The sequence below is a fragment of the Roseospira marina genome (assembly GCF_014197855.1).
GTDB classification, from domain to species: Bacteria; Pseudomonadota; Alphaproteobacteria; order Rhodospirillales; family Rhodospirillaceae; genus Rhodospira; species Rhodospira marina.
Genome location: NZ_JACIGJ010000002.1, coordinates 1 through 57,671, shown reverse-complemented (window position 1 = coordinate 57,671; position 57,671 = coordinate 1). Strand labels below are relative to the sequence as shown.

At 67.6% G+C, this 57,671-nt stretch carries 45 protein-coding genes (1 of these 45 running past the window's edge); 22 read left to right on the top strand and 23 right to left on the bottom strand.

The features are described 5' to 3' along the window. The 3 genes from GGD82_RS02825 to GGD82_RS20790 all read left to right on the top strand — a co-directional run. Positions 1-92 carry the 3' portion of a DHA2 family efflux MFS transporter permease subunit gene (locus tag GGD82_RS02825; RefSeq protein WP_246163710.1) on the top strand. The gene continues 1,513 nt to the left of window position 1, outside the view, so the window shows 92 of its 1,605 coding nt (coding positions 1,514-1,605); its start codon lies beyond the left edge, outside the window; the stop codon is at positions 90-92. A 138-nt stretch (positions 93-230) separates the two neighbouring features. Then, entirely contained in the window at positions 231-1,553 is a 1,323-nt protein-coding gene (locus GGD82_RS02820) for a phenylacetate--CoA ligase family protein (protein WP_150061117.1), read from the top strand. A 192-nt stretch (positions 1,554-1,745) separates the two neighbouring features. Further along, complete coding sequence (locus GGD82_RS20790; protein ID WP_211364690.1) at positions 1,746-3,509, top strand: dynamin family protein; 1,764 nt, start codon at positions 1,746-1,748, stop codon at positions 3,507-3,509. Between the two features lie 87 nt (positions 3,510-3,596). Here the strand turns inward: GGD82_RS20790 and GGD82_RS02810 are convergent, their stop codons facing one another. Beyond that, positions 3,597-4,154, bottom strand: coding sequence for a CinA family protein (locus GGD82_RS02810; protein ID WP_150061118.1), 558 nt, complete (start codon positions 4,152-4,154; stop codon positions 3,597-3,599). Then, on the bottom strand, positions 4,151-4,312 hold the full coding sequence (locus GGD82_RS02805) for a phosphatidylglycerophosphatase A family protein (RefSeq protein WP_170284151.1): 162 nt from the start codon (positions 4,310-4,312) through the stop codon (positions 4,151-4,153). Before GGD82_RS02805 ends, GGD82_RS02810 begins: the two co-directional genes overlap by 4 nt. A gap of 447 nt (positions 4,313-4,759) precedes the next feature. Between GGD82_RS02805 and GGD82_RS02800 the strand changes: the two genes are divergently transcribed. Beyond that, complete coding sequence (locus GGD82_RS02800; protein WP_150061120.1) at positions 4,760-6,091, top strand: M23 family metallopeptidase; 1,332 nt, start codon at positions 4,760-4,762, stop codon at positions 6,089-6,091. 100 nt (positions 6,092-6,191) lie between these two features. Next, the gene (locus tag GGD82_RS02795; protein WP_246163711.1) at positions 6,192-6,656 is read left to right on the top strand and encodes a bactofilin family protein; all 465 of its coding nucleotides are present in this window, start codon (positions 6,192-6,194) and stop codon (positions 6,654-6,656) included. Positions 6,657-6,789: 133 nt separating this feature from the next. On the opposite strand, the gene GGD82_RS02790 is transcribed toward GGD82_RS02795, so the two are convergent. The 7 genes from GGD82_RS02790 to GGD82_RS02760 all read right to left on the bottom strand — a co-directional run bounded on the left by GGD82_RS02790 (position 6,790) and on the right by GGD82_RS02760 (position 15,255). Continuing rightward, positions 6,790-8,037 (bottom strand): phenylacetate--CoA ligase family protein, encoded by a 1,248-nt coding sequence (locus GGD82_RS02790; protein ID WP_150061122.1) that lies wholly within the window; start codon positions 8,035-8,037, stop codon positions 6,790-6,792. A 92-nt stretch (positions 8,038-8,129) separates the two neighbouring features. Further along, positions 8,130-8,981 carry an ABC transporter ATP-binding protein gene (locus GGD82_RS02785; protein WP_150061123.1) on the bottom strand — a complete coding sequence of 284 codons (852 nt, stop codon included), beginning with the start codon at positions 8,979-8,981 and terminating at the stop codon, positions 8,130-8,132. 78 nt (positions 8,982-9,059) lie between these two features. Next, on the bottom strand, positions 9,060-10,304 hold the full coding sequence (locus tag GGD82_RS02780; RefSeq protein WP_150061124.1) for an ABC transporter substrate-binding protein: 1,245 nt from the start codon (positions 10,302-10,304) through the stop codon (positions 9,060-9,062). Between the two features lie 68 nt (positions 10,305-10,372). Further along, entirely contained in the window at positions 10,373-11,506 is a 1,134-nt protein-coding gene (locus tag GGD82_RS02775; protein WP_150061125.1) for a branched-chain amino acid ABC transporter permease, read from the bottom strand. Positions 11,507-11,536: 30 nt separating this feature from the next. Next, positions 11,537-12,424 (bottom strand): branched-chain amino acid ABC transporter permease, encoded by an 888-nt coding sequence (locus GGD82_RS02770; protein WP_170284152.1) that lies wholly within the window; start codon positions 12,422-12,424, stop codon positions 11,537-11,539. Between the two features lie 75 nt (positions 12,425-12,499). Continuing rightward, positions 12,500-14,464, bottom strand: a complete 1,965-nt coding sequence (locus GGD82_RS02765; protein ID WP_150061127.1) for a long-chain fatty acid--CoA ligase — start codon at positions 14,462-14,464, stop codon at positions 12,500-12,502. Then, on the bottom strand, positions 14,464-15,255 hold the full coding sequence (locus GGD82_RS02760) for an ABC transporter ATP-binding protein (RefSeq protein WP_150061128.1): 792 nt from the start codon (positions 15,253-15,255) through the stop codon (positions 14,464-14,466). Before GGD82_RS02760 ends, GGD82_RS02765 begins: the two co-directional genes overlap by 1 nt. Before the next feature lie 405 nt (positions 15,256-15,660). Between GGD82_RS02760 and acnA the strand changes: the two genes are divergently transcribed. Both acnA and GGD82_RS02750 read left to right on the top strand, forming a co-directional pair. After that, complete coding sequence (gene acnA, locus GGD82_RS02755) at positions 15,661-18,336, top strand: aconitate hydratase AcnA (RefSeq protein ID WP_150061129.1); 2,676 nt, start codon at positions 15,661-15,663, stop codon at positions 18,334-18,336. Positions 18,337-18,566: 230 nt separating this feature from the next. Beyond that, positions 18,567-19,394 (top strand): alkaline phosphatase family protein, encoded by an 828-nt coding sequence (locus tag GGD82_RS02750; protein WP_150061130.1) that lies wholly within the window; start codon positions 18,567-18,569, stop codon positions 19,392-19,394. A gap of 137 nt (positions 19,395-19,531) precedes the next feature. Here GGD82_RS02750 and GGD82_RS02745 read toward each other — a convergent pair whose 3' ends face one another. The 7 genes from GGD82_RS02745 to tsaE all read right to left on the bottom strand — a co-directional run bounded on the left by GGD82_RS02745 (position 19,532) and on the right by tsaE (position 31,195). Continuing rightward, positions 19,532-20,839 carry a replication-associated recombination protein A gene (locus tag GGD82_RS02745; RefSeq protein WP_150061184.1) on the bottom strand — a complete coding sequence of 436 codons (1,308 nt, stop codon included), beginning with the start codon at positions 20,837-20,839 and terminating at the stop codon, positions 19,532-19,534. Between the two features lie 65 nt (positions 20,840-20,904). Next, positions 20,905-22,350 carry a DegQ family serine endoprotease gene (locus GGD82_RS02740; RefSeq protein WP_150061131.1) on the bottom strand — a complete coding sequence of 482 codons (1,446 nt, stop codon included), beginning with the start codon at positions 22,348-22,350 and terminating at the stop codon, positions 20,905-20,907. Positions 22,351-22,384: 34 nt separating this feature from the next. Beyond that, the gene (addA, locus tag GGD82_RS02735) at positions 22,385-25,924 is read right to left on the bottom strand and encodes a double-strand break repair helicase AddA (protein ID WP_150061132.1); all 3,540 of its coding nucleotides are present in this window, start codon (positions 25,922-25,924) and stop codon (positions 22,385-22,387) included. Next, the gene (addB, locus tag GGD82_RS02730; protein WP_150061133.1) at positions 25,921-28,920 is read right to left on the bottom strand and encodes a double-strand break repair protein AddB; all 3,000 of its coding nucleotides are present in this window, start codon (positions 28,918-28,920) and stop codon (positions 25,921-25,923) included. The genes addA and addB overlap by 4 nt, the downstream gene beginning before the upstream one ends. Before the next feature lie 3 nt (positions 28,921-28,923). Next, the gene (locus tag GGD82_RS02725) at positions 28,924-29,706 is read right to left on the bottom strand and encodes a nucleotidyltransferase family protein (protein WP_211364691.1); all 783 of its coding nucleotides are present in this window, start codon (positions 29,704-29,706) and stop codon (positions 28,924-28,926) included. Beyond that, positions 29,703-30,704, bottom strand: a complete 1,002-nt coding sequence (locus GGD82_RS02720) for an aminoglycoside phosphotransferase family protein (protein ID WP_150061134.1) — start codon at positions 30,702-30,704, stop codon at positions 29,703-29,705. The genes GGD82_RS02725 and GGD82_RS02720 overlap by 4 nt, the downstream gene beginning before the upstream one ends. After that, entirely contained in the window at positions 30,701-31,195 is a 495-nt protein-coding gene (gene tsaE / locus GGD82_RS02715; RefSeq protein ID WP_246163712.1) for a tRNA (adenosine(37)-N6)-threonylcarbamoyltransferase complex ATPase subunit type 1 TsaE, read from the bottom strand. Before tsaE ends, GGD82_RS02720 begins: the two co-directional genes overlap by 4 nt. A 128-nt stretch (positions 31,196-31,323) precedes the next feature. Here tsaE and GGD82_RS02710 point away from each other — a divergent pair, with 128 nt between their 5' ends. Further along, a complete protein-coding gene (locus GGD82_RS02710) occupies positions 31,324-32,352 on the top strand; it encodes an NAD(P)/FAD-dependent oxidoreductase (protein ID WP_150061135.1) in 1,029 nt (342 codons plus the stop codon). 779 nt (positions 32,353-33,131) lie between these two features. Here the strand turns inward: GGD82_RS02710 and GGD82_RS02705 are convergent. After that, positions 33,132-34,706: a tetratricopeptide repeat protein gene (locus GGD82_RS02705; protein ID WP_150061136.1), complete on the bottom strand. Its 1,575-nt coding sequence runs from the start codon at positions 34,704-34,706 to the stop codon at positions 33,132-33,134. Positions 34,707-34,837: 131 nt separating this feature from the next. Continuing rightward, complete coding sequence (locus GGD82_RS02700) at positions 34,838-36,202, bottom strand: diguanylate cyclase (protein WP_150061137.1); 1,365 nt, start codon at positions 36,200-36,202, stop codon at positions 34,838-34,840. Positions 36,203-36,494: 292 nt separating this feature from the next. Here GGD82_RS02700 and GGD82_RS02695 point away from each other — a divergent pair, with 292 nt between their 5' ends. Together GGD82_RS02695 and GGD82_RS02690 are read left to right on the top strand one after the other, a co-directional pair. Further along, positions 36,495-36,650, top strand: coding sequence for a CHAD domain-containing protein (locus tag GGD82_RS02695; RefSeq protein ID WP_170284154.1), 156 nt, complete (start codon positions 36,495-36,497; stop codon positions 36,648-36,650). Between the two features lie 78 nt (positions 36,651-36,728). Further along, entirely contained in the window at positions 36,729-36,917 is a 189-nt protein-coding gene (locus tag GGD82_RS02690) for a hypothetical protein (RefSeq protein ID WP_150061139.1), read from the top strand. 106 nt (positions 36,918-37,023) lie between these two features. Here the strand turns inward: GGD82_RS02690 and rpmB are convergent, their stop codons facing one another. Continuing rightward, on the bottom strand, positions 37,024-37,314 hold the full coding sequence (gene rpmB / locus GGD82_RS02685; protein ID WP_150061140.1) for a 50S ribosomal protein L28: 291 nt from the start codon (positions 37,312-37,314) through the stop codon (positions 37,024-37,026). A gap of 352 nt (positions 37,315-37,666) precedes the next feature. Between rpmB and GGD82_RS02680 the strand changes: the two genes are divergently transcribed. The 3 genes from GGD82_RS02680 to GGD82_RS02670 are packed head-to-tail and all read left to right on the top strand — an operon-like array spanning position 37,667 to position 41,083. Next, complete coding sequence (locus GGD82_RS02680) at positions 37,667-39,331, top strand: ATPase domain-containing protein (RefSeq protein ID WP_150061141.1); 1,665 nt, start codon at positions 37,667-37,669, stop codon at positions 39,329-39,331. After that, on the top strand, positions 39,328-39,651 hold the full coding sequence (locus tag GGD82_RS02675; protein ID WP_150061142.1) for a circadian clock KaiB family protein: 324 nt from the start codon (positions 39,328-39,330) through the stop codon (positions 39,649-39,651). Before GGD82_RS02680 ends, GGD82_RS02675 begins: the two co-directional genes overlap by 4 nt. Next, positions 39,644-41,083: a PAS domain-containing sensor histidine kinase gene (locus GGD82_RS02670; RefSeq protein ID WP_170284155.1), complete on the top strand. Its 1,440-nt coding sequence runs from the start codon at positions 39,644-39,646 to the stop codon at positions 41,081-41,083. The genes GGD82_RS02675 and GGD82_RS02670 overlap by 8 nt, the downstream gene beginning before the upstream one ends. Positions 41,084-41,114: 31 nt before the next feature. On the opposite strand, the gene GGD82_RS02665 is transcribed toward GGD82_RS02670, so the two are convergent. The 4 genes from GGD82_RS02665 to GGD82_RS02650 all read right to left on the bottom strand — a co-directional run bounded on the left by GGD82_RS02665 (position 41,115) and on the right by GGD82_RS02650 (position 48,141). Continuing rightward, positions 41,115-42,266: a response regulator gene (locus GGD82_RS02665; protein ID WP_150061144.1), complete on the bottom strand. Its 1,152-nt coding sequence runs from the start codon at positions 42,264-42,266 to the stop codon at positions 41,115-41,117. Next, on the bottom strand, positions 42,263-46,138 hold the full coding sequence (locus tag GGD82_RS02660; RefSeq protein WP_150061145.1) for a PAS domain-containing hybrid sensor histidine kinase/response regulator: 3,876 nt from the start codon (positions 46,136-46,138) through the stop codon (positions 42,263-42,265). The genes GGD82_RS02665 and GGD82_RS02660 overlap by 4 nt, the downstream gene beginning before the upstream one ends. A gap of 636 nt (positions 46,139-46,774) precedes the next feature. Further along, complete coding sequence (locus GGD82_RS02655) at positions 46,775-47,080, bottom strand: hypothetical protein (protein WP_150061146.1); 306 nt, start codon at positions 47,078-47,080, stop codon at positions 46,775-46,777. Positions 47,081-47,166: 86 nt separating this feature from the next. Next, positions 47,167-48,141 carry a helix-turn-helix domain-containing protein gene (locus GGD82_RS02650; RefSeq protein ID WP_150061147.1) on the bottom strand — a complete coding sequence of 325 codons (975 nt, stop codon included), beginning with the start codon at positions 48,139-48,141 and terminating at the stop codon, positions 47,167-47,169. On the opposite strand from GGD82_RS02650, the gene GGD82_RS21525 reads away from it, so the two are divergent. The 9 genes from GGD82_RS21525 to GGD82_RS02605 all read left to right on the top strand — a co-directional run. Next, the gene (locus GGD82_RS21525; protein WP_150061148.1) at positions 48,115-48,480 is read left to right on the top strand and encodes a helix-turn-helix domain-containing protein; all 366 of its coding nucleotides are present in this window, start codon (positions 48,115-48,117) and stop codon (positions 48,478-48,480) included. The genes GGD82_RS02650 and GGD82_RS21525 overlap by 27 nt on opposite strands. A 46-nt stretch (positions 48,481-48,526) precedes the next feature. Further along, on the top strand, positions 48,527-49,006 hold the full coding sequence (locus tag GGD82_RS02640; RefSeq protein WP_150061149.1) for a DNA transposition protein: 480 nt from the start codon (positions 48,527-48,529) through the stop codon (positions 49,004-49,006). Beyond that, positions 49,006-49,302: a phage virion morphogenesis family protein gene (locus tag GGD82_RS02635; protein ID WP_150061150.1), complete on the top strand. Its 297-nt coding sequence runs from the start codon at positions 49,006-49,008 to the stop codon at positions 49,300-49,302. Before GGD82_RS02640 ends, GGD82_RS02635 begins: the two co-directional genes overlap by 1 nt. Next, on the top strand, positions 49,302-49,745 hold the full coding sequence (locus tag GGD82_RS02630) for a phage tail terminator protein (protein WP_150061151.1): 444 nt from the start codon (positions 49,302-49,304) through the stop codon (positions 49,743-49,745). Before GGD82_RS02635 ends, GGD82_RS02630 begins: the two co-directional genes overlap by 1 nt. Positions 49,746-49,749: 4 nt before the next feature. Then, positions 49,750-49,923: a hypothetical protein gene (locus GGD82_RS02625; RefSeq protein WP_170284158.1), complete on the top strand. Its 174-nt coding sequence runs from the start codon at positions 49,750-49,752 to the stop codon at positions 49,921-49,923. Positions 49,924-49,926: 3 nt separating this feature from the next. Beyond that, positions 49,927-51,201: a hypothetical protein gene (locus GGD82_RS02620; protein WP_150061152.1), complete on the top strand. Its 1,275-nt coding sequence runs from the start codon at positions 49,927-49,929 to the stop codon at positions 51,199-51,201. Positions 51,202-51,261: 60 nt separating this feature from the next. After that, a complete protein-coding gene (locus GGD82_RS02615) occupies positions 51,262-51,687 on the top strand; it encodes a hypothetical protein (RefSeq protein ID WP_150061153.1) in 426 nt (141 codons plus the stop codon). 74 nt (positions 51,688-51,761) lie between these two features. After that, positions 51,762-52,070, top strand: a complete 309-nt coding sequence (locus GGD82_RS02610; protein ID WP_150061154.1) for a hypothetical protein — start codon at positions 51,762-51,764, stop codon at positions 52,068-52,070. Beyond that, the coding region (locus GGD82_RS02605) for a phage tail tape measure protein (protein ID WP_184013222.1) at positions 52,060-57,671 on the top strand (5,612 nt) is incomplete at its 3' end. The genes GGD82_RS02610 and GGD82_RS02605, both read left to right, overlap by 11 nt.

Sequence of the window (57,671 nt, the reverse complement as noted above, 5' to 3'; positions counted from 1 at the left end):
TCATGCTGACCGGCGCGGTCTCGCTGGCCGCTCTTGTCCCGGTTCTCATGATGGCGTTCGGCCATCGGATCGGACGTCCCACGGGGCGGTGATGCGCCCGGGGCGTCTTACTTGCCGTCCGACCGGCCGTTCCGCCCATCGTCGCCGCGTCCGGCTGTCGCCCTGGTATCGTCCTTAAAAAAAGTAGGGTAGAACGACCGTTCGCGCGGAGACGGTCGGAGGACACCTTCATGGATATCGCGGCGCCCCAGGCGTGGATGCTCGACCCGGCGGTCGAAAGCCTCGATCGCGTGGCCCTCGCCACGCTGCAATGGGAGCGCCTGCGTCACACCCTGGCCCATGCCTATGAGAACGTGCCGCATGTCCGGCGGGCGTTCGACGCGAAGGGCGTCCATCCCGAGGATCTGCGGGACCTGTCGGACCTGCGCCATTTTCCCTTCACCGTGAAGACCGACCTGCGCGACAACTACCCGTATGGCTTGTTCGCCGTGCCACGCGAGCAGGTGGTGCGGATCCATGCGTCCTCCGGCACCACCGGCAAGCCCACGGTGGTCGGCTACACGGCCGGCGATATCGACCGGTGGGCGGGCCTGATGGCGCGCGCGATGGCCACGGCCGGGGTCCGACCGGGCGAGGTGGTGCACAACGCCTATGGCTACGGCCTGTTTACCGGCGGCATGGGCTTCCATTACGGCGCGGAGCGCCTTGGCTGTACGGTGGTACCGATGTCGGGTGGCAATACCGAGCGGCAGATCCACGCCATGCTGGACCTGGAGGCGAGCGTTCTGTGTGCGACGCCGTCCTATGCGCTGAACCTCGCCGAGGTGGCGGAGCGCCTGGGCATAGACCTGCGCGCCTCCGCCCTGCGGATCGGTCTGTTCGGCGCGGAGCCGTGGAGCGACGGGCTGCGCCACGAACTCGATGAACGCCTGGGGATCCGCGCGACCGATTCCTATGGCCTGTCGGAGGTCATGGGGCCAGGGGTCGCCATGGAGTGTCCGGAGCGGTGCGGCCTGCACGGCTGGGAGGATCACTTCCTGTTCGAGGTCATCGACCCCGACACGCTGGAGCCGCTGCCGATGGGCGAGACGGGCGAACTGGTCATCACCACGCTGACCAAGGAAGCCCTGCCGATGATCCGCTACCGCACGCGGGATATTACCCGCCTGACTGACGAACCCTGTGCCTGCGGCCGCACGCACGTGCGCATCCTCCGGGTGGCCGGGCGGAACGACGACATGATCATCCTGCGCGGCGTGAACGTCTATCCGTCGCAGGTCGAGGCCGTGATGCTGGGCTTCCCCGGCACGGCGCCGCATTACCTGCTGACGGTACGGCGCGAGGGCGTGATGGATCGCCTCGACGTCCAGGTCGAGGCCGCGCCCGACCTGGACGTCGACGCCTACCCGGCCGTGGCCGACAAGGTCCGGCACCGGATCAAGTCCAACATCGGCGTGACCTGCGGCGTGACCGTCGTGCCGCCCGGGACCGTGCCCCGATCAGAGGGCAAGGCGGTGCGGGTGAAGGATCTGCGCACGGTGATGGCACGATAGGGGCGCGACCTCGCGCAACATTGCGTTGCGTGACGCGCGAGAACTCTGCAATAAAATGCCGAAAAAGCAGAACGTTGGCCGCAATCGACCAACACCGGTCTCCGGGTTGGACAGGCTCGCGCCGCGTCCCTAAACTGCGCGCCACACGTGTCCGCGCGCCCGGCGCGGTTCCCGCCACTGACGAGATCCCCCATGACTACACGCACGTCCTTGCGACACCGTTTGCGGACCCTGGAAGCGCACCTGAAGACCGAGCATCCGGATCTGGTGCAATTGATGCCCCTGTTCCGGCGGGTGGACCGGGTCCTGTATCGCTCGGGCCTGCTTGATCGGTCCGAGTCCCTGGCCGCCCGGATTCCCTGGTGGCCCATGATCAGCGTGCTGGGCACGTTCTCGGCCGGCAAGTCCACCTTCATCAATTCGCACCTGGGCGCCAACATCCAGTCGACCGGCAATCAGGCCGTGGACGACAAGTTCACCGTCATTTGCTACGGCGACTCGGCGGACTATCGGGTGCTGCCGGGCACGGCGTTGAACGCCGATCCGCGCTTTCCGTTCTTCCGCATCAGCGATGAGATCGAGAAGGTCGCCCCCGGCGAGGGCAAGCGCATCGATGCCTATCTACAACTGAAGACGGTCGGCAGCGCCCAGGCCAAAGGCGTGATCGTCATCGACAGCCCGGGGTTCGATTCCGACGATCAGCGCCGGTCCACACTGCGCATCACGGACCACATCATCGATCTGTCCGATCTGGTGCTGATCTTTTTCGACGCCCGCCATCCGGAACCGGGCGCGATGCAGGACACGCTCCAGCATCTGGTGTCGAAGACGGTGCGGCGCGCCGATCCGACCAAGTTCCTCTATGTTCTCAATCAGATCGACACGACGGCCAAGGAGGACAACGCGACCGAGGTGGTCGGCGCGTGGCAGCGCGCCATCGCGCAGGCCGGTCTGGTGAGCGGACGCTTCTACGCCATCTACAACAAGGGCGCCGCTGTCGAGATCGCGAGCGCGGATCTCCGCGAGCGCTACGAGGCCAAGCGTGATCACGACCTGCGAGAAATCCTGGGCCGCATTGCGGAGATCGGTGTGGGGCGTTCCTACCGGGTTGTGGCAATGCTGGAGACGGTCATCAACGAGCTGGAAACCGAGCTGATGCCCGCGCTCAGCCGCCAGCTCGCGCGGTGGCGCCGGCGGGTGCTGATCGCGGACGTCGTCTGGGGCGCGCTGATGCTCGGTGGTGTCGGCGCGGTCGTCGGACTGGCCGGGACCGGCGTGTTCGATTCCCTGTGGGCCTGGATCGTGGGAACGGCGCCAGCGGTGACGGAGGCTGCTGGAACGGCCGCGACGGTGGCACCGGAGGCTCCTCCGGCCGGTGGCGCTCTGGCGCCAGCGGTGCCGGAGGCCACGACCGAGACAGCGACTCAGATTCTGGACACGGCGCTGGCCTGGTCGCAGGTCGCGGTCACTTGGCTCGGCGATGTTCTGAGCGGCCTGGGGCAGGGCGCCGCGGCGGTGGCCGTCCGCGTGGTGGCCGTGGTGCTCGCTGTCTGGGCGGTGTTCCAGATTGGGCATCAGACCGCCCGTTCGGTGTTCGCGAAGAGGTTGGCGCCCGAACTGCCGGAGATTATGGGCAGCGCGAACCTGCGGGTTCAGGACGCCTTCCGCCGCAATACCGGATTTGGTGTGGGTGTGTTCCGCACCCATCCGGTGGGCTGGACCTCCCGGGCCAAGCGTCGCCTTCAGGCGATCCGCGAGACGGCCATGGCCGAGGTACAGCGCCTGAACGACCAGTACACCGATCCGTCGGGCCGCAAGCGGCAGGCGGCGGCCACCGCCATGGAGGTCTCGGCCCCGGACGCCGCGCCGGTCGGGGCGCCGTCCGGCCGGTCGGCCTTCGCGCCGCCACCGCCGGATCCGCTGGCGGTTCCGGCTGAGACGTCCCGGACCTCGTAACGGCGCTCCAAAACAACGGCCCCGCTTTCAGACGAGAGCGGGGCCGTTTTTTTGTGGATCCGTAGCAGCCGGATCTCACAGGACCAATCAAAGGCTTTCGGGGGTCGGGGCGTCCGGCGTGTCGGGCGCGTCGGGGTCGTCGTCCTCACGCAGGACAATCAGTTCCTCCAGCAGGTCGATGGCGGCGTGGACGCTCGCCAGACGCACGTCGTCGCGCGTGCCGGCAAATACGTAACGCTTCGGCCGCACCAGGCCGTCGATGCGCGCCGCCGCGAGATGAACGAGGCCGACCGGCTTGCCCTCGGTCGCGCCGTCCGGCCCGGCGATGCCGGTGATGGCCACGCCGAGGTCCGCGCCACCGGCCGCCAGCGCGCCCAGGGCCATGGCGACGGCGACATCCTCGCTGACCGCGCCGACGCTTTCCAACATCTCTGCCTCGACGCCGAGAAGCTGCATCTTGGCCTCGTTGGAGTAGGTCACTACCCCCCGATCGAACACCGCGCTGGACCCCGGCACCGCCGTCAGGCTGGCCGCGAGCAGCCCGCCGGTGCAGGATTCCGCCGTGGTCAGGGTCAGGGAGCGGGACAGGCAGAGCCCGATGAGGGCGCGGGCATGCTCCACCATGTCTTTGTCGAGGGCGCTCATGAAAGCAGACTCCAGAGGAGGGAGGTGAGGACCAGCCCCTGGCCCGCGGCCTCGTCGATCACGACCTCGTCGATCGCGACCTCGCCGGGGTCCTCGCGGCCGGTGCGCCGACGGTAGACGTCGCTGGCCCAGACGCCAACCCCAAAGACCGCCACCACGCCGGCAGCCAGCAGGGCGGGGGTACGGGAGTATCAGGGGCGGGATCGGGCATGGGCTCTGCTATCGGAAGGTGCGCGCTAAGGTGAATTGACAAACAAGAATTGAAATGTCGCGCCCGATTCGGGCCATTTCGCCGCCACGGGCGCGCCGCAAAACGGCCCTCCACCACGCAAAACCCCTGACTCCGAGCGCGGAAATCCGTCCACCTTGCACGTGTCGCGATTTGGGCCTATGCCATCGCCGGGCCGCCGTCACGTCTGCACGGCATACGACCATGACGACAGATGTGGCCCGCGCCGCTGGGAGGGAGAGACCGCCGCGCGCGTCCATCCGGGCCGCGCGCGATGACGGGATGAACCAGGGATCCCGTCCTGTGATAGTCGGCGCGACCGGCGACGGTTCGGTCCCGGACCCAAAGCCAGCCACTCGAAGGAAGACGAGGCGACATGTCGGAGTACGACCCCCAACAGCTCAGCCTTCCCCCCTGGAAACGCGCTTTGCGCCGGGCCTTCCCTGAACGCTACCTCATGATACGGGCCGATAACGGCGGCTACCACGCCTGGACACTGGGCAGCCTAACACAGGCGTTTGCGGCGGCGGGGGGCGTGGTCCTGCTCGGCATCGTCACCTATAGTCTCGCGATGGTGATCTGGGTCGATGCGGTGATCGACGCCAAGACCGCCGAGGTCAACGAGGCTCGGGACAGCTACAAGCAGCTCTTGGCGGAGGTGGCGCTGTACAGGGATCAGGTGGCAGAAGTCACCCGGAGCTTGGAAAACAATCACGCGGTCATTTCGCGCTACGTCGACAGCGACTCCTCGATCGCGACGCAGGAAACCCCCGCGACCGAGGACACCGCGCAGGGTTCGACCCCGGAAACCTGGGAGATCGAAGCCGGCCGCGCCCGCGATGCCCTGCTGGCCCAGTTGTCCGAGATGGAACAGGGCATGGCGGAGCTGTCCGAGGCCCACCAGCTTCTGACCCGCTTCGATGACTTCGAACTGGAGATGCGCAAGATGGTGCTCCAGCGCGATCTGGCGCTGGAGGAGAACAAGGCCCTGACCAACCGCGTGGGGTCGCTGGAGGATCTGGTGGTTGAGATGGAGGCGTCTCAGGCGGCCTTGCTCGACCACTTCGGCACCATCGCACAGACCCGGATTTCGGACATTGAGGACAGCCTGTCCGAGGTCGGTCTGGACGTGGACAGCCTGCTGAACGCCCGTCCGGTCGATGGCGATGGGCAAGGCGGTCCGTTCATCCCCGTCGACATGCCGCTCCTCGACAAGCCGGTGCTCAAGGCCTCGGTGGCTACCCTGAATACCCATGTGGACCGGCTCGGCGCCCTGCGGGACCTGACTGACCATCTGCCACTGACGCGGCCGATTCTGTCCGGCTACCGGCTCAGCAGCCCTTTCGGCGTGCGTCGGGATCCGATCAACGGCCGGCTGTCACGGCACGAGGGTCTGGATTTTGCCGCTGGGGCCGGCACGCCCATCGTGGCGCCTGCGGCCGGAAAGGTGGTTTACGCTGGCCGGCGCGGCGGGTATGGTCGAACGCTTGAGATCAGCCATGGAATGGGCCTGCTCACCCGCTACGGGCATCTGTCGAGCATCGCCTTGAAGGTTGGGGATAGTGTCAAGCGTGGCGATGTGATCGCGACGGTGGGCAACTCCGGGCGCAGTACGGGCTCCCACCTGCACTACGAAATCCGCGTCAACGGGGTGCCTCGCAATCCCGCCAAGTTCATGAAGGCCGGCCAGCATGTTTTCAAGGGCTAACCCGAAATCCGCGCCGTCGTCGGCGGTAGCACCTGCCCCCAGTGTTCCGGACCGCAAGCCGGAGCGTCGGTCCGGCGCGGAGATGAGCCCGGAGCGGGCTGTGCCCTCCATTGTCAGCGCGGATCTCACGGTGACGGGCGATCTGGTCAGCGCGGGGGAAATCCAGATTGATGGACGGGTCGAGGGCGACATCAAGTGCGCCTCCCTCATCATCGGCATCGCCGGGGCGGTGACCGGGGAGGTCAGTGCCCAGACGGTGCGGATGCACGGCACGGTCAGCGGGCAGGTGATCGCCAAGTCCGTCTTCCTGGCCAGCACGGCCCGCATGGTCGGTGACGTGACCCACGAAAGCCTCGCCATCGAGCCCGGCGCCTTCATGGAAGGCCACTGTCGGCGTATGACGGAGATGCCGGACCTGAACCTGCCCACCAAGGGTGCGGCTGCGGAACCGAACGACCCGCCGCGGCTGGCCAGCACCGGAGGCGCGAGCGGAAGCGGCGCATCCGAGCTTGGCGCGGCGGACGACAAGAAGCCGGCTCCGGCCAAGAAGACTACGGCCTCCTGAGGGCGGCGTCCTGAGGCGCCTCTTGAGGGCTGGTCGCCGCGGAGTCCCGTTTGGGATCGGGGTGGCGCAAAAAACAGGGCCGGCGGAGCGCATCCGCCGGCCCTTTGCGTGTCACAGATGCGACGGTCGACGCTCACTCATACGACCGGGCGTCCTCGATGACCTTGCCATCGTTCGGCAGGGTCTCCGGCCCGACGATCTCGACCACGCCCTTCAGCTTCGTGACCGCCTGCACAGCCTCGCCGACGCGGGCGACCAGGACGTCGTCCGCATCCTCGGCGCACTCGCACCGCAGGGTCATGACGTCGTTGGCATGCCCATCGTGGCTGACGACGAGCCGGCCGCGACCGAGGACAGGGAAGCGCTTCAGGACATCGGCGACCTGCTCCGGGTGCACGAACATCCCCTTGACCTTGGTGGTCTGGTCCGCCCGGCCCATCCAGCCCTTGATGCGCATGTTGGTGCGGCCGCACGGGCTTTCGCCCGGCAACACCGCCGACATGTCGCCGGTGGCGAAGCGGATCAGCGGGTACTCCGGCGTGAAGGACGTCACCACCACCTCGCCGACCTCGCCCACCGGTACCGGGTCGCCCGTCCCGGGGCGGACGATCTCGACGATCACGCCCTCGTCGACCACCATGCCCTCGACGGTACCGTCGGCGGCCGGGCTTTCGTAGGCGATAAGGCCCAGATCGGCGGTCGCATAGCACTGGTGGACGTGTAGGCCGGCCTCGTGGAAGGCCGCGCGCTGCGGGGGTAGGTAGGCCTCGCCGGAAACCAGTCCCTTGGTCAGGCCGGGCAGGGGAACCCCCATCGCGTTGGCCTTTTCCAGGATGATGCGCAGGAACGACGGGGTGCCGACATAGCCCGCCACGCCGAGCCCGGCCATCGCCTGGACCTGTTGTTCCGTGTTGCCGACGCCGGCCGGGAACACCGGGCAGCCGAGCGACCGGCAGGCGTCGTCGAAGATCCAGCCGCCGGGGGTGAAGTGGTACGAAAAGCAGTTCTGCACCATGTCCCCGCGCCGGAACCCGGCGGCGAACAGCGCACGCCCCAGGCGCCAGTAGCCGGTGCGCGCGCCCTCCGGGTCGTTGATTGGCCCGGGTGATTGCAGGATGCGGCCGATCCCGCCCCAGTCGGAGACGAGGCCGCCCAGGGGTGGGTGCGCTTTCTGCAGTGCGATCAGGTCGCTCTTGCGGGTCACAGGCAGGCGGGCCAGCGCGGCCGGATCGGTGATGCTGTCCGGATCCACGTCCGCCAGCAGGCCGCCGAAGTGGCCCGTATCGCTCTTGGCCAGGGCGATCAAACCGGGCAGGGCCGCGAACTGCTCCTCCAGGCGCTGGGTCTCGGGGCGCGTTTCCAGGTCGTCGAAATAGTCCATGAGGCGGGGTCCCCGTGTCCGGACGTGCGATGTCTGGTCGGTTGGGCGCAACGGCCCGCGTCGCGTGTCTCCAGCCTACGGAATGTGGGGCTTCAAAGCCAGCGCTTGCGCCGCTTGTAGGACTTCAGGTTCTTGAAGGACTTGCGGTGCTCCCCACCACCGCCGAGGTAGAACTCCTTGACGTCCTCGTTGCCCAGAAGGTCGCTCTGGGTGCCATCCATGACCACCTTGCCGGATTCCATGATGTAGCCGTAGGAGGCGGCCCCCAGTGCCATCTTGGCGTTCTGCTCGACCAGAAGCGTCGTCATGCCAAGCTCCCGGTTCAGGGTCCGGATGATGGTGAAGACCTCCTTGACCAGTAGGGGGGCGAGGCCCATCGACGGCTCGTCCAGAAGGATCAGCTTGGGGCGGGCCATCATGGCGCGGCCGATGGCGAGCATCTGCTGTTCCCCGCCCGACAGATACCCGGCCAAGCCGGTGCGCTCCCGCAGGCGCGGGAAGTAGTCCAGCACCATCTCCAGGTCGCGCTTGATGGCGCTGCCCCCGTCGCGGCGGGTAAAGGCGCCGAGGCGGAGGTTCTCGACCACCGTCATGTCCTCGACGATGCGGCGGCCCTCCATGACCTGGAAGATGCCTTTGCGCACGATCTGCTCCGGGCTCATGTTCGCGATGTTCTCGCCCATGAACCGGATCTCGCCCCGGGTGACCGCGCCGTTCTCGGTGCGGAGCAGCCCGGAGATGGCCTTGAGCGTGGTGGTCTTTCCGGCGCCGTTGGGTCCCAGCAGGGTGACCACCTCACCCTCCGGCACGTCGAGGCTGACGCCGCGCAGCACCAGGATGACGTCGTCGTACACCACCTCGATGTTGTTGACCGACAGGATCGGCTCGGCCGTCGCTGACCGGGGCGTAGGGGACGAGACGGTGCTGGGGGCGGCGGGGGCCATGCGTCAGTCCTTCCGTGCAAGGGTTGGAGCCAGGGTTGCCGCCGCGCGCACCGGATCGCGCGCGGCGGGATGCGATGACTACCAGCCCAGCCAGTCGTCGCGGCGGGGCAGGGTCGTCTGGGTCACGCGCTCGATGTGAACGTCACCCTCGTCGTTGGTACCCCGATAGATGTTGACCGTCATGGTCCCGCGGTGGTCTTCCGCGGTCCAGGTGGAGGGGATGCACACACCCTCCAGTCCTTCGGGCACCCAATCCTGCTTGGCGTACATGCCCTCTTTGATGTTCGGACCGGTGATGCCGCCGTTGGCCTTGGCCCACGCCATGGCTTCCTTCATGTAGTAGGCGGTGCAGATGCCCCGGATGTAGTGATGGGTGCGGAACTCCACGCTCGGATCGGCCTTGGCGGAGATGGCCCGCACCGTTTCCATACCCGGCGCGTCCGAGCCCCAGAAGGCGTTGGCGGCGACGAAGATCAGGCTGCGTTTCGTGGGGCCGATCGCCTCCATGGTTTTCTGGTCGCCGCCCCAGATGTTGGACATGAACTGCACATCGGTGCCGACGGTGTCGCAGGACTTGAACAGCGACACCACGGACGGACCGAGGTTGCCGATGTAGGCGTAATTGGCGCCGTTCTCCTGGATGGTCAAACATTGTGCCTTGAAGTCGCCCGGCTTCAGCGACACCACGACGGGGTTCAGCACCTCGAACCCAAGTTCCTTGGCATAGGCGGCGCAGGCCTCTTTGGGGGCGTTGGGGTAGGGGTGGTTGTCGCCGGTGTGGACGAACTTGGGCGTGCCCTCGCCGCCCTTTTCCGTCCAGTCCTCCATCGCCCACTGGACCAGGGCGCGGCAGCCGTCGGAGTAGGACGGACCGTAGAAGAAGTTGTAGGGCGCGGGTTTCTGGGTGCTCGGGTTCTTGCCGGTCGGATCGGTCAAGTGGCCCGAGTAGGAGGCCGACCAGACGGGAATCTCATCCTTGGCGACGAAGCTGATCAGCGCCTCGGTGTCGCCCGTGCCCCAGCCTTGAAGGGCGACCATGTCCTGCTGGGTCCACTTCTTGTAGAACGAAATCGCGCGCGGGACCTCGTAGGCGTAGTCGACGCTGTCCATCTCGATCATGGTGCCGTCGATGCCGCCCTGCTCGTTGATGTAGGCGACGGCGTCGCGGATCGCGGGGCCGTATTCCTTGCCGACAAAGCCGGTGGCTCCGGTGATGTCCATCAGATGGCCGACGAAGACGGACTCCTGCGCCTGCGCGGCGGTGCCGGCGGCGGCCAGGACGCCCAGGCTGGCGACGCAGGTCCGGGTCAATGTCTTGCGCATGAAACGTGTCCTCCGTGTTCCGAAAAACGCAGTGTTTCCGGTTGGTTCGCGACCGGTCTCGCGCCGGTCTAGTAAGAGAATGGGTACAGCTTCCAGTACGCCTTGATGAGTCGCCACCGATGGGCCAGGCCGTCCGGCTCGAAGATCAGGAACAGGATGATCGCCGCGCCGATGGCCATCTCCTTGAAGAAGGCTAGGCCGTTCGTGATCATCGGGGTGTTGCCCCATTCGGTGGACGCGATGATGTCGACGCCGCCCGCCATGACCTCAGGCAGCAGCACCATGAAGATGGTGCCCAGCATGGCGCCCATGACAGAGCCCAGGCCGCCGATGATGATGATCCCCAGGAACTGGATCGACAGCAGAATGGTGAAGCCCTCGGCCGAGACGAAGCCGAGGTAGTGCCCGTACAACGCGCCGCCGATGCCGGCGTAGAACGACGAGATGCCGAACGACAGCACGCGGTACTTGGTCAGGTTGATGCCCATGACCTCGGCCGACAGGTAATGGTCGCGCACGGCGACGAAGGCGCGGCCGTCGCGGGTGCGCATCAGGTTGGCGGCCGCGACGAACAGCACGATGGTGATGGTCAGGGCGAACAGGAAGAACTTCGGGTCGGTGTCGAAGGTGATCCCGAACAGCTCGATCGAATTCGCGAGCGAGCCGTAAGAGCCGCCGGTGAACCAGTCCAGGCGGATGAACAGGTCCTCGATGATGAACTGCGCGGCTAGGGTTGCAATGGCCAGATAGAGGCCCTTGATGCGCGCCGCTGGGCTGCCGAACAGCAGGCCGACGACGGCGGCCAGCACGCCGGCCAGCGGGATCGAGAGGACGACCGGAATGCCGTACGTATTGTTCAGATAGGCCGATCCGAACGCCCCGATGCCGAAGAACGCCGCGTGCCCCAGCGATATCTGTCCGGTGAAGCCGACCAGGATGTTCAGGCCGAGCGCCGCAATGCCCCAGTAGCACGCCTGGATGGCGAGGCTGAGGTACTGCGCGTTCGTGAAGGGCGCGAACAGGGCGCCCAGCACCGGGGCGTCCTCCACGCCCGGCGACAGGATCGGGATCAGCACCATGGCATACAGGACCACCAGGAACAGGATCATCGCCCGCCGGCTGTTCCGGGTGTCGAAGATGACGGTGTCCTGCTGGTAGGTGGTGCGGAAGTCGCCGCAGGGGCGCAGGCTCGTGGTGGCCATTCGGGGGTCTCCTTGCTGCGGCCTGCGGTGCTAGACCCGCTCGATGTCCTTGGTGCCGAACAGGCCGTACGGCTTGACCACCAGGATGATGATGAGCACCCAGAACGGCGCGATCGTCAGCATGTTGCCCCAGTACAGGAACTGGCCGTCGACGTACTCGGCCATGTTCTCCAGGACACCGACGATCAGCCCGCCCACGACGGCGCCGATGATGGAGTCCAGCCCGCCCAGGATGACGGCCGGAAAGACCTTGATGCCGATGAACGACAGCGCGGAGGACACCCCGTTGACCATGCCGACGACCACGCCGGCCAGGGCGGAGACCATCGCGGAGATGGCCCAGGCCATGGCGAAAACCTGCTTGACCGAAATGCCCAGCGACTGGGCGACCTGCTGGTTGAAGGCGGTCGCGCGCATGGCAAGGCCATAGCGGCTGTATTTAAAGAAGTAGAAGAAGCCGCCCATTATGAACAGCGACACGACGAAGCTCATCAGGTAGGCCGGTTCGACCCGAAGCCCGCCGATATTCACCGCGTTCATGCCGAAGACATCCGGAAAGCCCACGGCGGACTGGCCGAACATCCAGTTCGAAAAGGCCCGCATGAAGATCGACAGGCCGATGGTCACCATGATGACCGAAATGATCGGCTCGCCGATCATCGGCCGCAGCACCACCATCTGAATGAAGATGCCGAGCGCGGCCATGAACGCCAGTGTGATGAGGAAGCCGAACACGAACGGAACTTCAAACTGCACAAGAATGGTCCAGCAGATCCAGGCTCCGATTAGAAGGAATTCGCCCTGGGCGAAGTTCACCACTTGCGTTGACTTGTAGATCAGCACGAAACACATCGCGACGACCCCGTACAGGGTGCCGACGATGATGCCGTTGATCAGGAGCTGAAAGAACAGGTCCATTCGGATCCTCCCCCTCGCGCCGGCGTTATTGCGGTTGTGGGGCCGGTGCGTCTCTTGTGTGGTCGCGCGCCGCCGTTACTCCGCCGCCTGCCGGGCTGGGGAGCCGTTGTCCGGCGGCAGCAGGGTCTCCACCCGCAAGGTGGTCTGGATGCGCGCGGTGCTGCCGTCCTGGAACGTGATGGTCGTGTCCACGTCGATGGCGTCGCGCCCGGCGTAGATCGCCTCGATCTCCTGAGCGTATTTCTCGGCGATGACGCCTCGGCGGACTTTGCGGGTCCGGGTCAGTTCGCCGTCGTCCGGGTCCAACTCCTTGTACAGCAACAGGAATTTTCGGATGCGCTGGGCCTCGGGCAGGGTATCGTTGACGCGCTCCACCTCCTCGCGCAGCAGGGCGTAGACCTCCGGCTGGGCCGACAGGTTGGTGTAGTTGGTGAAACTGATGCCCTTCTGCTCCGCCCATTTGGACACGATGGACCAGCGGATGCAGATCATGGCGGCCAGATAGGGCAGGTCGCGGCCCAGAATGACGGCCTCCGCGACGAAGGCGGAGAACTTCAGCTTGTTCTCGATGTACTGCGGCGAGAAGCGGACCCCCGTCGCCGTGTTGGCGAGGTCCTTGACCCGGTCGATGACCACCAGATGGCCGCTGCGGGTGTCCATGTAGCCGGCGTCGCCGGTGTACAGCCAACCGTCCCGCAGGTCGGCGTTCGTGGCGGCCTCGTTCTTGTAGTACCCCAGGAACATGCCCTGGCTGCGCCCGACGATCTCGCCGACGCCTTCGTCGTCCGGGTCGTTGATGCGCACGGCGGACTCGTCGAAGGGCAGGCCGACGGTCTCGGGGTCGATGTCGTCGCCGCGATGGATGGTGTAGGCGCCGGCCAGTTCCGTCTGGCCGTAAAGCTGCTTCAGCGGCACGCCCATGGCGTGGAAGAACGTGAACGTCTCCGGCCCCATGGCGGCGCCGCCGGTGGCGGCCGAGGTCAGGAACGAGAACCCATAGCGGTCCCGCAGCGCCCGGAACAGGATCAAGTCTGCGAACCAGGATTGCCGTTTTTCCGCCGCGGCTTTCTTGCCGATCTTCATGCCCCACGCGAACATGAAGCGCTTGAAGGGCGTGCTGTCCATCATGCGCGCGCGCACCTCGGCGGCGATGCTTTCCCAAACCCGCGGCGCCAGCAGGACGAAGGTCGGGCCGATCTCGCGCAGATCGGCCATCGTGGTTTCCTCGTCCTCGACGAAGTTGATGATGTTCCGGGCAATCAACTGCTGCCCGACGACGTAGACCTGCTCCATGATCCAGGGCAGCGGCAGGACGGAGACGTAGTCGTCGCCCGGGCACTTCGGATCGGCGGTCAGGTAATCGAGGCAATGGCGCAGGAAATGGCCCGATTGCAGCATGGCCAGCTTCGGCTTGCTGGTCGTGCCGGAGGTCGTGCACAGGATCGACACGTCCTCGCCGGAGCCCTTTTCCACTTCATCGTCATAGAGCGTGGGCCGGGCACGGTTCAGCAAGTCGCCGCGGGAACACAGCTCCGTCTCCGCGATCAGGCGCGCATCGGTGTACTTTCGCATGCCGCGCGGGTCGCAGTAGACGATGACCGTCACCGACGGGATCTGATCGCCCAACTCGATCAGCTTGTCGACCTGCTCCTCGTCTTCGCAGATCACGGCCTTGATCTGGGCGGCCTGGATCAGATAGGCGACCTCCTCACCCAGGGCGTCGCGGTAGATGCCCAGCGATGTCGCCCCGATGGCATGGGCCGCGACCTCGCCCCAGACCCATTCCGGTCGGTTGGCCCCCAGCAGACCGACACAGTCGCCGCGCTCGATGCCGAGCGAGCGCAGACCCAGCGCGTACTGGCGGACCTTGCGCTCATAGTCGGTGAAGGTGAATGCGTTCCAGATGCCGAATTCCTTCTCCCGCATGACGACCTCGTGGCCGTAGGCGCGGGCGTTGTAGGCCAGCAGCTTCGGGAAGGTATCGAACCGGCGCACATCGCCGAACTCGGGCGTCGTCTTCTGGTTCCGCTTGCGGGCCATCAGGCGACCTCCTCCGCGTCGTCCTCGCCGAGGTAGGCGGTCTTGACGCGCGGGTTGCTCATGATCTCGTCGGGCAGGCCCTCCGCGATCTTCTGGCCGAAGTCCAGCACGGCGACACGGTGGGAAATGTCCATGACCACGCCCATGTCGTGCTCGATCATGATGACCGATATGCCCCACTCCTCGTTGAGGTCGATGATGAAGCGGGCCATGTCCTCCTTTTCCTCCAAGTTCATGCCGGCCATCGGCTCGTCCAGGAGGATCAGGTCCGGCTTCAGCGCGATGGCGCGCGCCAGTTCGACGCGCTTGCGCAGGCCGTACGACAGCGTGCCGGCCATCGCCTTGCGGATGTGGGTAATTTCGAGGAAGTCGATGATGTCCTCGACGGCGCGGCGGTGGGACAACTCTTCCCGCTGGGCAAGTCCCCAGTACAGTGCGCCGGACAGAAACCCGTTCTTCAACAAATGGTGGCGGCCGACCATGATATTGTCGAGCACACTCATATGGCCGAACAGGGCCAGATTCTGGAATGTCCGGCCGATTCCAAGGTCGGCGCGCTGGTTTGGCTTCAGGTCGGTGACGTCGCGTCCCTTGAACACGACCCGACCGTCCGTCGGTGTGTACCGCCCGGAAATACAATTCATCATCGAGGTCTTGCCGGCCCCGTTCGGGCCGATGATGGCGAACAGTTCACCCTTCGCGACCGAAAAGGTCACGCCGGATAGGGCTCGCACGCCCCCGAATTGCAGGGACACCGCCCGCACGTCGAGGATGGCCGTCTCTTCGGACATGCCGCTCCCTTCCTCCCTGGCGCCCTCTTGTGGGGCTTTCATTTTGTTACGCAGCGCCGGCCTTATACGACCATTCTGTACTCCGCGTCATCTGTTGGTACCCTGGTTCCGCGCTTGGGGTCAAGCGTCACAAATCTTTGAAATTGCTACGTCTGTGTGCGGTGCAGCGGGAACGGGGAAGGGCCTTGAGCCCGTTACGGAATTTCCGGCTCGTATGCGTAAAGAAGGAACTTACGGGTTGGCGCGCCCGTTTATCCGACCGACGCGGCGGGTCGGAAACCGGCCCAAATCTGGACACCGCGCGGGGAATGGGTTAAGCGACCAAAAACCCGCTGCCGTGTCGGGTATCCATCGTATACCCGCAAGCGTGCCACGACCCATCGCATTCAGATATGGAGGACGCCCGTGGGAGCCACAGGTCAGGATACCCTGAAGGCCCGTCGTACCCTCTCGGTCGGTGACGCCCAGTACGACTATTTTTCCCTCGCAGACGCGGGGTTGGGCGACATCTCGCGCCTGCCGTTCTCTCTGAAGGTGCTGCTCGAAAACATGCTCCGCCATGAGGACGGCCGCACGGTCACCATCGACGACGTCAAGGCCGTCGCGGCCTGGCTGGAAACCCGAAGCTCGACTCGGGAGATCGCTTATCGGCCGGCGCGGGTTCTGATGCAGGACTTCACCGGCGTGCCGGCGGTGGTCGACCTCGCCGCGATGCGAGAGGCCATGACCGCCCTGGGCGGCGATCCGGAGCGCATCAATCCACTGTCGCCGGTCGATCTGGTGATCGACCACTCGGTAATGGTGGACCATTACGCCAGCGCCGACGCGCTGGAGCGGAACATGGACCTGGAGTTCGAGCGCAATGGGGAGCGCTATGCGTTCCTGCGCTGGGGTCAGAAGGCGTTCGACAACTTCCGTGTCGTGCCGCCGGGTGTTGGTATCTGCCATCAGGTGAACCTGGAGTATCTGGCCCGCACCGTGTGGTCGAGCGAGGACCAGACCGGCAAAATGGTGGCCTATCCGGATACCCTGGTGGGCACCGATAGTCACACGACCATGGTCAACGGCCTGGGTGTGCTGGGCTGGGGTGTCGGTGGTATCGAGGCCGAGGCCGCCATGCTCGGTCAGCCGGTCTCCATGCTGATCCCTGAGGTCATCGGCTTCAAGCTGACGGGCTCCCTGAAAGAGGGCACCACGGCTACCGACTTGGTACTGACCGTGACCCAAATGCTCCGCGCCAAGGGCGTGGTGGGCAAGTTCGTCGAGTACTTCGGCCCGGGTCTTGCCAGCATGCCGCTGGCCGACCGCGCCACCATCGCCAACATGGCGCCCGAGTACGGCGCCACCTGCGGCATCTTCCCGATCGACAGCGAGACGCTGCGCTACCTGCGCGATACCGGCCGTTCGGATGAGCAGGTCGCGCTGGTCGAGGCCTACGCCAAGGCCCAGGGCATGTGGCGCGACGATGCCGCGCCGGAGCCGGTCTACACCGACACGCTGGAACTGGATCTGGGCGATGTCGAGCCGTCCCTGGCCGGTCCGCGTCGGCCGCAGGATCGCATTGCGCTGTCCGGGGCCGCTGGCGCCTTTGCCGAAGCGCTGAAGGACATGGCCGCGCAGGGCGAGCCCCGCACCGTGCCGGTCGAGGGCGCGGACTACTCCCTGTCGGATGGCGACGTCGTGATCGCGGCCATCACGTCCTGCACCAACACCTCGAACCCGTCCGTGCTGCTGGCCGCCGGTCTGCTGGCCAAGAATGCGGTCGCCAAGGGGCTGACCCGCAAGCCTTGGGTCAAGACCTCGCTGGCGCCCGGGTCCCAGGTGGTGACGGACTATCTGGCGAAGGCCGGCCTTCAGGACCCGCTGAATGCGCTCGGCTTCAACATCGCCGGCTACGGGTGCACCACCTGCATCGGCAACAGCGGCCCGCTCGACGGTCCCATTGCCGACGCCATCGACGACAATGGTCTGGTGGCCGGGGCGGTGCTGTCGGGCAACCGGAACTTCGAGGGCCGGATCAGCCCGCAGGTGCGCGCGAACTACCTGGCCTCGCCGCCGCTGGTGGTGGCCTACGCCATCGCCGGTACGATGGCGAAGGATCTGACCACGGAGCCGCTGGGCGAGGACACGGACGGCAACCCCGTCTACCTTAAGGACATCTGGCCGAGCGCCCACGACGTGGCCGAGGCCGTCACCGCCAACGTCAAGGCGGAGATGTTCAACGCCCGCTATGGCAACGTGTTCGACGGGCCGGCGCAGTGGAAGTCCATCCAGGTGGCCGAAGGCAAGACCTACGAATGGGCCCCGGGTTCGACGTACGTGCAGAACCCGCCGTATTTCGAGGGCATGGACATGACCCCGAAGCCGCCGACCGATATCGTGAACGCGCGGCCGCTGGCGGTGCTGGCCGACAGTGTCACCACCGACCACATCTCGCCGGCCGGCTCCATCAAGGGCGACAGCCCGGCGGGGCACTACCTCCAGGGCCATCAGGTGCCGGTGCGCGAGTTCAACAGCTACGGCTCGCGGCGCGGCAACCACGAGGTCATGATGCGCGGCACGTTCGCCAACATCCGCATCAAGAACGAGATGGTGCCGGGCAGCGAGGGCGGCGTGACCAAGCACCTGCCCGAGGGCACGGTGATGCCGATCTACGACGCCGCCATGGCTTACAAGGGCGAGGGCGTGCCGTTGGTCGTGGTGGCCGGCAAGGAGTACGGTACCGGCTCGTCCCGCGACTGGGCGGCCAAAGGCACCGTTCTGCTGGGCGTGAAGGCGGTGATCGTGGAGAGCTTTGAGCGCATCCACCGCTCCAACCTCGTCGGCATGGGTGTGCTGCCGTTGCAGTTCAAGGACGGCGCGACCCGCAAGACCCTGGGCCTGGACGGCTCCGAAACCTTCACCATCACCGGTGTGGCCGACATCACGCCGCGCCAGGACGTGACGGTCACGATCACCCGCGCCGACGGGTCGAGCGAGGAGGTCGTGACGACCTGCCGCATCGATACGCTGGACGAGTTGGAGTACTTCCGCAACGGCGGCATTCTCCAGTATGTGCTGCGCTCGCTGGCGGCGGCGTAACGCAAACGGCGGGTGAGCTCAGCTCACCCGCCTGATTCGGTACCAGCCCGCGCCCCCCCCACCCCGCCACCCCTAGGATACGGGCGTTGGGTGGCCGGGTGAGGGGACGGGCTGGCGACGAACTCCAACGGCCATCTTCAGATGCCGTTGGGATAACGTCATCGCAAGCCGGGCGGGGGAGGCGATCTTCCGCCTGCGTTTTTTTGACCACGGGCTGCGGAGGGGATTCCATGACGTCTCACGAAGCCGGTAAGGTCATTCTGGTCGTGATCGACGGCCTGGGGCTCACCACGGCGGTCCGCGAGATGGGCTTTCTGGAGGGGTTGGTGGCGGCCGGCGCGGCGCGTCGGCGCACCGTCACCTCCGTGCTGCCCAGCCTCTCACGGCCGGCCTATGAGTCGATCATGACCGGCTTGGCGCCCGCCGATCACGGCATCACATCGAACTATGTGATCCGCCGCTCGGAATTCCGATCCATCTTCACCGAGGCCCGCGCGGCCGGGCGCGTGACGGCGGCTGTGGCCTTCTCCTGGTTTGCGGAACTGGCCAACGGCCTGCCGTTCGATCCTGTGGACGACCGGGAACTGGACGATGGCCCCGGTCCGATTCAGCATGGCCGCTTCTACCTGATGACGCCGTTTCCGGATCCGGAGGTGTACTGGATGGCGGAACGGATGGTGCGGCGGTGCGCGCCCGACCTGCTGCTCGTGCATCCGATGGCCTGTGATTACGTCGGCCATGAGTCGGGCGGCGAGTCCGTGCCCTATCGCCGCGCGGCGGCGCTGTCGGATGATCTGTTGGCGCAGCGGGTGCCGGGCTGGCGGGAAGCTGGCTATCGCGTCATCGTCACCGCCGACCATGGCATGTGCGCCGATGGCTTCCACGGTGGCACCGAGCCAGCGGTGCGCGAGGTACCGTTCTATCTGATCGACCCGCCCGAGGGCGTGGACTGGTCCGACGACACACCGCCCGCCGACCAGCGCGCCGTCGCGCCGACCGTTTTGCGCCTGATGGGGCTCGACCCGGCGCCCAGCATGACCGCGCCGAGTCTTATTTGATTGGAGGACCGGCCCTGAGACGGACGCGTCTGTCTCAGGGCCTCCGCCTCTTCGGGGCACGGTCGCGCCGGTCGGTCGATGCCGGTCGGTCGATGCCGGTCGGTCGATGAACGAGCCGATCGTTTCGTCGGCCGGACCTAACCCTCGCCCCTCTTGGCGCGCAGCTTGTCCCAATAGGCCAGCCGCTTGCGGATTTCGCGCTCGAACCCACGATCCGGCGGCGCATAGAACCGCTCGCGCGCCATGCCCTCCGGGAAATAGTTCTGACCGGAGAACCCGTCCTCGGCGTCGTGGTCGTACTGGTAGCCGTCGCTGTACCCCAGCTCCTTCATCATCTTGGTGGGGGCGTTGAGGATGTGCTTGGGCGGCATCAGGCTGCCGGTCTTGCGCGCTGCGCGCCGGGCGGCGCCATAGGCGGCATAGCCCGCGTTGCTCTTGGGCGCGGTCCCCAGATAGAGCACCAGATGCGCGATGGCGAGGTCGCCCTCCGGGCTGCCGAGGCGGTCGTACGTGTCCCACGCGGCGATGGACTGTTCGAGGGCACCGGGATCGGCGAGCCCGATATCCTCGACCGCAAACCGCGTCAGCCGGCGCAGGATGTAGGCCGGATCCTCGCCGCCCCCCAGCATGCGGGCCAGCCAGTACAGCGCGGCGTCGGCGTCGGAGCCGCGCAGGGATTTGTGCAGGGCGGAGATGAGGTTGTAGTGCTCCTCTCGGTCCTTGTCGTACACGGGAGCGCGCCGTTGGGCGACCTGGGCCAGCCCATCCGGATCCAGCGGCGCCATGTCCGCGCCCTCGGCCGCCTGGATGGCGAACAGCGCCTCCACCAGGGTCAGCAGATAACGGCCGTCTCCGTCCGCCATGCCGCGCAGGGCCGCCCGGGCCTCGTCGGTAACGGGTAGGGGCAGCGCGGCTGCGCTCTCCGCCCGGGCCAGCATCGTCTCGAGGCCGCCATCGTCCAGACGGTTCAGCACGAACACCCGCATCCGCGACAGCAGGGCGGCGTTCAGCTCGAAGCTGGGATTTTCGGTGGTGGCACCGACCAGCACCACCGTGCCGTCCTCGACATACGGCAGGAATCCATCCTGCTGGGCGCGGTTGAAGCGGTGGATCTCGTCCACGAACAAAAGGGTGCCCCGGCCCTCGTGCCGGCGGCGTTCGCGCGCCGCCTGGAACACCTTGCGCAGATCGGCGACGCCCGAAAAGACGGCGGACAAGGGCTCGAAATGCAGGTCCACATGCCGGGCCAGAAGGCGGGCGATGGTGGTCTTGCCGCAGCCGGGCGGCCCCCAGAACACGATGGAGGCGAGGCGCCCGGCCTCCAGCATCTTGCGCAGGGGCCCCCCCGACCCGAGCAGGTGATCCTGCCCGACCACTTCCTCCAGCGTGCGGGGGCGCAAGCGGTCGGCGAGCGGGCGCGACGGATCGTTCGGATCGGGCTCCATCCGCGCCGTCGCGAGGCTGGGACCGCCCCCGGATCCACTCCGCGTGCTGTCGCCGAACAGATCGCTCATCCGCCCACCGCCACCCGTAGCCGGCGTCCGTCGCGCACCAGTTCGAGGCGCCAGGGCGGGCCGGTGCGTTGCATCAGGCGGTCCAGGTCCTGGACCGTATCGGGGGGCTGGCCATTGACCTCCGCGACGATGTCGCCAGGGCGGAGGCCGATGCGCAGCGCCGGGCTGCCCTGAGCGATGCCCATGACCACCACGGTTCCCAGCCCGTGCGGCAAACCCAGTTCCTCGGCCAGCGCCGGGTTCAGGTTGGCGACCGTGACGCCGTTGAACGGATGGCGTCCGCGAAGCTGGGTGGTGTCGCGCGGCGGGGTCTCCGGTGGCGCCAGCAGGGGCACAGCGACATCGAGCTCTCGGCCATCGCGCAGGACATGCAGCGTCACCGTCCCGCCGACGGCGCTGGCGCCGACGCGGTAGCGCAGGGCCTCCTCGTCGTCCACCGGGTGGCCGTCGTATGTGAGCACGAGGTCGCCCCGTTTCAGGCCGGCTTTCTGACCGGGGCCATCCGGCAGCACGTCGGACAGCAGCACCCCGTTCGGACGCGGCAGGCCCAGGGACCGGGCGATATCGCTGGTGACGGATTGGCCGTCGATGCCGAGCCACGGCCGTGTGACCCGCTTGCCGGCGATCAGACTGTCGACGACGACGCGCGCCATGGCGGAGGGAATGGCGAAACCGATGCCGACGTTGCCGCCGTCCTTGCTGTAGATCGCGGTGTTGATGCCGACCAACCGGCCGCTCATGTCCACCAGCGCACCGCCCGAGTTTCCGGGGTTGATGGCGGCGTCGGTCTGGATGAAGGACTGATAGTCGCTCAGGCCGCCCGTGCTGCGCGCCAGCGCGGAGACAATGCCCATGGTCACCGTCTGCCCCACACCGAACGGGTTGCCGATGGCGAGCACCAGGTCACCGACCGCCAGGGAGTCGGAATCGCCCAGCGTCAGGGCGGGCAGGGCCTCGTCACCGACGTCAATGGACAGCACGGCCAGATCGGTGCGCTCGTCGGTGCCCAGCAGTGTGGCATCGTATTCACGCCGGTCGTGCAGGACCACCGTGATCTCGTCCGCGCCCTCAATGACGTGGTTGTTGGTCAGGATGATGCCGTTGGGCCGCACGATCACGCCGGAGCCCAGCGCGTTCTCCACCCGCTCGCGCGGGCGCGACGGGGCCAGCGGCCCGCCGAAAAAGTGGCGGAACACCGGATCGTCGAACAGGCGCGGCATGGTGCGCTCGTGCACGACACGGCGGCTGTAGATGTTCACGACCGCCGGTGTGGCGCTTTGGACCACCGGCGCGAATGACAGGGCGATCTCGGCCCGGGACGACGGGACCTCCTGCGCGGCAAGGGGGGGCGGTGCGGCGCTCAGCAGGACAAGGCCGACACACAGGGCGGCCAGCGGGCGGAGATAACGCAAACGGAAGACGAGTGGAGATCGGCGAGGCATAGGAAAGCACCTGTTCGGAAACGTCCCGGCAGATCTAGGACGCACATCCGGCCGGGGCAATCGTCGCGTCCAGCCGGGCCGGATCCAGCACCATGACACCGGGGCCAGCGGTCCACACCAGGGCGCAGACGATGGGACGGTCCGGGTACACCTGGGTCAGCACGGCGCGGTACAGCGCCATCTGGCGCAGGTAGGCGGAGGGGACAAGGTCCGGATCCGTGGGGGCCGGGCGGCTGGTCTTGAAATCGACTACCGTCACTCGCTCCGGCGTGACATGCAGGCGGTCCACCTGACCGGAGACCACGGCGGTGTCCACCACGCCGACGATCGGCACCTCGGCGCGCGACCCGGGGCCGAACACGGCGGCCAGCTCGGGGTGGTCCAGGACCGCCAGGACCTCGCCGGCCAGCGCCTCGGCGGTCTCCGCGTCCAGGCCATGGGCCGGCCGCGACAGCCACGCCCACGCCGCGTCCGCTCGGTCTGCCGGAGGAACACCGGGCAGGTGCTGCAACAGCCGGTGCACCAGCAGGCCGCGCCGGAAGCGCCCGGGGCCGGCGCCCGCCTCCAGGGGCGAGACGGGCGGCGGATCGGCCGGTGCCTCCGACGGCGCCAGCGGGCGCGATGGGCGCGGATCGGGCGCCGGGGCGGTATGGAGCCATGGCGGCTCCGTCGTGTCGGGCGCGGCGTCGGAGACGTCCGGGGCGTCCCCCCGCGGCGGCCGGGTCTGGGCGGAGCGATGGCGTAGGATGGTTGCGCCGTCTTCGTCCAGGCCGCAGGCGAGAAGCGCGGGGTCGGCCGCCTTGGTCGCAAAGCCGGTGAGCGCCCGCGTCACAACCGGGTGCCACGCCGCGTCCGGCGCGGCCTTGCGCGTGTTCCAGCCGCACAGGATCAACCGATCCTCGGCCCGCGTCAGGGCGACGTAGAGAAGGCGGCGGTACTCCCGCTCTTCCGCCGCCACGCGGGCGTCCTCCAACGCCTGGGTGACCGGGTCGCGGTCGGCGGCGCGCGGGGGCCACAGCAGCAGGGCCGCGTCGTCCTCGGCCGGGCCGTCGAAATAGACGTGGGTGTCGCCCCGGTGCGGCAGCGACAGCGTATCCGGTAGAATCACCACCGGCGCCTGGAGGCCTTTGGAGCCATGCACGGTCATCACACGCACCGCCGCGCCGCCGTGCTCCAGGTCGCGCTTGATCTCGGTGTCGGCGACGGCGAGGGACCGCAGGAAGGCGCCCAGCGAGGGTGGCTGGTTGCGGTCGTGGGCCAGGGCGAGCGCCATGAACTCGTCGATCGGGTCGTCCGCCTCGGGGCCGAGCCGGGCCAGCAGGCCGCGCCGTCCTCCCTGGTGATCGAGGATCCGGGCGTACAGTTCGTGCGGCGGCAGCCGGTCCACGCGGGCCATCAGGTCCGCCAGCGTCGCCCAGGCGGCGCCAAAGGCGTCGTCGGCGCCGGCTCGGGCCTCCAGCCGGTGCCAAAGCCGTTCGCCCGACGCCCGGCCATGGGCGAGGGTGAACAGCTCCTCCTCCGTCAGGCCGATCAGCGGCCCCTTCAGGACCGTCGCCAGGGTGAGGTCGTCCTCCGGCAGCAGCAGGGCGTTGCCGAGCGCGATCAGGTCCATGACGGCGATCTGGTCGGTCAGCACCATGCGGTCGGCGCCGGCCACCGCGACGCCCAGCGTCTTCAGGGCGCGCGTCAGGTCGGTGACGAAGCCGGTGCGCCGCCGCACCAGCACGAGAATGTCGCCGGCCCGGATCGGGCGGTCCCGTGCCTCCAGTCGCTCCCCCGCCGTGATCATGCGGTGAATGCGGGCCGCCAGCACGCGAGCCAGCCGGCTCGGGGCGCTTTCCACCCGCAGGCGCTCCACCGGCGGCTTCCAGGGCTCGGGGTCCGGCAGCTCGGGAGGATCGACGGGCGGCCACACCTCGACCATGCCCGCTTGTCCCACCCGGGCGGGCGTGTGGGTGATGTCCTCGTCCCCCAGGGCGACGCCGTCGCGGGCGTCCGGCTGGGCGAACACCCGGTTCACGGCCTCCAGCACCGCCGGGGTGGAGCGGAAGGAGACGTGCAGACCCACGTCCTCGAACCGCTGGCCGGTGACGCGCACCCGCTCCCCGACGCGCGTGCGCATGGCCTCGAACCCGGCTGGGTCGGCGCCCTGAAAGCTGTAGATCGACTGCTTGCGGTCGCCGACGGCGAACACGGTGCGGGTGGGCGGCAGGCCGTCGCCGTGGGGCCCCTCGCGGCCGAGACCGGCGTGGAACTCCTCGGTCAGGGTGCGCGCGACCGCCCACTGGTCCGGGCTGGTGTCCTGGGCTTCGTCGATCAGCAAGTGGTCGATGCCGCCGTCGAGCTTGTAGAGCACCCAGGCGGCGCCGTCCGCGCGCTCCAGCAGGGTGCGGGTGTGCTGCACGAGGTCATCGAAGTCCAGCAGCGCGCGGGCGTCCTTGTACGCCGCCAGAACGCGCAGGTAGGCATCCGCGACCGTCAGCAGCGCCCCCGTCGCCTCGGCCACGGACGCGGCCTGCCGAGCCGCCCGCAGGCGGATCAGGCGGTCCCGCTCCTGGGCCAGGATATCGAGAACCTCGGGGTTCTTGGTGTGAAGACCCTTCGTGGTCATCTTCTCGGTGTCGCGTGGCTGGCCCTTGCTGTCGAAGAACGTTTTCTCGTGTGCCGGCAACAACTCCAGCCGGTCATCTGGGTCCGCTGCCAGAAAGGCCGCGAGCGCGTCCCCCTTGCCCTGGTCGGTCTTGGTGCCTTGGGCGAGGATCGCGGCGGCGGCCCGCAGGCCGGGGCCATCAAATGCCTCCTCGGCGCAGGCGGCCCGGTCCAGGGTCTCCGGCGTGGCCCCCTCGGCGACGCCGAGCCGGTCGTAGGTGGCCGTCCGCACGGCCGCCAGCCCGCCTCGGGCCGCGAACAGCCGGCGCAGGCGCGGCGCCTGGTTTTTCATCGCCGCCATCAGCTTGGGGAAGCGGTCCTCCGACACCCGGCTGGTCACGGTCGCCAGCGCCGCCGTGAGCGGGTCCGTCATCGGATCAGCCCCGCCGGCCTTGTTCAGCACGGTGCCCAGGGCGGTCTCGGCCGCGTCGCGGGCGGTGGCGTCGTCCATGACCTGAAAACTGGGCGACAGGCCCGCCTCGAGCGGAAACCGGCGCAAGACCGACTGGCAGAAGGCATGGATGGTCTGGATCCGCATGCCGCCGGGGGTGTCCAGCACGCGTGCGAACAGGCGCCGGGCCAGGGCCATGCGGTCGGGGTCCGGTCGCTCCCCGGACAGATCCTCCAGCGCGCGGGCCAGGGAGGCGTCGTCCGTGACGGACCATGTGGCGAGGCGCGCGGCCATGCGGTTCGCCATCTCCGCCGCCGCCGCCTTGGTGAAGGTCAGGCACAGGATCCGCTCGGGCGCCGCCCCCGCCAGCAGCAGGTTCAGCACGCGGTCGGTCAGCACCTTGGTCTTGCCGGAGCCGGCGCTGGCCGCGACCCAGGCCGACACGGTCGGATCGGCGGCGCGGCGCTGGTCGCGCGCGGCCAGGGCGACCGGATCGGTCGGAGCGGGGTTTGGGTCGTGCGGGGATGGCGTCATCCGCCGCCCTCCTCATCCACGGCCGTGGCCCATTCCGCGACCCGGGCGAGATGCTCGTAGTCGGAATAGCGCGGCGCCTTGTCGGGGACTGGGCGGGCGGGGTAGGGCGTCTCCGGCCGGGCGTAGAGGTTCACCAGCGCGGTCAGGCCGGCCAGCGCCTCGGCGGCAAGGGTGGTGGGGTCGTCCGCGACGGACCGGATTTCGCCCGGGGCGTCCCGGTTGCCCTTCAGGCGCCAGTATTCCAGGCCGGACACCGGGGCGGCCGGCAGGTCGGCAAAGGCGCCGGCCGCGACCATGGCGGCCTCCAACGGAAGCTGCGGGGCATAACCGGCCGAGACCTCCGTCTTGCTGGGCGGGATGCCGGTCTTGTGGTCCACCAGGACCAGCGTGCCGTCCGTTCGGCGTTCGATGCGGTCGGCGGTGCCGGTCAGGGTGAAGGGCCGGTCCGTGCCGCTCAGGGTCATGCGGCCGGAGCACTCCACGGACACGCGGTCCAAGGTGTCGGCGCGGCGCTGTTCCTGCGCCACGATCCAGGCGGCCGTGCGCTCGAAGCGCGGCCACCAGAACGCGGCGGCATGAGCGTCCGCGAGGGTTTCGCCGAACTCCTCTTCCCCAATCGCCAGAAGCTCCCGCTCCGGATCGGGGGGCAGGGGTCCCGGCCAGCGGACGCGAAACCCTTCCAGGGCGGCATGCACCAGCATGCCGAAGTCCCGCATGTCGAGGGGCTGATCCAGATCCGCCAGCTTTTCCAGGCCAAGGACGTAGCGCGCATAGATGCCGTAGGGGTCGCGGCGCCAGGTCTCGATCCGCGTGACCGACAGGCGCGTCGGACGCGCCTCCACCGGCGGGGTCGGCGCCGGGGGCGGTACGGGTTCGGTCGGTGTGACCGCGCGCAGGTGCCCGGTCCAGGCAAGCCAGGGGCCGTGCGCCGCCGCCGCCCACGCGTCCCCCAGTCCGGTCGCCGCCGTCACGGCATCCAGCCGCAGCAGCCAGCGGGAGGGTACGGTCGGCGTGCCCTCGACCCGCGCCGCTCGGGTCAAGGCGACCTCCGGCGCGCCCAGCGCCTGCGTGAAATCGTGCGCTGACAGGCCGATGCGCTGCTCCGGCGGCGGCAGACCAAAGGCGGCCTGCATGGGGCGGCTCATCCAGGGGTCCGCCTCCACGGCCGGCGGCCAGGAGCCTTCGTTGAGGCCACCCAGGATCATCCGGTCGGCGTGCCACACGCGGGCCTCCAGCGGTCCCAGGATCGCCAGCCGTGGGTGACCCATGCCGGGGGGGGTGCGGACCACATGCCCCGCAAGGAGCGCGTCGAGCACGCCCGGATAATGCCGGGGCGCCATAGGGGGGAGGCCGTCGGCGGCGTCCGCCAGTTCGGCGGCGAAGGTGGCCGCCGCCTCGCCCGCCGGGCCGGCCCACAGGCGCAGAGGACCCGGCTCAGTGTCGGTTTCGGCCAGGGCCTCTGCGGCCTCCATATGCGCCTTGACCAGCGCGGTCAGCGGCACCTCTGGCCCCTGCATGCCGGCCAAGAACGCGCCCATGCAGCCCTCAAGGCGGGCGATCAGGCGCAGGGGGCCGGAGTCCTCCGCGAACTCCGCCTTGAACGCCGCGCGGCGCAGCCCCTCGAAGCCGCCCGCATGCCGGGGGCCGCGCAGCACCGCGCATTCGAACCGCCGGACCTGACGGCGGAATAGCCCGGCGTCCCGCCCGGCGGTGACCAGCGGATGGCGCAGCAGGTCAAGCAACGGACCGGGGGCCAGATCGCTGGCGGCTGCGGCGGCCAGCAGGCGCAGGACCGTTCCGGGGGGCGTCAGGGCGAGCGGCTGGCCCGCCGAATCGTCCACGGTCAGGCCCCAGCGGCCCAGGGCGGCGGCGACCCGCCGCGCCAGCGTGCGGTCGAAGGTCACTAGGGCGGCCGTGCGTCCCGGGGTCTCCAGGGTCTCGCGCATCATCAGGGCGATCGTCTCGGCTTCCTCGCGCGGTCCCGGGCAGGTGATGCGGGTGACGCCGTCCAGCGTGGCGGCGGGCAGGGCGGGGGCGCCGTGCCACGCGTGGGCCGTGGGGGCCGGCCGCATGGCCTCCGTCAGCAGGCGGGCACGGTCCGCCGGTGCGGTCGCGGTGTCGGTCGCCGGGATGGCGTCCGGCCAGTCGGCGACCGCCTCCCGCTCCACGCCCAGGCGCTCCAGAAGGCGACGCAGGCCAAATTGCGGGTGGGTCCAGTCCAGCGCCGCCCAACTGTCCGCGTCCATGGTCCGGTCGAGGCCGGGCAGCACCACGGCCCCCTGCGGAAGACCGGCGACCACGGCCATCAGGTCGGCCGTCGCGGGGATGGAGCCGGTGGACCCGGCCGCGATCACGGGGCTGTCGGGGGGACTGTGACGCCACGCCTCCGCCTGCGCGGTCATCAGCCGGTCGCGGCGGTCGGCGGGATCCATCATGCCCTCGGCCTCCAGCAGGCTGGGCCAGACGTCCGTCACGATGCTTAGGAATTCGACCGTGGTGCGCCAGTGCTCGGCGTAGCGGTCCGGCACCAGCTCGGTCAGGCGGTCGAAGGACAGGCGTTCGGTCTGCACCCGGTCCATCAATCCGGCGAGGTCGCGCGCCAGCCGGGCCGCGATTTCCGGGGTTGGGCGGGTGCCATCCGGTCGCAACGGCCGCGCCTGGATCAACTGGGCGAGCAGAAGCTGGCGGCGCAGGCCGGGAATGGCCGGGGGAAGGTCTTCTACCCCCTCGCCTGGGGCGGCCCCGTCACTCAGGGACAGATCATCCTCGTCGACGTCACCAAGGGGCATCATGCGCGGCAACAGGAGCGCACGGCCGCCGCCCTGGCGCAAAAACGCCTCCCGCAGCAGGCGGCCGGCCCGCCGCGTGGGCAGCAGAACGGTCACATCGGCAAGCCGGAGCGGATCGGTGCCGTAGGCCGCCAACAGGCCCGCCGCCAGCACATCGACGAACGGCCGGGTCGGGGCGATGGTGTAGAGGGATGGGCGGCGCGGCATGCCCTACTGGTCGCTGCACAAGTTCGGCTCGCCCAGTTTCGCTTCCGCGAGAGCGAGCGCGGCCGGTGTGCCCACATGATACCACTCGCCGTCATGGACGGTGGCGTAAAGGCGTTCCTCGTCCATGGCGCGGTTGAATAGGCGGTTGAGCGAGAACGGCTCGTCCGGCGTGTCCTCGAACAGGGTTGGCGTGGTGATGAGAACGCCCCCGTGCACGAAGGGGGCGATCTCGTGCGACTTGCGGCGTCGGGGCCGACCCCAACCGTCCAGGCAGAAGTCGCCGCGCCCCTCGTAGCCGTTGGCGCTGGCCAGCGGCACCACAAGCAGCAGCATGTCCATGCGCGCCGGGTCCCAGGCTTCTGCCAGCCGCGTCAGGGCCGGCCGGATGCCGTCGAGCCACAGGATATCCCCGTTCGCGACCAGGAACGGGTCCGGTCCCAGCAGGGGCAGCGCCCTTTTCACGCCGCCACCGGTGTCCATGAGTTGATCGGTCTCGTCCGAGAAGACGATGGTGGGTGTCTTGCGGTGGGCGAGATGGGCGCGGACGTCGTCCGCGAGGTGGTGCACGTTCACCACGCAGGTCTCGACTCCGACCGTCGCCATGCGATCCAGGGTCCAGTCGATGACCGGCACCCCTCGGACTTTGATCAGGGGTTTCGGGGTTCGTTTGGTGATGGGCCGCATCCGCGAGCCTTTGCCGGCGGCCAGCACCATCCCGCAGCGGGGAATCGTGACGTCACCGATAGGAGGGATCGGGATGGAATGCGGCAGGCGCGTCGGGGTCATGACGGGATGAGTCTCCGCTCCGGCGGGATGTGGCGGTCGATCCAGGCGCGCACATCGGCGAGCGCCGGATGGCCCAGGGCGGCATCAAGAAGGCGCCAGACCCGGGCGATGTGGGTCAGGTACAGCGGTTTGCCGTCGCGGCGCGCCAACCGGGTGAATATACCGATCACCTTGGCGTGGCGCTGGGCGGCGAGGACGGCCCAGCTTGCGTCGAAGGCGGTCCGGTCGAGGCCGGGGCGCGCGGCGTGGTAGCGGGTTCGCATCGCGGCGACCAGCCCCGGGGCAAGGTCGCGGCGGGCGTCTTCCAGCAGCGAGACCAGATCATAGGTCAGCGGTCCGGCGACGGCATCCTGGAAGTCGAGCAGGCCGCAGCGCCGGGGCGCGGGCCGGTCCTCCAGAACCAACAGGTTGTCGACATGGAAGTCGCGCAGCACCAGCGTGTTCGGGACGGCACGGGCCAGCGGGAACACCGCGCGCCACACGGCGTCATACTCAGCGCGAGCCTCCGCCGAGAGGGGCGTCTCCAGCACCGCCGCCATGTACCAGTCCGGCAACAAGCCGGCCTCGTCCAGCAGACGGCGATCGTCGTAGGGCGGCACGAGGCCCTCTGGCACCGTCGCCGCGACCGGCCGGCGGTGCAGATCGGCCAGCAGGTCGACGGCCAGTGCGTACAACTCCGCTTCGTCGGCTCCCGCCGCGAGGCAGTACGTGAACGTGGCGTCGCCCAGATCCTCCAGCAGCAGGAAGCCGTGCTCGGTATCCTCGGCCAGGATCTCCGGCGCGGAGTAGCCTAGGTCCCTCAGATGGCGCGCCACGCGCGTGAAGGGGCGCACGTCCTCCTGAGGCGGGGGGGCGTCCATCAGCACGGCTGTGTCATCCGACCGCGCGATACGGTCATAGGAGCGGAACGAGGCATCGCCGGCCAGTCGGCCGCGCTGGGCGTCGCCCCAGCCGGCCCGGCCCAGAAACGCCGTGCGCGCATCATCCCGCTCGCTCATGACGTCACCCGGCGGGCTAGACTGTCCATGCGGCCCCGCCACGCGCCTTGGCCCGTCAGGTCCGCGCGTCGCGCCGTCGCACCGGTGTGGGACAGCGTAATGTCGAGGCGGTCGCGCGGCAGCCACCCGGCCATCCTATCGGGCCACTCAATTAAGGCGATGCCACCAGCCAGGGCGTCGTCGAGATCCAGTTCCAGCACGTCGTCGGGGTGCTCCAACCGATAGAGATCGTAGTGATACACGAGCGGACCGGCCGCGCCCTCGTACACCTGCACCAGCGTGAAGGTGGGGCTCGGCACCTCCTCATCCGGATCGCCCGTCAGCGCCCGGACGGTGGCACGCGCCAGCGCGGTCTTGCCCGCGCCCAGGTCCCCCCGCAAAACCACGACATCGCCCGGCCCCAAGGCACCGGCCAATGCCGCGCCAAGGCGACGTGTCGCGGCTTCGTCGGGCAGCTGGACAGTCACGGTCTGGGTTGGGGTGTTCATCATGCCCCGGTTTTAGCGGTCCGTCGGTCCGCCCGCAACGCGCACCCGTTCCTCCGTGGGCTTGCACCGATGGGGACGGCCCGGTATGTCAGGCTGCCACCTGAAAAGATCGCCTTCGGAAGGGAATCGTCATGCCCGAGTCCGCCGTCCACCGCACGGATGCCGTTATCATCGGCGCCGGTCCGGTCGGGTTGTTCACCGTCTTTCAACTCGGCATGTCGCGAATCCGAAGCCATGTTGTGGACGTGCTGGACGCCCCCGGCGGTCAGTTGACGGCGCTGTATCCGGAAAAGCCCATCTACGATATCCCGGCCTACCCGAAAGTGCTGGCCGGCGATCTGGTGGATCATCTGATGACCCAGGCGGCGCCGTTCGATCCGACGTTTCACTTGGGCCAGCGGGTCGAGGGTCTGGAACGCACGGCCGATGATACCGCCTGGCGCCTGACCACCAGCGCCGGCGTCGTGCTGGAGGCTCCGGCCGTGATCATCGCGGCGGGGGGCGGGGCCTTCGGACCGAACCGACCGCCGCTGCCGGGGATCGAGGCCTACGAGGGGTCCAGTGTGTTCTACATGGTCGCCAAGCGGGCGGCCTTTCGTGACCGCCGGGTGGTCATCGCCGGCGGCGGGGATTCGGCGGTAGACTGGGCAATCTCGCTGGCGGAGGTGGCGGCCGACGTCAAGGTGGTGCACCGCCGCGCCAAGTTCCGAGCCGCGCCGGACAGCGTGGCCCAACTTCACGCCATGGCCGACTCCGGGCGGATCGAATTGGTGGTGCCCTATCAGCTCCATGGGCTGGAGGGCGAGGGGGGCGAGCTCTCAGCGGTCATCGTTGCCGATCTGGACGGCGCCACGCGCCGGTTGGAGGCCGATCGCCTGTTGCCGTTCTTCGGACTTGCCACGAATTTGGGGCCACTGGCCGAGTGGAACCTGACCTTGGACCATCAGCGCATCGTCGTCGATCCGGCGACCTGCCAGACCACGCTGCCTGGAGTGTTCGCTGTGGGCGACGTGGCCAGTTACCCGGGCAAGTTGAAGCTGATTCTGACCGGGTTCGCGGAAGCATCGATGGCGGCACATGCGGCTTATGCGGTCGTTCATCCGGGGCAGGCCCTGCACTTTGAGCATTCGACGACCACCGGAGTCCCCGCTCTGGCGTGATCGCAGGTATGACGGATTCATAAGCAAAATCAAGAATATGCATCGCTTTTATAACGTGACGTTGTAGCAACACAATGGTCAAAAAAAAGCTTTTGTGGTGCACTTTCGCCGCACTATAGTGTGTGAGGCACGGGTTCGAAGAGGGGCCGTGCTGTCCATCGCACTGTTGAACCGGGAAGAGGTCGGTGCCCCGAAGCTCGACCCTTTGGTCGCATCTAGCCGCGGGCCGTTGCGTAGTTCCGGGTCCTTTGGTCTGGGATGGCCCGGCGCTCGGCGTCTAAGCCTGCACTGCTATTCTTCTTGGATTGTGAGAACCATGATAATTCGTCTTTTGGTGGAAGGGCTTCTGTCCCTCGGACGTCCGGTCACCGTGGCAAGCCTCAAGACGCCCAATGTTGGTGGTCGGCGCAGCAGCCGGTCCTGGCGGCGTCGTCCGGACGTTGGGTTTCGGGGCCGTCCCGACCTGATGCTGATGACCGGCGCAATGAGCGCACCTGCGACCATTCCGCATCGGGCTGTGCGCGGGCGATCCGTGGCCGTTCCTGGCCTGGGTGGGCGTAACGCCGCCTAACGCGAGCCCAGCAGACGCGCCCGCGCGCCGAACCGGAGGGACCGCACTGGCCGCGCGTCGCCTCCGGGCGGTGTTCGATGACGGAGCCAAGGGGGCGTCGTTCAGTTCAAAAAGCCGATCATTCAAAATCGGCGCCGCAGGGTGCTTCTGAGCTGATTCATGCGCCGAAACGGGAGCCGACGGCGTTTCCGCTTCGGCGCACTCTTCCTTACGGCTCCAACGGCGTGGGTTCGCAGAACTGTCCGGTGGCCTGCAACTGATCGCAGAGCCGCACCGGCCCCCCCGGGATGGCGACCGGTCCCGCCTTGAGGCGGATGAAGGTGCCCTTGCCGGGCAACGTGATGGATTCGAAATGCGGGGACATGTCCCGCATGAGGCCGGCGTAGCGCCGGCTCAGGGCGGTCCAACCCGCTCGCGCCGACTCCATGTCACGATACGATGCCAGATGGACATAGTCGCCGGGCGCCACAGGGCGCGTTGCGGCTGCCGCCGCGTCTGACCCCGTTGCGGACCCGGTGACGCCGGAGAAGCGTTGCGTTGCCGGATCCTCGCGGTTGGCGGTCGGCGGGCCGGCGGTGGCGCCGGGCTCGAACGGTCCGACCCTGGGTTCCACCGGAAGCAGGGGGCGGGGTGCGTCCGAAGACGGGCCGGGGCTGCGCGATGCGCCTGGCGCGTCTCCGGAGGCCGGCGGAGCCGATCCCGTCATGCCGGCTTCGGCGCCGTCCGCAGGCTGTGACGCGGTGCCGGTTGGTGCGGGGGCGGTCGGGGGCTCTGGACGCGCGGCCGGTACAATCCGGCGGAGGGCGGCCGTATCGCCGCCGGCCATGGGCGCGGCAAGGTCCCGCAGGGCGGCCCGTTCCGCGTCGTACTCCTCGCCCGTGACCAGACCATGCCGCAACGCCGTTTCCAGGCGACGCCCCATGCGGGCGGCTTCCCCGGTGCTTGACGGCTGCGCCGTGGCATCCGCACGCAGTTGCGGCTCGGCCGGCAGAAGCGCGTCCAGGATCGCCTCACGCTCTTCGGCGTGCTGGCGGGGCGAGATGGCGCCGGTTTCGAGGGTTTCGGCAAGGTCCTGCAAACGCCCGACCACGGCCGTGGGGCGGGGCGCGGCCCGGTTCAGGCCGGCGGCCGGCGGAGCCTGCGTCAGGGGCAGCAGGGCCCCAAGGTTCTGCGCCCGCCGTTCGGCATACTCGGTGTTGGTAATCAGGCCCTCGTCATACAGCCGCTCCATGGTCTCAAAGCGCTGGGCCATGTTGGACCACGCCTCGTCGCTGCGCGCCGGAGCGGTGGAGTCCGGTGTCGCAAGGGCGGACGGTCCGGTCACGCCGGGGACCCGGGCCAGGCCGGGGCCGACCGGGGTGGGCGGCAACCGGTCCCGCCGTTCCTCCGCGATATCAACGATGGGGCGCGGGGCCGTGTCGATGTCCATCGGAGTCAGGTCGATCGTCACCGACGGGTCGAGGCGCACAATCGTGTCGTACGCCTCGCGCGCGACGGCGGGTTGGCCGGCGCGCTCCGATAGCATGCCCCAAATAAGCAAGGCGTAGGGGTCGCGTGGGTTTTCCCGCAGCGCCCGGGCGGCCCAGGCCTCGGCCTGCTCCAGGTCGCCCCGCGACAGGGCGGCCAGGGCAGAATCAGCGGCCGGCGCAGGCGGGTTCGCCACTTCTAGCATGCCGCCCTCGCCGACGGCGCAGCCAGCAAGAATGGCACTCAAGGCGATCACAGCCAAGCGAGACCGGCACGCGCGTGGCGCGATCCGGTCAAGCGTCGTCAACGTGGACATGGGTACGGAGCCTCTTCCTGAGCTTTCTGTGCGCGCCCCCACCGCCCCACCGCCCGAACGAATCCTTCGCGCCGCAGGTTTCCCGACCCCAGGTGTACCCGACATTAATGTATTCACGCAAGATACCGGTCTCAATCGCATTTTTGTGTCACAGGCGGGTGGAGACGGGCGCCCGACAAGGGGATGCTGGCGGGGTGCGGGTTCCGGGACTCGATGCGCACACAGTTTCGACCGGCCGCCTTCGCGGCGTACAGGCACCGGTCGGCGCGACGCAGCATTTCGTTAAACGACGCCATCGGTCGGTCGCACACGCCGATGCTCATAGTGATCTTGATGCTTTTGCGCGAGTCATTGTCGGCAAGGGCGATGGGCATGTCGGCCACGGCGTTCCGCAGCTTTTCGAAAAAACCTTCCACCGCCTCCGGCGCGAGTTCGGGCGCGAACAGACAGAACTCCTCACCCCCGACGCGCGCCAGGATATCCGACCGGCGGCGCAGCAGCCTCCGCAGTGTCTCCGCAATCCCAACGAGGATCGCGTCCCCCGCGTCGTGGCCAAAGGTGTCGTTCACCGACTTGAAGTGATCGATGTCCATCATCGCAACGACGGGGTTCGAGCCCTCGCGGCGGGCCTGGGAAAGAAACGGTTCGGCTGCCTCGAACAAAAAACGACGATTGTACAGATCGGTCAGAGGATCGAATTGCGCCGCATGCTCCAGGTCCCGGATGTAATCCAGGTTATCCATATTCTGGGAGATGCGGCAGAAAAACTCTTCGCGCAGGAATGGCTTATTGAGGACGTCGTTGGCGCCGTACTTGATGAACCGCGCGGATAAGAGGCCGCTTCCGGCGCTGGACAAGCCAATGATCGCGACATCGGTGGGCGCAAAGATGTTTCTCACCTGCTTGACGAGTTCAAACCCGTCCATGCGGGGCATGAAGTAGTCGGTCACAATCAAGCGGATGTCGGGCGTTTCGCGCAGGATCGACAGAGCCTGCACGCCGTCGGCCGCTTCCAGCACCTGAAACCGGTACAAATGCAGCAGGTCGCACACATAGCTGCGCGCCGACCGGGAATCATCGACGACCAGCACCTTGGTTTCGGCATTGCCGACCAGCCGGGTGATCAGGTGCGTCATATAGTCGAGACTGGCGGGGCTGTCCTTGGTGACGTAGTCGATGACCTTCTTGGACAGGACTTCCTCGCGCACCTCGTCACTGAACATGCTCGTGAACACGATGCACGGCAGGCCGTTCTCGATGGCGAGATCCACGATGTCACCGCTGTCGGCGTCGGGCAGCACGAGATCGACGACGCACAGGAACAGGCTGGGCCCTTCACGCTCAATGACGGCGCGGGCTTCGGCCAGGGTTCCCGCATCCAGGACGGTGACGTTCAACTGCGTCTCCAGCCGTCGGTGCGTCACGTTGAGAAAAAAGGGGGTCTCCTCGACGACGAGAATCCGCCTCGGGTCCCGGGAAGGTTCGGAGGCCGGCATGGTGGTCCTCAACGCACGGGCGACCCAGGGAGAACAACGGACCCGTGCCCACCGGGGTGTCGCCGACCCAAACATTCCGGCGGGAGTGATGTCGACCCCGGCTCCCGCACGGCGGCTCAGATGCATCAAAGCCGAACAAAATTGTAAGCGGTTCAACGGCCGCGGTCTGCACAAATTCGTTGATTCGAAAAAATGTCGCTCGTTGCAACGGAACCGCCACAGACTGATGCGGACCTGCGTCACCTGGATCCGTTGAAAGGACCGGTTGGTCCCGGTTCGAGCCGGGGGAGGCGTGGGAGACTTCGCGTGCCAGCGGCTGCGGCGTCACTGGCGGCCGGTGGCCAAGGGCATTCGCCGGTTCGATCGCCTGTCGGAGGCGGAGCGTCACCGCCTCCGCATCGACATCAAGACCCTGCGCTATGCCGTGGAATTATTCGAACCATTGTAGCGCTCAAAGGCGGTGGCCCGCTGCCGGCGTTGTCTGGTGGGGGCGCAGCACGACCTTGGCGCGCTCACGGATGTGACCGTGGCCGAGCATGTTCTGGCGGAGACGGTGGGCACCGTGGCAAATGAGAGGGACATCACGCCGATACCGGATCTGGCCTGGGCCTCCGGAGTCGTTCTGGGGTGGCATCGCCGTGCGGTCGTGGACCGCCTTGGACACGCGGCCACAACCCTTCAAGGGGTGCGCAAGCAGCCCGGTTTCTGCGCGTAACGCATCGGAGTCGGTCCGGCACAGCAAACGGCGGGAAGATCGGTATCGACTTCCCGCCGCGCTCGGGCTCCAGTGGCATCGTGCCGCGTTGACCCGTGTCGCAGGGTCAGGCCGCCGCCGACGCCTTGGCCACCACCAACTTCTTGATCCGCCGCAGATCCGGTGTCAGGTCTGCGTTGGCGGTCTTGGTCAGAAAGGCATCGATCCCGCCCATGTGCTCGATCGTCCGCAGGCCATGCGTGGAGACACGGACCCGCACCGTCCGATTCAGGGACTCGCTCATCAGCGAGGTGACCTGAAGGTTGGGGAGGAAACGGCGCTTCGACTTGATGTTGGAGTGGCTGACGTTGTTGCCAGTCTGCACGCCCTTGCCCGTCACGGCGCAACGTCGGGCCATGGCTTTGTCCTCTCGTGTTCTTCATATTGGGTGACTTCGGAAGGCAGGTGTCTATCCAGAACGGCCCGCAGCGTCAAGGTTTTTCGCGTGGATGGAACGCGCTTGCCGGTCCGTCGGCGTCAGGGCAGGGTGGATGACCTGGGCGCCGAATGGGACCGATTGGCCCACGCTGTACGCCGACAATCCGGTGTCCTGGAGCCTGGAGTGGTGTTTTTGATGCGTATGATACTATAAGGCGGAGGAGGGTGGGGCGCCGCTGTCGCATCAACCGATATCCCGGCTGGACACAGGGTAATGCCGCGCGTGCTGCGCGACTTCATAAAAGTAAGAGGGCGCTGGAGGACAGGTTTTGATGGCAACAGAACAGGTCAGCACGGGGGTTCCGGGGCTCGACGATGTCCTGTCGGGCGGGTACCTGCCCGGGTGTCCGACGCTTGTTATGGGGCAGCCCGGGTGCGGCAAAACCTTGTTGTTGCTCCAGTTCCTGGCCGACGGGGCCAAGCAGGGCCATCGCGCCGTCTGCGCGACGTGTTCCGAAGCGCCGGAGCGCATGCTGGCCTATATGGTCGCCCTGGGGCATCCGGCTGAGGCCTGGGTCCGCGACGGGCGCCTTGTCATGGTGGACCTGCGGCCGGAGCCCGGTGAGGTCGTGCTTGGCGCCCTCGACCAGGAGGTCGTCAAGATCCGTCTGGACGCCGCGCTAGCGGAGGGTGGCGTCATCGCGCCGGAGGCCCGTCTCGGGATCGACGACCTGAACCGCTTGGCATATGCCTTCAATCCGGATGGGGTGGCGCGAGTACAGACGCTGGCGCTGCTTCGCCTGCTGCGTGAATCCGGGATCACCACCATCATGTCCGCGGCCGACGATGCCGCGACGCGGGCGGCCTTGATCGACTACGCCGTCGACGCGGTGATCGGTCTTCGCCAGACCGTGGCGGCCCGGTTGATGACCCGCACGCTTCGGGTGCTGAAGATGCGGGGCGTGCCTCACGGCACAAACGAATACCCCTTCATGATCGATTCGCATGGCCCAAGCCTGCTGCCGCCCGCCCGAGGCATGGGCGGACACCGGTCGCGCGAGGGCTTGGTCAGCACGGGACACGAACGCCTCGATACCCTATTGGGCGGCGGCCTCTATCGAGGTGGGTCGGTGATGGTATCCGGAACGTCCGGAACCGGAAAAACGACCCTTCTCGGTCAGATCGCGCAGGGCCTGTGCACGGACGGACGGCGGGTCATCTATGTGACCTTGGAGCAGGATCAGTCCGAATTGATCCATGACTTCAAAGGGGTCGGGATTGATGTAGAGCCGCATAGGGCGACGGGCCGCTTGCGGTTCCACCGCGCCCGTTCGGTCGATTGCAGCCTGGAAGAGCATCTGATCCGGATCGTGCGGCTTGCCGAGGCCGAGGCGCCCGATGCCATTTTTGTGGACGCGGTGACCTCGTTCGCGGACCTCGACTCGGTGGCGGCCGTCAAAAGTATGGTCCTGAGGCTGATCGACGCCTGCAAGAGCCGGGGCGTGATGGTCGTCCTGACGGAACTCCTCGCGGATGCGGCGGGGATGGCGAGCTCGCTCGGCTTGTCGTCCATGCTCGATGCCTGGATCCGTTTGGAGTTACACCGCCAGACTAGCGAATACGTGCGCCTGATCCGGGTGCTGAAGGGGCGTGGCGTGCGCACCTCGCAGCAGATCAAGGAATTCCAGATCACGAGTGCTGGGATCGCGATCGATGATCCCTATCTCGGGGGTGGCGCCTTTGTGTTCGGGACCGAAAAGCTGATCCGCGAGCGTGAAGACCATCGGGAACGGATCGCTCTGGAACGTCGCCTCGAGCAGTTGAGGCGTGAGTTGGAGGTCTTGCCACAGGCCTACGACGCCCGCGTGGATCAAACCGTCCTGGAACGGGACAAGGCGATTGAAAGCCTGCGGGAGGAGATCGAGACCCTACGGACTCGCCTCGCCGCCTCTAAAAGCAGCGAGGAGGCGGTCCGTGAGGCCAGGGGCCAGCCATGACCGAGTCGCTGCCATCTGCCGGGGTCGATTCGGCTGCATCGCGGCCCGGCCTCCGCTTGTTCATTCTTGGCCAGACGGAGACGGTCCGTCGGGCCATCGCCAATGCCCGGCAGTTAGGGGCGGTGGAGATCATCGACGTCCGGGAGAATCCGCAGGCGGCCGAGCAAGCGCATGTCCTGGCAACGCCGACGTTGGTCCGCACGGACGATGCGCGGATCCGAATCGTTGGGGATTTGCGGAACCTGGCGGCAGTGCGGGCGCACCTGGGGCCGCCCTATGAGGGGGACCCGGAGGCGCCTGCGGGGGATGGCGATGGATGAGTTCGCGCTCACGACTCTGGCCCTTGAGCACTTGGCGGAGGCCGTGCTGCTGGTGGACTCCGAGGGTCAGGTCGTCTACGCGAATCTTCAGGCCAAGGCGCTGTTCGCGCCCACCGATCTTGCATCGACCGGGTATCCGTTCTCGGCGCCCATTCAGACGGATCAGCCCGTCGAGATCCTAGTCCCCCGGGCCGAGGACGCCGACCGCGTCGTCGAGATGCAGGTGGTCCCCTTGCAAACAGGCCGGGCCACCCTGTCCCTGATCTCGCTGCGGGACGTCACGGAGCGCCATCAGGCTGCGGCTCGGCTGCTGGAGCGGGAGGAGCTGTACCGCTCCGTGATCGAACGGGCGCACGACGGCTTCTGGATCACCGACCTGACGGCCTGTATAGCGGAGGTCAACGACGCCTATCTGTGCATGACGGGTTACCGCCGTGAGGAGGTGATCGGCCTTCATATGCAGGATGTCGAGATCGGCGCCAGCGCCCGTATGGTGGCGGACCGCATCGCAACCTTGAGGGTCAAGGGCAGCACTCTGTTCGAGACCCGCCACCGTGCCCGCGACGGCCGCATCATCCATGTCGAGGTGGGAATCAGCTACTCGCCCGTGGCCGGCGGGCGGTTGTTCGTCTTCCTGCGGGACATTACGCCGCGCAAGCAGGCGGAGGCCGATACGTTGGCCGCGAAGGCGCTGGCGGAGCAGGCCAACCGGGCTAAGTCCGAGTTCCTGTCGAACATGAGCCACGACCTGCGCACGCCCCTGAACGCCATTATCGGGTTCGCCGAGTTGATGCGGACGGAGGTCGATGGGCCGCTGGGTTCGGATCACTACCGAGAGTATGTTCAGGGGATCGAGGACAGCGGTTCGCTGCTGGTGTCGCTGGTCAACGACGTTCTGGACCTGTCGACGATCGAGTCCGGCCAATACGAGATTTTGAGTCAGAGTCTGGCGCTTGAGCCCCTGATGCGCCGTGCCGTGACACAAACCGCCGTCCTCGGCAACGGGCACGGCGCGGAGATCGTCGCGGTCGAGTGTCCGAATAACCTGCGCATTCTGGGCGACGATCGGGCGTTGGGGCAGGTCTTCAACAACATTCTGTCGAACGCGCTGAAGTTCAATCGCGACCATCGTCCGATCCGTTTCGTGGCGGCCCTGCGCAATCCGAACGACGCCGGGGAAGGGCTCGATATCCTCGTCATCGATGAGGGCATCGGGATGGACGAGGAGACCGCCCGACAGGTCCTGGAGCCCTTTGAGATGATTGACAGTCTGCACCCGCGACGGCGCAAGGGGTCCGGGCTCGGAGTCTATCTCAGCACCCAGGTGATGCAACTCTTGGGGGGCGAATTGACCCTCCACAGCACGCCGTCTCTCGGAACAACGGTGACACTTTGGCTGCCCGCGAACCGCGTTGTGACCGGGCTTCCGTGACTGCGGGAATGTGCGACCCGTTCTATGGTCCTCAGGTGGCCGTCACGTCGCTTTCGGGATCAGCAAACCGGAGGGCGATGGCGCGCACCTCGGTCTCCCGCTCGACCATGACATCGACGATGGCGGGGTCGAAATGCCGGCCCCGGCCCTCCCGGATGACGGTCATAGCCTGCTCGTGAGAGAAGGGAGCCTTGTAGACGCGGCGGGAAATCAGGGCATCGTAAACGTCGGCAACCGCCATCAGGCGGGCCGCGAACGGGATGTCGTTCCCCGCTAGACCATGCGGGTATCCGGTGCCGTCCCATTTTTCGTGATGCCCGCCAGCGATATCGCACGCCAGCCGGAGGAACCCTATGCCATCCGGGTCGGCGCCCTCTGCCGCCGCCATCAGGGCGTCGCGGCCCAACGCGGCGTGGGTCTTCATGACCTCCATTTCGGTGTCAGTCAGGCGTCCGGGTTTGAGAAGGATGGCGTCCGGAATGCCAACCTTGCCGACGTCGTGCAAGGGGGCCGATTTGAACAGCAATTCGACGGTATCGGCGTCCAGGTGCTGTTTGAACCTGGGGTGATTCGAGAGACCCTCGGCCAGGAGGCGGACATAATGCTGCGTGCGGCGGATGTGGTTGCCGGTTTCGTTGTCGCGGGTTTCCGCCAGCGAGGCGAGGGCGCGGATAGTGACGTCCTGAGCCTCTCCCAATTGCCGGCTGCGCGCCATCAGCTCGTCCGTACGCTGGCGGACCTCATCTTCCAGCGCGCGGCTGTAGTCTTCCAGCACGCGTTTCGCCGCCCGTAGCTGAAGATGCGTCCGCACGCGAGCCTGGGCCACGGCTGGAGAGATCGGTTTGGTCAGGTAGTCCACGGCTCCCAGTTCAAACCCCCGCATTTCGTCGTCCACATCCCCGAGAGCGGTGACGAAAATGACTGGAATATCTGCGTACGCCGGCGTTTCCTTAAGAATGCGGCACAGCTCCAGCCCGTCAATGCCGGGCATCATGACATCGAGCAGGATCAGATCGGGGGTCGGTCCGCTCTGAAGGCGCTGCAACGCCTGATTGCCGCTTTTGGCGACAGTCAGGCGGTAGGTGCCACCGAGCAGGTCGACGAGGACTTTGATATTCAGTGGCTCGTCGTCGACGATCAGAATTCGGGCGGGCGCCTCGGGAGACGGGGGCGAGGGCGTCATGATACGGCATCTCCAGGCACGGAAGTAGCCAATGACAACTCAAGATCGATTTCTAGTGCGATTAGGTCGTTCAAGGCATCATCAAAGTCGAAACCCTCAGCGTACGCAAGAATACTGCGGGCCTTTGGTTTCTGGGGACCCGGTACGCGCTTGACGAGATCCCGGGCATAGTGTTCGGCGTCGGGTTCCGCCGCCGTCAGGGCCGCCCGCAAGCGCCCGACGGTGTCGCGCAGGCGAGTCATGTCGGTGCCGGCTCTCTCAGTGCGGTTCCCGGATTCGGACTCGGCGTCCTGGGCAGCGTCGGCCGGTTGATCGTTGAGATCCACGATGGCGCGCAACAAGGGGGACAGAACGATACTCAGCCGTTCCACCATCGCCTGCGCGGGGACTTCGTTCCGGGCGAGAACGCGTTCCAGGGCGGCCGCCGAGCGCGACACTTCCGTGGCGCCGATGGTGGCCGCCGTGCCCTTGAGCGAATGGGCGATCTGGCGCGCCTCATCCAGCCGCTGTTCCTTGATGGCTTGATGGAGAACGAAGGTCTGCAAGCCCTGGTTCGTCCCGAAGTCGACCAACAGGCGCCGGAGCAGGGCGACGTTGCCCGACACCGATCGCAAGGCGACACGTACATCCAGGACGTCCAGAATGGCCTTGCTGAGCGATTGCAGGACGGCGGTTTCCTCCTCCGGATCTTCGGGCGCGGACACCGGCGCCGCCGCCATGTCTCGGTTGAGCCAACGCGCGATGGTCGAAAACAGTTCTGGTGGATGGATCGGTTTCGCGATATGATCGTTCATTCCGCTTTGGTAACTGCGTTCCCGGTCGGCATCCATGGCGTGGGCCGTCATCGCGATCACGGGCAGATCGGTCCAGTCCGTATGTTGGCGGATGCGGCGCGTGGTCTCCAGGCCGTCGAGCTCCGGCATCTGGATGTCCATCAGCACAAGATCGAAGGACTCACGTGCGAGGAGCTCGAGCGCGATGCGTCCGTTGTCCGCGACGGTTACATCGATGCCGGCGCCGCGCAGCATCTCTTCGGCCACTTTTTGATTCAACGGGGTGTCCTCCACCAGGAGGACGCGGGCCCCGGCCAGGGTCTCCCGGGTGCGTTGGGGACGGCCGTTTGTGTCTCGCCCCGTGTCCGGATCCGCGTGAGCGGCGCGGTCGCATAGGCGCAGCACAGCACCCCGCATCCGCCATTCCGTCACCAGACGGTCGACCCAACTGACGTCGACGGCGTCACGGCTGCCACTGGGGCCTCCCACAATCACCATCGGCGGGCGGTCGCGGCGCGTCGGCAGGGTGCTGGCGAGATACCGGCCGGCGGTATCGGTCATCGTGCCGTCCAAGACCATCAGCCGGGCCTGACGATCCGGTTCGCCGCGCAAGCGCGCTTCGATGGCCGCAACCGTTTCGGCAGGGTCCACGGTCATGCCCAGCCGTTCCAGCATGAGCGCGAGCGCCGCCCGTTCCTCAGCGCGGGCGCAAGCTAAAAGAACGGGGGTTCCCTGGAGGTCCGGGGGCAGAAGCGGTTGACGCTGTTCGGGCGGCGGTTCGACCAGGGGAACGGTGAAGCAGAAGGCACTGCCTTCGCCGGGCGCACTGTCCAGGGTGATATCCCCGCCCATCATCGTCAGGATTTCGCGGCAGATCGCCAGACCCAAGCCGGTGCCGCCGAAGCGGCGGGTGGTTGAATTGTCGACCTGGGTAAAGGCCTTGAACAGGTGGGATTGTTGTGACTCCGTCATCCCCACGCCGGTATCGGTCACCGTAACGGCGAGCCGAGCGGGTGACACCGACGATTCGTCCGTTGCCGCCGCGACATCGATATCGACCGTGATTCCTCCCGCGTCCGTGAACTTTACGGCGTTGCCCACCAGATTGATGAGCACCTGCCCCAGGCGCACCGGATCGCCGAGCAAGACATCCGGCACCGCTCGGGTCACTTGGAGGGTGAATGCCAGGCCCTTGTCGAGCAAGCGGGGCCGGACGACGTTTACGATATTGTCCAAAACCTCGGCGAGCCGGTACGGCACGGCGTCCAGCGTCATCTTCCCGGCTTCGATCTTCGAAAAGTCCAGGATGTCGTTGATGATGGCCAGAAGGTTCTGGGATGCGGTGCTGATGTTTTCCAGGTAGTCCTTCTGACGCGGGGACAGTTCGGTTTGCAAAGCCAGATGGCTCAAGCCGATCACGGCGTTCATGGGGGTGCGGATTTCGTGGCTCATGTTGGCCAGGAAGCCGCTTTTCAGCCGGTTGGAGTGCTCGGCTTCCTCCCGGGCCCGCTCCATGGCGTCCTCGGCCGCCTTACGGTCCGTGATGTCCTGAAACAGCGTCACGGAACCGGCGATCCGGCTGCCTTCCACAATCGGGACCGATGTCACTGCCGCCGGAAACAGCGTGCCGTCGGCGCGGCTGAACTGTTCTGTCTCCGATCGGTACGGCTCGCCGCGTCCGATCGCCTGAAGAATGCGGCAGTGCGCGGATGCCACAGGGGCGTCCCCGGCGCCTTCCTGATGGACCAGGGCATGAATATCCGCGCCCATGATCTGGCCGGGAGATCGGCCCAGCAGACGCTCGCCTTCCGGGTTTATGAAGGTGCAGCGGCCATCGGCGTCTAGCGCGTAGACGCCTTCCCCCATGGCGTCGGTCAGGCTGCGCAAGAAGCGATTCCGCAGACGGAACTGCTCCTCGATCCGCTTTCGTTCCGTGATATCGGTCCGGATCGCGATGTACTTGAACGGTCTGCCGTGCCTGTCGAGAAAGGGCACTATGGTCGCGGCGACCCAGTAGCTGCCCCCTGCCTTGCTGCGATTCCGGATTTCGCCGTGCCAGACCTCGCCATGCGAGATGGTGGCCCACAGATGGGCAAAGAACGCGTCATCGTGCTCGTCGGAGCGCACCAAGCGGTGGTTCTGCCCAAGGATCTCGTCGAGACTGTAGCCACTAATCGCGCAGAATTTTGTGTTCGCGTAGGTAATGGTTCCGAGATGGTCGGTACTGGTCACAATGGCGTGTTGGTCGAGCGCGAATTTCTGGAATGTTAGGTCGCGCTGGACCGCGGCGAGATGCTGGTTCGACGCGCGGGCGGAGCGGAGCATCCATACGCCTGTGGCGACGACGAAAAGGATCACGGTCGAGGACAGGCCAATGCGGGCATAGTGGTAGAGGGCTGTCCGCTGTTCGATATTCTGTGTGAGCGTCTGTAAGTTTTCCTGGCTGCGGAAGAACAGGCGGTTAGCGTTCTCCTGCACTGCGGTGAACAGCGCGGGCAACTGCGTCATGACCGTTTCGATATCCTTCTCCGCCTCAAGATAAGCCTCGGGCGAGGGGAGGTCTTCCGTGCGGTCATGCCGGTCCATGAGGCCAGCCAACTCGTCGGCCAGTCGCTCGATATCCTTCAGCTTCGGTGCAATCTCCAACACTTCAAGAACATATGGGAAGTCCTTGGACTGCGGTGTGTACGCCACCTCTTGATTGAAGGCACTACTTTTGTCTTCGCCATGCAGGTGAACCTCGCGATGGAGTGTGCCCCCATTGCGCAAGACATCGAGGGCGCTTCGAACGTGTTCGACATTGTGCTGTATGGCGTCATGGACCCACTGGCGACTTCCATCGTTCCGGGGCGCCGCTGCCATGCGGTAGGTCAGGGCTTCGACGCGAACCAGATCGTTAATGATCCCTTCGCCGATCAGGACACGATTGCTCTCGTTTTGAGAGTTCCGCTCCAACGCGTCGATGAGGGCGTTAAATCCCACTTCGACCCCAGCCAGTATGAGAATGCCGACGGCGTAAACGACGAACAACACAACAATGGGCCGGATCGATATCCCGCCGATGGTATCGTGCTCGTCGGGATGATCTTGGCACACCATGACGGCCCTCAGCCCTCCCGCACGGTGACGAGGCTGACGCTGGCGTGTTCCGGGCAGGTGGGCCCGTATGGCGAAGGATGTCGCGCCGTGGTCTCGGGAGAGTGTCGTCCACGACCGTCCTGTCGACGCGCGCGTTGTGGCCGCCGAAGGGAGACGGGGCTACCGCCAAGGATCACGATCGCTCTCCTCCGCCGGATAAAACGGACGACCCGGTCGCGGAGCCCCCCGTGCGACCCGCCGCGATAGATGCTCTATCGCGGTCTCCCAAGTGTACCGAAGGCGTCACGGGACCCCAAGGGAGCAAATCGCATCCAGTCGCGGAGGCGACGGGATCGAGCGTTCCGACGTCCCAGGCTCACCGATGCGGAATGATGGGCCAGTGTGGATATGTGTTCCATTTGCCCCTGGGTGTGCCCGTGTATCGGGCGGACCGGGGGAGAGACCCAGCACGCCGTTTACAGTGTGAGGGGGTGATCGGTATGGCACAGGCGGGATCTGGCGGGAAAACCGGAATATATTGGGATACAAAGAAAATTTGGGCCGACGGCCGAAATGCGATTTGGCACACACTGATTGGGAATGATCGCGGATCGGCAGGGATTTGGCACAAAGTCGGCGCCGATCCGCGCGTTTCCGTCAGTCGTTGATTTTAACGACCCACCGGCCGCCGCGATCCCAAACGTCGTAACTATACCGAAAGCCGTTGCAGTAATACACAAAGCCCGTTTTGAAAAGCATGCGCCGTACGCTGTCCACACTGTCGCACTTCCAACCATAACGCTGAATTAGCGCGGCGCCCTCATTCACAACAGCTTGGACATTACCGATTTCCTTGGTCCAGGCTCCGGTGACATACGGGATATCCTGGGCGTGGGACTGATTTGCGGCGGGAACTGCGAGAGCGGATACCAAAGTGGTTGTGGCTACGATGCGGCGGAGCATGGCGGGTATCCCGTGTTTGTTTGTGGTCTATTGACTTATGCGGGCAACCGGACACCAGATAAGGTACGGCCAGAGAAGAACCAACCTTAAGCCGAGTGTTTACCATGCTCGGAGGCGGAAGGCACCGCCAATACGTCGCGGCGGAGTTGGCGCAGGGCCATGCGCAAGGCGGCACGGCGGGGATCGGTTTCGCCCGCGCTGGCCTCCTGGACCTCGGCGTACAGGTGTCCGGCCATCTCGCCCGCTGAGCGGTCATCAATCCGGGCGTTAGCGTCCCTATAAACGCGCTTAATTCCTTCAAAACACAGACCTAAAAGCCGCCCGTCGAGGGGTTGTCCCGCTGTCGGGGCGGGCTGCGGCGCCGGGTCCGGCACAGCGGTCGGGCGGGGGTCGCGGATGTGCGGCGGTCCTTCACCCTTCAGGAGCCAATCCAGGCGGAACCCGAGGCCATTCGCGATGGTCTCCAGGGCCTTCCGATCCGTGCTGGTGCCGGCCTCCAGGGCCTGTAAGTCTTTGAGAGACAAGCCGACAGTGCGGGCAAACCGGTCCTGTGGATCGGTCGCGCGCAAGAACCGAACGCGGTCGGCGATGGTGTCAGGATCATGGTCTTCCGCGCCGTTCGGGGCTGGGGCCTGGGTTTGCACCTGGGTGCGACGCATCGGCCCTTCGCCGGTGAGAAGCCAATCAAGCGTTACATCAGCTTTGAGAGCGATCCGAACTAGGTGGGGCGCCTTCGGCACCGCGCCTTCATTCCATGCTCGGTTCCACGTGCTGGTTGGAACTCCGGCGGCTTTCGCCCATTGAAATGGCGCCGCATCGCCGACGAGTTGGCCGAGGCGTTGCCGAAACCCGGCGTCCGTTTCCGTTTCGGAGTTCACGAACCAAACTCCGAAATCTCTGCCACGCCCATAACTCCATTTCGGAGTTCGAAAATACTGTTTTTTGTCAACGCCTTGCGCCGTATGTGTTCCGGACTGGCAAAATCGTAACTCCGAAATGGCACTCGATGCTTGCGCATTGCCGAAAACGGCAATATGTTCGTTCCCATGAGCACGCACCATGGAAGCAAAGAGGTCCCAAAAGAGCCCGCCGCGCGGCGGGCATGGATCCTCTATAAGTTGCGGTTATGCGGGCTGAGCTTTCGTCAACTCGCAAGGCAAACGGGTGTCTCTGGCCGGGCGATGAGTGCCGCCTGTGACATGCCCAACATTCACCTGGAACCGGTCATCGCCGAGGCGATCGGCATGACGGCCCAGGACCTGTTTCCCGAACGCTGGTGCCCCGAGACGGGCCGCCGCCTGACACAGGTGCGGTCGCCAGCGAGGCACCGGATGCGCTCACCCTCTCAGACTACACAGGCGGGCCCGGTCGGTCAGCGCCAAAACGGAGAAGCGGCATGAGCATGGATCATGTCCGCCGCACACCGCGACATGGAAGGGGCCGGAGATGAGGGACCGCGCCGACCGCCGCACGCTGGATCTGCTGGACTGGGAACCGCCCGAAGTGGTGCGCGCGTTCCCGGCCGAGCATGTGCGCGCGGCCAGTCTGCGCGCACAAATCAGCAAGGCGGTCGCGGCGGCCCTGCGGGACTGCGAACAGCCGCGCGAGGACATCGCAGCCTCAATGGCGGAGTACCTCGGTGAGGCGGTGCCGAAGACCGCGCTGGATAGCTATGCCTCCGAGGCCCGCGAGGATCACACCATCAGCGTCGTACGCTTGATGGCGCTGGTTCATGCGACCGGGGATACCCGCCTTCTTCAGCTTCTGGCCGAGCCGTTCGGCTGCATGGTGGTGGACGCTAAACATCGCGAGGCGATCGAGGAAATCATTGATCTGGATCGCCGCGACGAGGTCGAGGCGTACCTGGGGCAGTTGAACCAACAGATCGAGACGCGCCGCCGCCGCCGTCGCGGGGGAGGACGCTGATGGCCTCCCTCTCTTTGCCAGCCCCGGATCGTTGGTACGCCGCCGCTGAATTGGCGGGGCTCCCTGAAATGCCAGGGACTGTGCGGCAGGGCACCAATCTGGTGTACGCGCGGATCCACCAACTCGGGGGCACCATTCGGCCGAAAACGGCCAAGGCGCTGGCCGTTCCGGTCGGCGACGGGATCCGGCTGGTCCAACAGGTGACCATCCCCGCGCGCCCGTACCTGGGACTGTCGGCGGAGGACCGCACCGAGGCGGGCGAGATCATCGCCGACTGGATCACGGGGGCGCTCTGATGATCGGCGCCGCTCTCGTCGACCCCATCATCGCCCTGGTGCGGGACGCCGCGCCGGATCTGCGGTACGTCGGCCCGGCCAACGACCTGGCCGCCCTGATCGCTGCACGTCGCCTGCCCGAACGGGTGCCAGCGGCCTACGTGCTGCCCACCGCCGAGGCCGCCGAACAAGCCCAGCGCACCGTTCACCGCACCCTCGTTACGACCATCATGACCGTGGTGCTGGTAGCGTCCGAAAGCCGGCGCGGGCCTGATGATCGCCCCCTCGACACGCTGGGCGCGGCCGTCATCGCCGCCCTGGACGGCGTCCTGCCGGCGCCGGACTGGCGGGTGCTTGGGTATCGCGGCGGCGACCAGCAGGTTCGCGCCGCCAGCAGCGACCGCGACGGCGGCGTGTTCCTCACCCTGCATTTCGAGACCACCACACAGCGCCAAAGGAGCTGAGCCCATGCGCAAGGCCGGTGTGTTCATCCATGACCGCGCGGGCGAAGCCCCGCGACCGATCGCCCCCAAGGGGGCCACCCCCGCGCCGCGTCCGGCGCGCCTTCCGGCGCCGGCCACTCCGGCCGCTCCGCCCGAGGACGCCGGCGCCAAGCGCCCGACCAAGAAGAAGGAGGCCTGATCCATGGGGCTTCGCGCACGCAACCGCGTCATTCAGGCCGCGTTGGAGGATCTTGGCTATGCCCAGGGTGTCGCCGATCCGGCCGACTACGTCGCGATCCTGGCCGTGTCCGCCGATCTGCCGTCCATTCAGGGGCAGACGGCCGAGCGGCAGACGGTGGAACCGCACATGGGATCCCGTCCCGGCCAGTTGTGGCAGGAACGCGCCCCCCTGAACTGGGGCGTGGAAACCGTGGGCTCGGGCGACGTGGCCGTGCCGCCGGTGTTCGACGTGCTGCTGCGCGCCGCCGGCTGGTCTCGCGTCCAATTGACCGGCACCGCTACGGTGGCCGCCGCGCCCGTGGCTGTCGGCGCGCCGACCGGGTCGTGGACGTACACGGTGGAGACGGGCTTTACCGGCCTCAACCGACGACGCGTGACGATCAGTTGCACCACGGCCGGCGGGTCCGGCACGGCCGTCGCGACCATCGCCGCGCCCGCCGTCGGGCTGGGGGAGACGGCCGAGGCGGCCTACGAGGTGACCGGCGTGGCGATCACCGACGCCACGGCGATCACCTTGCCCGGCGGGGCCGAGATCACGCCGACGATCGGCGCCGACTGGGACATCGGGGACCAGTGGGTGGTCGAACTGGTGCCGCCGGGCATCGAATACTGGCCGTCCAGCGACCGCGTACAGCCCAGTGCCATCGTCCAGTACAACATGGACGGCACGCTGTTCACGATCCCGGGTGCGCGCTGGCAGCTCAACTATGACGCCACCGTCGGCCAGTGGCCCCTGGTGAACCTGCGCGGCATGGGTCTGTGGAAGCCGCCGGCGGCCGCGCCCATCGGCACTCCGGACTATTCGACAATCCGCGAACCGGAGGTGCTGGATTACGCCGCCTTCGATCTGTTCATCGGCCCGGCGGACCTTTCGGACGCCGAGTGGGAACCGTCCGGCCAGAGCCGGACCCTGAGCGGCGGCGCCGACGTGCGGTCCAAGAGCCGCACCAATCTCGACACTGTGGAGATCAGCAACCACGCCCTGACCGGCGAGGTGCGGTTCGACTGCCCGGCCATCGACGACGTGAACGTGTGGGTCTGGCCCGGCGTCCGCCGGCGCATCCGATCGGTGACGGGCACCCGCCTGGGCGAACGCTGCGAGGTGGTCGAGCGCAACGCGCAGATCCTCGGCGTGACCACGCGTGAGGACGGCGAAGACGTCATGACCACCCTGCGCACGAGTTCGCTGCCCGTGAGCGGCGGTGGCGACGATGAGGTCTGCATCCGGTTCTTCTGAGTGAGCCGCCCGGCGCCGTCGCGCCGGAACACCCCTTCAACGACAGCTTAAGAGGCCGTTATGAGCCAGTTCAAAGTGCCCGCGAACGGCGTGTGGACGTGGTCCGAAAGTGTGGACGTCATCCCGCCCGGAACGTCTGAGCCGCAGAGCCTGACCCTGACCTTCCGCACCGTCGAGGACCTGCCGGACCTGCTGAACCGCAACGTCTCTGGCGCCTTGTCCAATGCCGAGGTGGTGCGCGCCCTCGCCACGGATTGGGACGCGGCCTACGAGGACGGCGCGCCGATCCCGCTGGACAGCGACGAGGCCGTGCCGCTGCTGCAACAGCCTTGGATCGCCCAGCCGATCCTGAAGGCGTACATGGCCAGCGCCGGGGGGCAGGCGGCAAAAAACGCACTGACATCGGGCGTGCCGTCGCCCGCGCCCACTACGGTCCCCGCCCCCAATCGGGCGGAGCGGCGGGCGAAGGCCTCCAAGAAGACCTGACGGTCCTGTCCGGTGGGCGGGCGACCCTGCCGGCCCCCGCGCCGCGCGCGGTACGGCCCGATCCGGACATCCTGGTGCATCCCGAGAATGAAGAGGCCGTCCGGCTCTGGCTGCTGGCCCAGCGCGAATGGGACGTCAGCCCCATGACGGGCATGCTGATGAGGTGGGACATGGTGGCGGCGGAAAGCGTGTGGCGCATGGCGGGGTATCCGGTCGGCAACGGCCGGCTGGCGCGGCATGTCGCCGGCGCCCGCGCCATTGCCGACGCCTACATCGCCGAGGCCAACCGCCTGACCCGACAGCGTCAGGAGCGCGACAGGGACCGCCGGCGCGATCCGCCGGTCTTGCGGTCCACGGCGCGGGGGCGCGGCCATGGCCGGTGATGCGCACCAGACCGTCTCCGTCACCCTCACGGCCGAGACCGGGGATTTCCAGGCCCGGTTCCGGGTCTCCCGCGAGAGCCTGGAGACGTGGCGCGAGGCAGCTGAAGCGGCCGGAGATGCTGCCGCCGACACCGCCGACAGCCTGGACGAGGCGGGCTCGCACGCCGACAGCACGGCGCGCCACGTCAGCGTCACCGGCGAGGCCGCCAGCAACGCGGCCGACGAGATGGAGTCCCTGGCCGACGCCGCCGGAGACGCGGGGGAGGACCTCGACGACCTGGGTGGCGCCGCCGACCACACGACCGCGCTGATCTGGGCGCTGTACGCCGCCATCGGCGGGTGGACGGCCCTGGAAATCGGGGAAAGTGCGGTGTCCTCGTGGCATGCCTACGAGGCCGCGTTGGTGGGGGTCGGCAAGGTCACGGATCTGGCCGGCCAGGAACTCGCCGCCCTCGGCGAACAGATCGGCGCCCTGGCCCTGCGCCCGGAGATGGGTGCCACCACGCAAGAGCTGCTGTCCATCACCCAGGCCGCCGGGCAGTTGGGAGTGAGGGGCAGCGAGAGCCTGCTGAAGTTCACGTCCACGGTCGCCATGCTTCAGGGTGCGACCGACGTGGTCGGTGCCGAAGGGGCGATGCAACTCGTCCGCCTGCTGGAGGTCACCGGCGAGGGCACCGACGCGATCGACCGCATGGGCTCGGCGGTCGTGGCCCTTGGCAATGCCTACGCGGCCACCGAAAGCGAGATCGTCAGGACCGCGTTGGAGATTGCGAAGGGCGGCGCCTCGTTCGACGTGACGGCGGCGCAGGCGGCCGGTCTCGCGGCGGCGTTCGCGTCCATCGGCATCCAGGCCGAACTGTCGCGCGGTGTGACGCAGCGAGCGTTGCAGGCCATTAACGACGCGGTGCGTCAGGGCGGCACGGAACTGGAGGCCCTGGTGGCGCTGACCGGGCAGTCGGCCGATGTCCTGCGGCAGGCGTTCGCCGAGGACGCCGTGTCGGTGTTCACCGATGTGCTCGCGGCCCTCCGGCACCTGCGCGAGGCGGGGGGCGATGTCGGCACTACCCTGCGCGCCCTGGGCCTGACTGCCGGCGACGACGCCAGCACCCTGGGCGCGCTGGCGAAGACGGTCGATACGGTCACGCAGGCAGTGGATCAGTCGGACCAAGCGTGGATCGACAACATCGCCCTGTTGGAGGAAGCCGCCCGCGCCGCCACGACCGCCGAAGCACAGTGGCGGGTGATCGGCAATGTCTGGACGGCGGCGTCCACCATCATCGGCGCCGAGCTGTCGCCGGCGCTGTTGGCGGCCGCCCGCGACGTGGCGGATCTGGTCCTCGCCGCTCGTGACACGGGGCAGATCGCCGAGTGGGCCGCTGCCGCCGCCGACGGGGTGCGGGCGGCGGCTGAGGCGGCGGCCTGGGCCGCCGATCACTGGGAGGTTCTGGCCGGTGCCGCCGCCGCGCTGGTGACCGTCAAGTTGGTTCAGTGGGCCACCGCCGCCGCCGGCGCCGTCCAGGCGCTGACGGCGGCAATGCTCGCCAACCCGTACATCGTGGCCGCCGCTGCCGTGGCCGGACTGGTCACAGCCGCCATCGCCGCGCGGAATGCGCAGAACGAGGCGCGCGAAGCCGCCGTCGCCTATTGGCAGGTGTTGCGTGACAACGAACAGGTCGCGCGGACCGACGAGGCCCTGACCCGGGACCAGGCCGCCGCTAAACTGGCGGAGGCGGAGGCCATCCGCGAGGTGATCGCCGCGCGCCTGGAGGACGCGCGGATTGCGGCGGCGGCCCAGGCCCAGACCCTGATGCGGGCCAGCGGCCTCACATTCGAGGACATGGAACGCGGATGGGTGCGCGGTCCGCGCGGCATTCAGACCCCCATTACCGGCGAGACTTATGACGCATGGCGCGAGGCGCGCGACCAGGTCGATCTGTACACCGACGCGCTGGTCACCAATGCCCAGGCCCAAGACAGGCTGCGGGAGATCCTCGCCGGGACAGGCCCCGGCACCGGCCCTGACACGAGCGGTGGGGGCGGCCCGGGTGCGGGCAACGATAACCCGCCCCCGCCGAACGAGCCGCCGGGTGGATTAGGATCGGATGACGGATACGCGGCGTGGGTTGCCCAGACACGGGCCGCGACGGCCGCGCATGAGGCGATGGCCATCGCCGTCGGCCAGGGCACCGCCGCGACACGCGAGGCGGAGATCGCGGCCACAGCCGAGGGGGTGGTGCTCCAATATGGGGCGCGGCGCCGAGCCGAGATCATCGCCCTTGTGACCGCCGAGGCCGAGGCCCGCCAGCGCCTGGACATCGCCCGCGCCGTCGCGGACCTCGATCGACAGATCGCGGCCCAACGTGCCCTGACCGTCGCGCACGGCCAGGGTGCGGCCGCCGTGGCGGAGGTCTCGCGCCAGATCGCGATCGCCGAGGCCCTGCGCCAGCATGGCATCGAACAGGGCACGGAAGAGGCCGCACAGATCACGGAGCGGGTCGCGGCCCTGTATGCCGAAGCCGAGGCCCGCGAGAAGGCCGCGCCGGAGGGCGAGGCACGCGACCGGCTGGATGGTCTGCAGACCGAGGCCGACTATCTGCGGGCGATCGGCGCCGAGCGGTCTTTGACCGCCGATCAGCTTGCCGTTATCGCCTCTTTGACGGATCGCCAAATTGACCTGACGTCCGATCAGGCGCGGGAAGAGTTGCGGCTCGCAAAGGCCATCGGCGATCAGGCGCGCGCGACCGAACTGGCGCGGGCGGCGTCGACGAGTTGGCGCGACGGCGCCGTGGCCGCCGTCCATGACGTGGCGGTGGCGGCGAAAGATAACGCGGCCATTGCCCAGGACGCCTTTTCGTCGGTCTTTGATCGGTGGGACGACGCCTTCACCGAGTTTTTCCGCGATTTCAGCCGGGGCATCGCGGACGTCGAGGACCTGCTGTCGGCGCTGGGTGACGCGGTGCTGGATCAGGTCGCCCAGATCGCCGCCCAGCAGGTGACGGCCGGTCTGGCCACCTCGCTATGGTCGGCCCTCGGCGTGGGTCCGGCGGCGGCCGCCGGGGGCCAGGCCTCCGCCAGCGGCGTGGATACCGGGGACGTGTTGGGGCTCGGTACCCTGTTGCCTTCGCTGACGGGCGGGCAGTCGATCGGCAACGCTCTGGTGACGGGCAGCGTTGGTCGGGCGTTGGGGCTGTACTCTCCGACGACTCTGTACGGGGCGGCGGGGCCTGGGTCCCCGGTCATGCTCGTCGGCCCGAACGCCGGCGTGGTCGGCGGCGCGGCGGGGGGCATGACCGGCTTCGGGGGGGCCCTCGCCGCCGGCATCGATGCGGCACCGTGGGGTCTGGCCGGGAGCTTGGCCGCCAGCGCATTCGGGTTCAGTTCCGGCAACCAGTGGGCCGATATGGGGCTGTCCACCCTGGGCAGCGTCGGCGGCGGGGCACTTGGCGCCTCCCTGATCGGTGGCGCCGCCGGCGGTCCGATCGGGGCGGCGGCCGGGGCGTTCCTGGCGATGATGGGCGGGGATTTGATCGGCGGCCTGTTCGGCAAGCCGCTGCCCAATGCGTCGCAATCCATCGACATCCAGGACGGCCAGGTCCTGGCCAAGGCGCCGGAAGGGCGGTTGCTGTCCGACGAGGACATCGCCGCCTGGGGCGAGGCCAGCCGTGCGGCGCTGGTCGGACCGCTCCAGACCCTGGCGGACACCTTCGACCTGTCCAACTACGCCGTCGCGACGAGTTGGAAGGACGGCGCGCAACGCGTCGAGGTCCACGGCGGCACGCTGGGCGATCAGTCTGGCCGCCTGATCGAGGTGGCCGACCTCGGCGAGGCAGGTCTGGTCGCCATCCGCACTATTATCGAAGACCTCGCTCAGGGCGACGACAGCCTGGCCGGGGCTCTGGCGGTGGTGCGCGACAGCAGCGCCGCCACGGCGGCGGAGCTGGCCGGACAGATCGCGATCGCCGCCGATTGGTCGGGCGCGATCGACGCCGCCGTGACATCGATGCAGTCCGGCGCCGCCGCACAGATTGCCGCCCTGGACGAACAGGCCGCCGCCTGGACGGATCAGGCCCGGGCCATGATCGCGCCGGCGCGCGAGGTCGCCGACATCCTGACGGCCGCCGGGGAACTGGACGCCGGACAGGCGTCCGCCGATATGAACACCCTGGTGCGGGCCATGGTCGGTCTGGGCGATGTGGCGGCGCCGCTGTCCGACGTGCAGGCGTCTGTCGCGCTGATGGACCGCCAGTTAAACGGCCTTCAAACCATCCTGACCGACACCGGCACCGCCGCCGAGGACGCCGCCGCTCAGGTCGCGGGGTTGCGCGACGAGCTGCTGGCGCAAGCGGCGGCGGACCTGAACGATCAATGGGTCCGCGCGCTGGAAACCGCACGCGGCCGCGACCACGTCAACACCATCCGCGACAGCGTGGCCGCGTACCAGCAGGCCCTGGCCGATATGCAGGCTGTGGGCGGCGACACGTCCCTGGTGACGCAGACGCTGGTCGCCCAGATGCGCGCGCTGGGCGCCGGCCTGGATCTGGACACCCTGCGCGCCCTGGTGGACGAGATCGCGACGTGGTCGGCGGGTGTCGATAACGCCAATGTGGCCGTCACCGGGCTGGCGGGCGCTCTGGCCGACATGGAAGCTGCCGCCGCCGCCGAGGACGCTCTTGCCGCGTGGCGGGAGGTCGAGACCGCGCAACGCGATGCCCTATCAGCCGCGGTGGACTATTGGGACACGCTGTCCGGCGTGGCCGAGTCGGTCGGTTCGGATGTGCGGCGGTATCTGGACGATCTGACCGGCGGGTCAAACAGCACCCTCGGCCAGCGGGAGCGGATGGAGTCGGCCCGCGCCCATCTGGCGCGGCAGGTCACGCTGGCCGGGTCCGACGACGCCGACGTCGCCCGCGCCGCCCTCGAAAGCCTGACGGACTACGCGGAGGCGTATCGCGAAGCGGCCCGCGACTACCACCAGACCGACGCCGCGTATTACGGGGTCGAGGACGAGATCCGCGCCCTCCTGGAGCCGGTGGCCGACGCCCTCGGCCATCCGGATACGGTCGAGGGGCAGGCGGCGGCGCTGGCGGACCTGGGCGCCGGGCTGACGGGAGCCTTGTCCGCTCAGGGCAGCTATCTGGCGCAACTCGTCCGCGCCGAGGAGGAGCGCACGGCGGCGGTGGCGGCGCTCGACGCGCACACCGTGGCCGCCGACGCCGAGGAAACCGCCTTGCTGGCGCGGATCGCGGCGGCCACCGAGGCCCAGGCCGCCGGCACGACGGGCGGTGCGGCGGGCGAGAGCGGCGGCACGCCAACGGGCGCCGGCCAGCGGTACTACGACCACGCCACCCTGATGGCGGCGGTGTCCGGCGCCGATCTGCACCAGCGCGCGCTCGATTACATGGATCGGTACAGCGATGTCGCCGACGCGTGGTCCGCCGGCACCTGGGGCGCGGGCCTGTCGGCGGCCGAAGCCGCGTTGCGGCACTTCGCGGCCCATGGGCAGACCGAGGGCCGGTACTTTGCCGGCGGCGGGTGGGTGAATGGTCCCGGAGGCCCGACGGACGATGCCATCGCGGCGCACCTGAGCGCCGGTGAGTTCAT

Bases quoted from the DNA above. Each gene is read 5' to 3' on its own strand.
- GGD82_RS02820 (WP_150061117.1), top strand. From the start codon at position 231: ATGGATATCGCGGCGCCCCAGGCGTGGATGCTCGACCCGGCGGTCGAA.
- GGD82_RS20790 (WP_211364690.1), top strand. From the start codon at position 1,746: ATGACTACACGCACGTCCTTGCGACACCGTTTGCGGACCCTGGAAGCG.
- GGD82_RS02810 (WP_150061118.1), bottom strand. From the start codon at position 4,154: ATGAGCGCCCTCGACAAAGACATGGTGGAGCATGCCCGCGCCCTCATC.
- GGD82_RS02800 (WP_150061120.1), top strand. From the start codon at position 4,760: ATGTCGGAGTACGACCCCCAACAGCTCAGCCTTCCCCCCTGGAAACGC.
- GGD82_RS02790 (WP_150061122.1), bottom strand. From the start codon at position 8,037: ATGGACTATTTCGACGACCTGGAAACGCGCCCCGAGACCCAGCGCCTG.
- GGD82_RS02785 (WP_150061123.1), bottom strand. From the start codon at position 8,981: ATGGCCCCCGCCGCCCCCAGCACCGTCTCGTCCCCTACGCCCCGGTCA.
- GGD82_RS02780 (WP_150061124.1), bottom strand. From the start codon at position 10,304: ATGCGCAAGACATTGACCCGGACCTGCGTCGCCAGCCTGGGCGTCCTG.
- GGD82_RS02775 (WP_150061125.1), bottom strand. From the start codon at position 11,506: ATGGCCACCACGAGCCTGCGCCCCTGCGGCGACTTCCGCACCACCTAC.
- GGD82_RS02770 (WP_170284152.1), bottom strand. From the start codon at position 12,424: ATGGACCTGTTCTTTCAGCTCCTGATCAACGGCATCATCGTCGGCACC.
- GGD82_RS02765 (WP_150061127.1), bottom strand. From the start codon at position 14,464: ATGGCCCGCAAGCGGAACCAGAAGACGACGCCCGAGTTCGGCGATGTG.
- GGD82_RS02760 (WP_150061128.1), bottom strand. From the start codon at position 15,255: ATGTCCGAAGAGACGGCCATCCTCGACGTGCGGGCGGTGTCCCTGCAA.
- GGD82_RS02750 (WP_150061130.1), top strand. From the start codon at position 18,567: ATGACGTCTCACGAAGCCGGTAAGGTCATTCTGGTCGTGATCGACGGC.
- GGD82_RS02745 (WP_150061184.1), bottom strand. From the start codon at position 20,839: ATGGAGCCCGATCCGAACGATCCGTCGCGCCCGCTCGCCGACCGCTTG.
- GGD82_RS02740 (WP_150061131.1), bottom strand. From the start codon at position 22,350: ATGCCTCGCCGATCTCCACTCGTCTTCCGTTTGCGTTATCTCCGCCCG.
- addA (WP_150061132.1), bottom strand. From the start codon at position 25,924: ATGACGCCATCCCCGCACGACCCAAACCCCGCTCCGACCGATCCGGTC.
- addB (WP_150061133.1), bottom strand. From the start codon at position 28,920: ATGCCGCGCCGCCCATCCCTCTACACCATCGCCCCGACCCGGCCGTTC.
- GGD82_RS02725 (WP_211364691.1), bottom strand. From the start codon at position 29,706: ATGACCCCGACGCGCCTGCCGCATTCCATCCCGATCCCTCCTATCGGT.
- GGD82_RS02720 (WP_150061134.1), bottom strand. From the start codon at position 30,704: ATGAGCGAGCGGGATGATGCGCGCACGGCGTTTCTGGGCCGGGCCGGC.
- tsaE (WP_246163712.1), bottom strand. From the start codon at position 31,195: ATGATGAACACCCCAACCCAGACCGTGACTGTCCAGCTGCCCGACGAA.
- GGD82_RS02710 (WP_150061135.1), top strand. From the start codon at position 31,324: ATGCCCGAGTCCGCCGTCCACCGCACGGATGCCGTTATCATCGGCGCC.
- GGD82_RS02705 (WP_150061136.1), bottom strand. From the start codon at position 34,706: ATGTCCACGTTGACGACGCTTGACCGGATCGCGCCACGCGCGTGCCGG.
- GGD82_RS02700 (WP_150061137.1), bottom strand. From the start codon at position 36,202: ATGCCGGCCTCCGAACCTTCCCGGGACCCGAGGCGGATTCTCGTCGTC.
- rpmB (WP_150061140.1), bottom strand. From the start codon at position 37,314: ATGGCCCGACGTTGCGCCGTGACGGGCAAGGGCGTGCAGACTGGCAAC.
- GGD82_RS02680 (WP_150061141.1), top strand. From the start codon at position 37,667: ATGGCAACAGAACAGGTCAGCACGGGGGTTCCGGGGCTCGACGATGTC.
- GGD82_RS02675 (WP_150061142.1), top strand. From the start codon at position 39,328: ATGACCGAGTCGCTGCCATCTGCCGGGGTCGATTCGGCTGCATCGCGG.
- GGD82_RS02670 (WP_170284155.1), top strand. From the start codon at position 39,644: ATGGATGAGTTCGCGCTCACGACTCTGGCCCTTGAGCACTTGGCGGAG.
- GGD82_RS02665 (WP_150061144.1), bottom strand. From the start codon at position 42,266: ATGACGCCCTCGCCCCCGTCTCCCGAGGCGCCCGCCCGAATTCTGATC.
- GGD82_RS02660 (WP_150061145.1), bottom strand. From the start codon at position 46,138: ATGGTGTGCCAAGATCATCCCGACGAGCACGATACCATCGGCGGGATA.
- GGD82_RS02655 (WP_150061146.1), bottom strand. From the start codon at position 47,080: ATGCTCCGCCGCATCGTAGCCACAACCACTTTGGTATCCGCTCTCGCA.
- GGD82_RS21525 (WP_150061148.1), top strand. From the start codon at position 48,115: ATGTTCGTTCCCATGAGCACGCACCATGGAAGCAAAGAGGTCCCAAAA.
- GGD82_RS02650 (WP_150061147.1), bottom strand. From the start codon at position 48,141: ATGGTGCGTGCTCATGGGAACGAACATATTGCCGTTTTCGGCAATGCG.
- GGD82_RS02640 (WP_150061149.1), top strand. From the start codon at position 48,527: ATGAGGGACCGCGCCGACCGCCGCACGCTGGATCTGCTGGACTGGGAA.
- GGD82_RS02635 (WP_150061150.1), top strand. From the start codon at position 49,006: ATGGCCTCCCTCTCTTTGCCAGCCCCGGATCGTTGGTACGCCGCCGCT.
- GGD82_RS02630 (WP_150061151.1), top strand. From the start codon at position 49,302: ATGATCGGCGCCGCTCTCGTCGACCCCATCATCGCCCTGGTGCGGGAC.
- GGD82_RS02625 (WP_170284158.1), top strand. From the start codon at position 49,750: ATGCGCAAGGCCGGTGTGTTCATCCATGACCGCGCGGGCGAAGCCCCG.
- GGD82_RS02620 (WP_150061152.1), top strand. From the start codon at position 49,927: ATGGGGCTTCGCGCACGCAACCGCGTCATTCAGGCCGCGTTGGAGGAT.
- GGD82_RS02615 (WP_150061153.1), top strand. From the start codon at position 51,262: ATGAGCCAGTTCAAAGTGCCCGCGAACGGCGTGTGGACGTGGTCCGAA.